This window comes from Devosia sp. Root105 (genome assembly GCF_001424865.1).
Lineage (GTDB): Bacteria > Pseudomonadota > Alphaproteobacteria > Rhizobiales > Devosiaceae > Devosia_A.
Genome location: NZ_LMCR01000018.1, coordinates 170132 through 226435, shown reverse-complemented (window position 1 = coordinate 226435; position 56304 = coordinate 170132). Strand labels below are relative to the sequence as shown.

Below are 56304 nucleotides of genomic sequence, written 5' to 3'. Positions count from 1 at the left end.
CGAGTAGCTGTAGGTGCAGTAGTTGAAGTCGTAGCGGTAGCGATATGGCGTGCTGATGCGCACTTTCTCGATGCGGGGCAGCGGGTCGGGCAGAGCGAGTTGGGTGCTGTCCCAGGAGATGTGACAGTTGCACGAGTATTTGAGATACCAGTTGAGCGCCGATGCCTGCGCGACCCCGGTCGTACCACGCAGCACGACTTTGGCGCCGACGCTTTCGATCTCGAATACGTCCAGCCCGTCGGGTGACGCGAGCGTTTCGAGCGAAAAGCTCTCGACGTGGTCGGGAAGCCAGCGCTGCAGTATTCCCCTGACGGGGTCGTCGGAAGTCATCAACGCATTCCTTTCAATCATCGCGTTGCTTGCCGGCTACAGGTGCTGCAGCCGGAACCGGTAGTTCTTGAGCACTTCTTGATTGACCGATGCGGCGGCATGGGTGTTGAGGCTGCGCAGGACAGGCGGCGCGTGACCCGCCACGTGCAGCCGCCGGACGGTTTCGTAGACCACCGATTGCAGGATGGTCGCGCCGATGATGGTCGAAAGCCCGCAGACGGCAGTATCCAGCCCCGGAACCTGAAGCGAGGCGTCGCCTGCGGGACCGGAATTGTCGAGCACGATGTCGGCGACGTCATACAGGCGCTGACCAGATGGATGGCGGGCCGGCGACCCCTGGCTGGCGCTCACGCTGGTGAGCGCGACGACCTTCATGCCGCGGCCCTTGCAGATGCGTGCGACTTCGACCGGAACCGGATTAATGCCGGAGTAGGATGACGAGAATGGCGTCCGTGTCGGCAATCGGATACTTGCCGAGCAGGATTGGCGCGTAGTCGACGACGCGCTCCAGGTCACCGGCGGCGATGGCGCTTTGCAGCATGAGCGCCGGATCGAGCAGCGGGTTGAAGCTGAGCAGCCCGCCCGCGCGGAAAAACAATTCTTCCGCCAGCATGTGCGAGTGCCCTGCGCCAAAAACGTGGATCAGGTTGTCGCGCTGGACGTGCTCGGCGAATGTGTCTGCTGCCGCCTGGATTGTGGCAGAGTGACTCTCGGAGAGCTGTGACAGCCGTTCGAGCACGAGATCGACGACCGGCAACTGGGCGTGTTGCACAGTACCCGCAATGATTTCCGTCATCACCGGCGACCCGTACGCGGGTCACCGGATGGACGGTGCAACTCAATTGGGACCTGATAGCGGTCACTGCGATAGCGCGACTCGCCATACTCGATCGGAACACCGGATTCGTTGTACGCGACGCGCCGCGCCACGATCAGCGGGACTTCGCGCGAGATCTGCAGCAGCTCGGCTTCCTCGTCCGTCGGCGTGACGGCGCCCAGCGTGCCTTTGGCGACCCTCAGCCGGACACCGTACCGACGCTCCAGTGTGCCGTATAAGGACTGGGTGGCGAAATCCACCGTCTCCAGACCGGGGAAGGTGACGGCACTCAGCACGACCGCCTCCAACGCCATCGGGATGTCGTCGGCGAAGCGCAGGCGCCGGATGTGGGTCACGGGAGAGCCGGCGAGAACGCGCAGGGCGTCGGCAATCTCGGGTGTAGCGGGCTTAACGGCACATTCCAGCACCGCGGCGTGAACCCGCATGCCCCGGTTCAGCATGTCCTCGCTGAAGCTGGTCAGCCCAGTCATGTCTTTTTCGACAACCGATCGCTGCACGAACGTGCCACGCCCGACTTCGCGCGATACCAGCCCGTCACTGGCGAGGCGGGCCATGGCCTGCCGCAGCGTCACGTAGCTGACGGCAAATTCGCTCGCCAACGCGCGATCCGAAGGCAGAGGCTCTCCGGGCTGCATCTGGCGAATGCGCTCCCGCAGCGTTGCTTCGATCTGCGCGTAGAGCGGAGCGTTTCTATTTGATGATAGGGCCATTTATTTGTGCTCTGCCGGTCCGGAGTTAGTCATGCGTCTCTGAGGATGGCGTTGCTGCCGTTTGAAGGATGCCCAAACTTGCCACTCCGAAAGCCACGCAATGATATATATCACTCAGTGGTATATATCATTCATATCAATGAGAATGGATCTGTCAAGTAGCCAGGCAGCGCCGTACCGCCTCGTTCCGGGTGACTGGGCGAAGACGGTTGCCGCGGCCGATATCGCGCACGGGAGCAGACCGCAGCCTCGGCACGGCGTTGCCGGCGCCGGTTGGCTCAAGCGGGCTGAAACGTTGCCTCCGGCAGGCGGAGCCTTGCCATCCGAGCCGGTCCAGTCAAAGCAGACCCGGGAGCGCTTGCGGAGCTGACTTGCCAATGTTGCCTGCGGACGGGCTTTGGCTCTCGGCAAATCGGTGACTTATGGAGATACGAGGGTCCGGGCGACCTGCTGCATCGCAGGCAGGTTGTTCAACACCGGTCCGGTGAAACGGCGCCTGCTCCCATTCGCCCCCACCTCACCCCGCCTGCACCTGATAGTCCACTTGCGATCTCGTGCTGGGTGCCCGTGCCACGGGTCGGGTGCGCTAGCACGACTAACCCTTCTGCAATGCGCGTTGGAGGAGCGCGGTTGTATAGAACTCGTACGAGGCTGCCTTGTCCGGGAAATCGATCAGATGGACTGTGAAGCGGCAGGGAACTCCATTTTCGGGAAGGTTATCGGCGAAGAAGGATGAGTACGCCTCGGCATAGGCTTTCCGAAGGCGATCCTGCTCGGCGGCATATCCGGCGGGGTCGGCGAGGATGTTCGGGGTCTTCGGTTGGGCACCGAACGCATGCATCTCAATGAAATCGATATCCTCCAGAGACGAGCAGATTCCCGCCTCGACCAGCCACTTCTCCCAGCACCTGAAGACCAGTGCGACTTCCTGATGGGGATCCATCGACACGAGTTCGCTGAGTCCCAATACGCCCTTCGCTGAGTAGCCACCTGTCAGACCAGCGAAATGAATCTTAAGGTCGCCATCTGTCTGTTCCTCGGTGACCAGCGCCGAGAGAACAGGTCGATCGCCTTCATAGTAATAGGTGAGTTTGCCACGCTTCCTGACATTGAATGCCATCGATAATGTTCCTGGAGACTTGATTAGCTTGTCAGAACCTGTCGCAATCGAGCAGCAACGACAGCGGCCTCGTCGCTTGTCAGCGTCTGCGGATTCAGGGCTATGGCATTCGGTTCATCGGCTAGTGCAGATACCTCAATCCAGACATCGCCGTTCTTGAGTTCGTCAATTACCTGGTCGCGCGTCTTGCCGAAACCGGCATCGAGATGAACGATTGCGCGGGCGTGAGGTTGACCAGCTTCACTTGGGAAGCCGCGTTCCGTCGTCACTCCCGGGATCGCGGCGAGGTCTTCGATCCAGTTCTGGACGATCGCCTCGTAACCTTGGAGAATCGCGTCCTCGTCCCGATCCAGTGTGTACTGGACGGCGGCGAGCATTCCGGCGAGTTCTTCCTTTCCGACTTTCATGGGTCGACCGATGCCCTGCGTTGGCGGTGAAAGTCGGCGGCAACCTGCGATCAATTCCCTGGTCCCAAGGACCAGACCGGCAGCTTGCGGCCCACGGATACCTTTGCCGCCACTGAAGACGACACCATCGCAGCCGAGGACCTTGGTGTAGTGCCAGAGACTCGAAACCGGTGGAATCTGGGCAGCGGCGTCAACCAGAACCGGGACGTGGTGTTTCCTGGCGATCGCGATGACATCCTCGATCGGCGGAGATTTCACTGCCAGCGCCCCGGCAAACCAGACCAGGCACGCTGTACGCCCGGTTATGGCCGACTCAAACGATTCGAGGGTGTCGTCGCACGCAACGATAGAGGCGCCGGTCTGGAGAATCGCGAAGTCGTAGCCGTTGCGCTGTGAAGTGAAAACGATCACTTCGTTCCTGGTGATGCCCTTGAGCATCGGATACGCCATCGGATCGGGTTCGTTCGGCGCTGCCATCAGAGTGGCAACCGCGAGCACGATCCCAGCTGCTGCACCCGAGGAAACGAATGCGGCATCATTCCGGGTGAGCTCGGCGATGCGGTCGCCGACTCTTGTTTGAAAGAGTGGCAGATCGATAAACGAGCCAGCAGCCGCATGCATTGCCTCGAGGACTTCCCTGGGCATGCGCGATCCACCAAGTCGGGTGAGTGTTGCTGACGCGTTGATGATCGGCTTGATGCCCAGGTCTTCGTAGATACCCACCCGCAGAGCCCCTCGCGAGAATTGTGAACCCATTCGTTGGGCGTCAGCCTACCCAATCCGGATGACTGCCGCATTCACCGATTTCTGCCCCAATGACGTGCTTGAGCACAAAGGCGATCTGCGCTTCGGTGAACTCGACGTCTTCCTGGAACTCTCCTGCTCCAGGCAGGGGATCATCGTGAAGGCCAGGTACCCTGCCATGGCACACAGCTGGCCATCCGGCAGGCGGAGGGCGCCGCCGATGGCCGCTTTCCCTCTCACCCCACCTGCGGCAGCGCCAAGCAGAATTCAGGCTGTGGTTGGATCTGCGGCTCACCCGACCCTCTACCCAGCCGGACGAGGGCAGGGCCCTCGCCGGGAGTATGGCCTATCGGCTGATGACGATCTCCCCGGCGGCGACGCGCTTGAAGAACGTTTGCAGCCCCTCGTGCTGCAGGTTCTCGACGTCGCCCGAGGCGACCAGGCCGATGGCGATATCGGCAAACGAGTCGATCAGGAACTGCGCCTCGAACGCCGGGCGCTTGGGCAGGGCCGCGATGATGCAATCGGCGCGCTTGGCCCGGTACTGCGTGCCATCGATCGCGAAGTCGATGATGACGCGGTGGAGATTGTCCTCGTAGGTGCGCGTCTTCGCGCCGCACGCGCTCAAGCCATCCGGCTTGCGGTCGCCAAGTGGCTCGTTGATCACCAGGCTGAAGCTGAAAAAGCTGCTGGTCGCATAATTGAACGTGCCGACCACGTTGAAATCCAGCTCGTTCGCTCCCTCCTTTTCGCCCTCGATCTCCGATTTAAGCAATGAGTTGACGTTTACCGACCTGCCCACCTGGTGCGCGATATCCTCGAGTGTGCGGACGCTGTGTTCCGGGGTCGGCAGCGGTGGCGGTGGCTCCGGCATGGTCAAGGGCGCGAGGTTCACCACTCCACCGGTGAGCGCATAGAGGCAGGCGGGTACGCCACCGGACTTTTCACTGTCATTGTCGACCTCGCCGGCCAGACTGTTGAGGATGTACCGAGAGGCGTCTCTTTCAGGAAACAGGTTGGCGTAGGCCGTCAGGTAGCCAGCTTCCCCTATGAACGACATGCTCGGCTTGTCGACGCTGCCGAAACGGTCGCCGCCGTCGGGGCAACGGATGGCGTATTGCTGGTTCGTGGCAACCGGATCCTTGATCGAGCGCAGGACGAACTCCACGGCGGTGTGAGCCGATCGCCCATCGACCTCGTAGCCGAAGAGATCCACGCCGCGAGCCAGCTTCAGGGCGGTGCCGATCATCACCACATGGGCGGTGTTTCCCGAATTGTAATGCAGGCCCATGCCGCCGCGCTGGGTATCGATTGGCCAACTGCCGTCCGGGCGCATGTCGTGGATTGCCAGCTTGAACTCGTCGATCGCCGCCTGGACCGGCCGATCATCCCCGACCATCAGGCCCCAGATCAGAGCGGCATAGGTCCGCATATAGGCCTTGTTGTCGGAGCGATCCTTCCAGTGGCTGGCGCCCATTTCGGCCACGAGGCGGTTGAGCCACGGGCCGACGACGGTGCGTTCCTCGGCGGAAAAATCGGCAGCCACCTCCGCGGTGGCGCTGAGAATGGAGAGGATCGCAGCCATCATCTGGTAGTCGACGGGCTGCGCGCCCCAGCTGACGTGGATGCCTTTGCCGAGCGCACCGGCGCGGGCCCATTCGATGACGCCCTGCTTGAGCTGGGTGCGCGCCACCGGATCGTCGGTGAGACGCAGGTAGGTGGTCAGCCGCCTGAACCAGGTGGCGGCGATGTCGATGTCGTGCTGTCGCTCGCCATAGGCTTCATCGAGCTTCACCACCGCGATGGGACGGGGAATGACCAGGCTGCCCGGGCCGCTCTGGCACTGGGCGGCGCCGCGCACTGCAGTGTAGGGCGATTTCCACGCTTCGGCGCCGAACTGGTCGGCGGTCAGCTTCGGCACGCCGAGGGGCGTACCCTCCCCGTAGGTCGGGTGCTCAAAGCACTCGGGAGCAGTAGTGTAGGCTTCCCAGAGCCGCTGCTGATCACGATCGGAGAGGATGCCGGCCGGCTCCGACGACAGGTCCAGCGTCACGATGCTCTGCGCTGCAGGGGTAGCGGCGAAAGCCGACACCGCCGAACACCACTCACCGGAATTCTCGGTGGTGAGCGTGTCGAGCGGCATCGCGGCGTTCCGCGCGAAGAGCGTCGCGGCGTTGATCGTCCGCTTTCCCAGCGCGCCATCGACCGGACCGGGATCAAAACCCAGTCGCGTCAACTGCTCCTGAACGCAGGCCACGTCGGCGCGGGCCGGCGAGGCAACGGCCAACCATGGCGCGAGCAGCAGCAGGACAAATGCGCGTCGCAGGAATGTTCTCATCGGTTCCCTCCCTGAAGCGGACCGGGCTGCCGAGGCGTTCTCGAGCCCCGAGCGACATGCCTGGTGGGGAAGGGACGCCGTCTTTCAACAATTGGCGTCACCCATTCGGGTGAGGGGCTGGTCCATGCTGGTGCGGAGGCGTTGCCTCGCAGCGTGAACACACTCCTCGAACCCGCGTTCTGCTATGGCAACGCGAGGGCAGTTGGTGCAAGTCTAGCACTTACGAAACGGTCGTGATTGCAGCACCATGGATATGGATACGCTGGTCGAGGGAATATACGAGGCGGCGGTCATTCCGGAATACTGGCCGCGCATCCTGGAGCAGATCGGCAGTCTCGCTGACGGGGACGCTGCATCGCTGATTGCCTTCGGCCACGATACAGGCCTGCGCTATGTTACCACGAAGAGCTATGAGGCGGCGTTTTCGGACTACGCCGCCAATGGCGCAAGCCTGCCCAATATCCGACCGCAGAGAAGCCTCGAGCGCATGCCGATGGCATTTGCGCATGACATCGAGGTTTGTTCACAGACCGAGCTCGATGCTGATCCCATCTACATCCGGTTTATCAGGCCGTATGGATTCGGCTGGACTGCAGGTACCGCCGTCCCAGTACCGAGTGGCGATCTGATTGTTTACGACGTGGCCAAATCCACCACCAGAGGCCCCTTCACCCGCGCAGCGATGGAGCGGCTCGATTCATGCCGCCCGCATCTGGCAAGGGCCGCGCTGCTGGCGCATCGACTGCGGATGCAGCAGGCCAGGGCGACGACCGAAGCCCTCGACATCCTGGGGCTGCCGGCGGCTGTGGTCGGGCGAAATCGCGCGGTCCTCGCAGCAAACGAGTCGTTGCTGGCGCTCGCACCGCGCGTGAAGATCGGAGCTTTCGACCGGATCTACCTGCGGGCCAAGGCAGCCGACGATCTCTTTGCTGCGGCACTGTCCAGCTCCAGCTTCAACGGCGTGCGATCGATCCCCCTGGCGGCGACCGAAAACGCGCCGGCCATCGTCGCTCATGTGGTCCCGATCCGACGCGCCGCCGGCGACATTTTTGCCCGCGCCGAGGTTCTGGTGCTCCTCACCCCGGTGACGGCCCCGTCGGCGCCCCTCACTGAAGTGCTGACCGGGCTCTTCGACCTGACGCCCGCCGAGGCGAAAGTCGCCCGCGGCATCTCGGTCGGCCGATCGGTCGAGCAACTCGCGGCTTCGCACGGCATCTCTCGCGAGACCATCCGTACCCAGCTCAAGTCGCTGATGATGAAGACCGGCACGAGCCGCCAGGCCGAGCTCGCAGTGCTGTTGGGCGGCCTTCGACCGCTCTGAGAGGCGGCAGGGTATCGGGCGGACGACATCACATTTCGCGGGCCGGGTGATGACCAGCCCCTGCAACCGGGCGGCGACCACATCGGAGAGGCCGCCTGGCCTTGGTGTGTCCCGTCAGCTGAACGGGCTGATGCCGCTGAGGAGGACCGCGAGTTCGGCTTGCCGGGCGGTGCCGGTTTTCATCATCACCGCTTTGAGCTGGGTGCGGACGGTCTCCCGCGACACGTTGCTGGCCGTGGCGATGGTTTCGACGGATCCGCCCAGCGAAATGGCCTTGGCCACCCTCGCTTCGGCCGGCGTCAGATCGAACAGACCCGTCAGCACCTCGGTGACCGGCGCATTTGGAGCGGTCACCTGGGTGAACAGCAGGAGCATTTCGCCGCGGGCAAAGACATCGTTGGCCGAGCGGCGGATCGGGACCAGGTGGGCGACCACGGCAGGGTGGACTTCGGTCGCCGGCATCGGCAAGGAGCGAACGTTGTCGTGGTCGAGTTCGGCGAGCGCGCGGCCGAGCAGCCTGTCGGCGTGCGCCGTCGCCAGATGCAGCCGATCGAACGCGCCGATGGTCACGCGTGAATCGAATGCTCTGAGCGAGTCATTGGCCGAAAGGACGCGGCGGTCGCTCTGCAGCACCGCGGCGGGGAGCCCCAGCGCGTCAAGCGCGTCGGTGGCGGCCCGGGCCGCCTTGAGGTTCAGCCGGTGCGCCAGCAAGGCGGCACGCGCCAGGTGCGGACGGTAGAGGTCCAGCCGTTCCATGTCGGTGCGTCCGAACGGCTCGGTTCGTCTGGCAAAATCGAAAACCAGGATGTCGGCGGTCGGCACCGGGATGAGCGTGCCGCCGGTCCAGCGAATGGCGTGCGGATAGATGAAGTCGCGATACACCGGGTCGGTATCGAGCTCGGATTGGGTGAACAGTTCGAGGTCGTGCTGGAAGCCGACATGCCCGTTCGCAAGGGCCCGCCTGGGGCGTTGGTTGTCATAGCGGCCGGCATCTCCCCGCGAGGCAAAGCTCTCGAATACCGGGAGGTAGCTGGGGGTCGCGGTGAACCGCATGCGCTGCTGGGGGTCGAAGACGAGCAGGCCGGATCCGCTGGCGCCGACCACCTGGCTCATATGGCCCAGAACATCGGGCCAAAGCTCCGGGATGGCGGCCGCCTCGTAGATCTCGTCAACGATTTGCTGATCAGCCTGCATCTGGCGTCTCGGGTCGACCACATGCCAACTACTCCTTCGGCAGGTCGAAGGCAAACTCAGCCTCGAACGGCTCAACCTCGGTTCGTCCCGACGACCCTCCGGCCGTCATCGCGGGATGGCACGACAGGTGGTTCAACTCATCGGTGAGGTGATCTAGAAGGCATGAACAAGCGCTTCCGTTAGCGGTTGACCGGCCGTCGGGCGGAAAAGTGCGATAGAGAGAGCCATGACACTGCTGCGCGACCTGAGCATGAGTGACATCGTATCGCGGATCGGCGCGGTGCTGGTCTACGCCTGGCTGCAGGGCTTGTTGCTGGCGGGCCTGGCGCGCCTGCTTGGCGATCGGCGGCCGCAATTCGATGGCCGGTTGTCAGCCAATCCGTTCGCGCAGCTGTCGCTGTGGGGCCTGGCCGTCGGCGTGCTGTTCGCGATGAGCTGGGTGCGGCCGCTGCGCTATGAGGTGGCGAGCAACCGGCTGGGCGGCTGGGGCGTCGCGGTGGTGGTGCTGGGCGGGCTCATTGGCATGGCGCTGCTGGTGCCGGTGGCCGACCTGCTGCGGCCGCTGGCGCTGCTGCTGCCACAGAGCGGCGCCTATGTGGTGCTCTATGTGATTGGCCAGTTTCAGCTGGTGACGGCCGGATCGGTGCTGCTGAACCTCCTGCCGATCCCGGGGCTGGCCGCCGGAGCCATCTGGCAGGCTGTGCGGCCGGAACAGGGACGCCGGCTGCCGCGCTACCAGTCGCTCGGCCTCGCGGCGGTCACGGCCGCAGTGGTGGCGGGGCTGATCCCGAGCCTTGGGGCGGTGGTGCTGCCGTATCTGAGTTTGACGGGGAATGCGTAGGGGGCACCGGCGGTGCGGTAATCCTCCCACGCCACGCGGGGGAGGATTACGGAGAGGCCGGTGCGCTTGGGTCTACTCCCCAGCCCGCCCGGCGTAGCCGAACTGCTTGAGCAGGCCATCGATGGTGCCGTCGGCGACGAGGGCGTCGATGGCCTGGTCGATCTGGCTCCTCAAAAAGCCGTTGCGGCTCGAGACCAGGGCGCCGACATGGGTCTCGGAAGCGGGGATGGGATCGTTGGCGATGACGCGGAGCGCGGCTGCCTCGGGTCGTTCCTGTTGCAGGCGCGCCAGCACCGGCTGCCACAGGATCATCCCGGCAATGGTGCCGTCGAGCACCCGGGTCGCCATCAGGTTCGGGTCGGCATAGGGCAGCCGCACCCAGCGGTCGGCCTTGCTGCGCTGCTGCGCCCAGGTGATGTAGTTCATCTCGCCCATGCTGGCGATTGCCGTGCCGAGCCGCTGGTCTTTGGGGATATCGCCGAGCCGCTGCCAGTCGGGGTTCTTGACGGCGAGGACAAACGGGATGGTGGCGTAAGGGCGGGTGATCGAGAAGCTGTCAGACAAGGGCGTATTGGGCGACACCGAGACCCCCATGAACATGTCACAGTCATTGTTCATGGCGAGGTTCAGCTCGTCCATGAAGCCATCGCCGGTGAGCGGAAAGCCGCCAAAGCCTTCCATCACCTTCACCTCGAGAAACAGCGCATCACCCAGCGCCTTGGCCACCGCCTCGTCGAAGGCGCGGCCTAGACTGGTGCGGTCGAAACAGACCTGGATCGAGTCGCCGGCCTGGCGGCGGGTATTGTCGAACTCTTCCGGCGGCACGCCCGAGGTCTGGGCGAGGGCGGCGCCGGTCGAGAGCAGCAGCAGCGCCGGGGCGAGCAGTTTCAGCAGCATGATAGTCTCCTAGGTCGTTTCACTTTTGGACTGCGCCGGAGAAGGGGGTGTGCTCGAGCTTCGACCCATCCACCGGCTGTCATCCCTGCGAAAGCAGGGACCCATCCATCCACCTGCGCGGGCCGTGAGTTGGGTCCCTGCTTTCGCAGGGATGACATCGAGGGTGGGGCGATGGCAGTGGCAGTGATTCAACCCATCCGTGATCTAAAAAGGAAAGGGGCCAGCGGCCCCTTTCCCATTCGTTCCGATCAGATCATTCAGCTTCCGGACTTGGGCAGCTTGAATACGAAGATCGAGTTGCCCGAGCCGGTCGGCAGCGGGATCTCCGGGAAGGCCGAGGAGATCGAGCTGGCGGCGTTCGAGTAACCGGTCGGCACCACGAGGTACTGCTCGCCATCGATCTCGTAGGTCGACGGGTAGCCGCCGATCGGAGCGTTCAGGCGCTGCGACCAGACGACCTCGCCGGTCTCCTGATCCCAGGCGTTGATGTTGCGGGCGGCGTCGCCGCCGAACACCAGGCCGCCGGCCGTGGCCAGCACCGACGAGGTCATCGACGGGCGGCTGCGATACTGCCACTTGTGGTCGCCCTGCGTCGGGTTGATGCCGACCGCATCGAGCAGGCCCGCATCGGTGATGCCTTCGGGCAGCACGCGCGGCCCGAACTTGACGGCGCCGACGGCGTTGCCGGCGGTGAACTCGACCTGGGTCGGGGCCACGGTGTTGCAGGCTTCGGTCAGCGGCACATAATAGGCCTGGGTGAGCGGGCTGTACGAGCCGGTCATCCACAGCTTGCCACCCGAAACCGAGGCGCAGACCAGGTGCTCTTCGCCGACCGCCTTGGAGATGAGGTCGGTGTTGATCTGCACGGTGCCGTCGGCATCGACGCCGGTCACGACGTTCTGCTGCACGGTGTCCTTGTGCCACAGGTACTTGCCGGTATCGCGATCGAGGGCGAAGACGATGCCGTTCTTGCCGGCGGCGGTGATCAGGAGGTGCTGCGTCTTGCCGTCGACTTCCTGGTCGACCAGGATGCGTTCGAACGGGCTGTCGAGGTCCCAGTTATCGCGCGGCAGGTGCTGGTAGTACCACTTGAGCTTGCCGGTCTCGACGTCGAGGGCGAGCGTCGAGTTGGTGTAGAGCACGCTGCCTTCGCCCGAGCCGCGGATCAGCTCGGAATAGGGGCCAGGCATACCGATGCCCCAGAACGTGGTCTTGGTTGCCGGATCATAGGCGCCGGTCGTCCAGGGCGTGCCGCCCCAGCGGTTTTCCGGCGGCACATCGCCCCAGCTTTCACCCTGCTTGGGGTTTTCCGGGTCGTCGATGGTGTTGAAGCGCCAGAGCTCTTCACCGGTGTTGATGTCGTGCGCCATGATGAAGCAACCGCCGGCGGTGCCGGCGATCGAGCAGCCGGAAATGGCGGAGATGATCTTGCCGTCGGCGATCAGCGGGCCAACGGTGTAGCTGTAGCCCTTCTGGGTATCGAGGACCTGCTTCTCCCACACCGGCTTGCCGTCCTTGGCATTGAGCACGACGATGCGTGCATCGACGGTGGTGAGGATGATCTTGTCCTCATAGAGGGCGATCGAGTTCTTCTGCCGGCGCGCCTGGTTGATCTGGTAGCTCCAGGAGCTGGGCAGCTCGGCCAGCGTCGGGCGATACTGCCAGACCAGGTCACCGGTCTTGGCGTCGAGCGCCTCGACGATGTTGTTGTTGGTCTGCAGGAACATGATGCCGTCGTGCACCAGCGGCGCGGTTTCCTGGATGCCGGCTTCGGCCATCGGCCAGGCCCAGGCGAGCTGCAGCTTGCCAACCGTATCCTTGTTGATCAGGTCGAGCTGGCTATAGCCCTGGTTGTTGTAGTTCCCGCGGAACATCAACCACTCTTCCTTGGGCGGATTGGCCAGCATGTCGGCCGTGACCGGGACATAGTTCTTGGTCCGCTCCGGAGCGGGCGTGGCCGCCGCATCGGCGGCGGGTGCAGCCGCAGCGGGCGCGGTCGCCGCGGGCGCAGCCGCGTTCTGTGCGAGGGCAGGGCCAGCAAACAATGCCAGCGCGGTCGTGGCGACCAACACGGACTTCAAAAGTTCGATTTTCATCGAGACCTCCTAAAAGCGGCACACATCAGTGCGCCAGATAACTCAGTTGGCAGCGGGCGCGGCGACGGTGGGGAGCGTCTTGCCCCAGGTGAAGGCCTGCGGAACTGCGGGAGTCGTTGCAGCGGCGGGCGCCGCGGCATCGGTGGGGGCAGGGCCACCCGGCAGCTGCTTGCCCCAGGTGAAAGCCTGCGGGACGGCAGTTGCAGCGGCAGCAGTGGTGGCGTCGGGCGTTGCCGTTGCGGCGGGCGCCGCCGCGGCAGCGCCTGCCTGGGTCTCGGCCGGCAGCGAAATGGCGGCGAGCTTGTCGGCATCTGATGTCAGCGGCTCGTCCCCCGGCTGGGCGCCGTTGAACTTCATGATGTAGGCAATGATGTTGAGGTAGGTCTCATCGCCAAGCTGGCCCGGCGCCGAGGGCGGCATGGCAACGTGAATAAAGTCGTACAACCCGCCGGCCGTGGCCCAGTTCTGCATCACGTCCGAGCCCGCGAGACCGGGAGCATCCGGACCCTCGAGCTGCTTGCCGTGACACTGGGCGCAGTTGGCGTTGTAGGCAGTTTCGCCGGCAGTGGCCTGCTCGGCGGTGAAACCGGCGGCATGGGCACCGCCACCGGACAACGCGGCAGCCAAGGCGACAACCGCGAGGGGGGTGATCTTTAGGGGCATCTTCGTCTCCCGAGAATGGGCTGGCGCACCGACCGGGAGGAAGATTCCGTTCGGCACGTCGTCTATGGGAACTGACATTTCAGCGGCCATCTCTCAATCTCACAAAATGCATAATCGGTTCGCACGCCCATGCGACTTTCGTCATAGTGAAGCAAAACTTAGTGATGGAACCAAAACCGGCGCCGTGCGTTCACGGCGCTTCTTCAATGGTTTCAATATGATAACGAGCTTCCAGCGCCGCCATGTCGCCGGCGGCCTCGAGCCTCTGCAGCGCCGCGGCGACGGCCCGCTTGAGCGTCTGGTCGCCCTTCCACAGGCCGAACGCCATGCGGAAGCGCGGGAACTGCGCCTCGGCCAACCAGAACGCCCTGACCCCCTCGGGCAATGCCATGCCAGCCGTGAGAAAGCGCTCGGTGATACCGGCCGCGGCGCGCCCGCTCGCCAGGGTTTCGGCGAATTGCTGCGGCGAACGGGCGGGAATCACCTGCAGCGATTGCTGTCTGAGCCAGCCCGACAGTTTCAGCCGGTCGAGCCCGCTGGTGCCGGGCAGTACCACGACGGAGCCGCCGGCCGCGGGGAGTTGTCCGCTCTTGGATACGCCCACCCAGCCGGTCTCGATCGGCGTGGGGATGGTCTGGAGGAAACTGCGGCTCTGCAGCGTGTCGGCGACGCCGCCGGCAATGATGTCGCACTGGCCTCGGGTCAGCGACCAGTTGCGCGGATTGAAGTCGGTACCGATCGAACTCAGCGTATTGACGGCGAGCCGCAGCCCCAGCTCTGCGGCGAGTTTTGCCCCGAGCTCAATGTCAAAGCCGGGCTGCTGCGGATCGCCGGTGACGAGGGGCGGGTAGCTCGGCGGCACGCAGAGTTTCAAGACGCCGGTCTTCTGCCGATCGCTGAGCGAGGTATCGGGCGGCAAAAAGCTGAGCGTCGTCAGCAGCGCCACCGCGATCAACAGGTTGATCGCAGGCTGGATCCAGCGATTTCTGCCGCCTTTCATTGCCGCGCGAAATCGATGGTGGCGACGACAAAGAACACCACGGCCATGGCGACGATGACCCCGACACCCATTGCGGGGGCGAACTGGTTGAAATTGATCAGCACGCCGCGCAGCGCATCGACGGCATAGGTGATCGGGTTGATCTGCACCAGGAACACCAGCCACTCGGGATAGGTCACCGCCTGCTGGGCCCGAGTCAGCGCCGGATCGAGCGGAAAGATCGACGAAGAGGTGAAGTAGAGCGGCAGGATCACCGTGTTGGAGAACACGCCGAACCCCTCGAAACTACGCACCCGGGCCGCAAGGATCACCCCGAAGCTGGTGAGCCCGAACGCCAGGACGAACATCAGCAGCAGGGCCAGCGCCACCTGTTCGAGGCTGAGGGTAACGTCGGCGAAGCGGGCGAGGATCAGCACCAGCGCGCCATGCAGCGTTGCCACGGTGGCGCCGCCGAGCACCTTGCCGAGCAGGATCAGCCAGCGTGGCATGGGGGACACCAGCACTTCGCGCAGGAACCCGAATTCGCGATCCCAGATCACCGACACCGCGAACTGGATCGAGGTGTACATGATGTTGAGGACGATGACGGCCGGGAACAGGAACTGCAGGTAAGTGTAGGGGATGACGAAGCGGACCTCGCCATAGACCTCGCCGCGGAAATAGGGGTTGAGCCCGACGCCGAGGATCAGCAGCCAGATCAACGGCCGGCTGATGCCGCCGATGAGCTGCGCCCGGTCGCGCGTGGCGCGGGTGATTTCGCGCAGCCAGACGCCATAGAGGCCACGCAGCGCCATGACGATCGGGTTCATCGCCGCCCTCCGCGCCGGCCGGCGGCCTTGTCGGCATTGTGCTGGTCGTCGGCGCGATCGCGCAACTGGCGGCCGGTGAGCGACAGGAAGACGCTCTCGAGCGTCGGATCCTGGAACCGCACCTCAACCAGCCGATCGCGGAACGTGGTGAGGAATGCATCGGTCATGGCGCCATCATCGGCGGGGAGCGCAAGGCCGTGCGCGCCGAGCAACTGGGCATCGGGGCGCGTTGCCTGGATCGCTTCGAGCGCTGCCTGGTCGCGCGGGGTGAGGTGCAGCCAGCGACTGCCGTACTGGGCCTTCAGCGCCTCGGGCGAACCCTGGGCGATGATCTTGCCATGGTCGATGATGCAGATCGTATCGGCGCCCTCGACCTCCTCGATATAGTGCGTGGTGGTCAGCACGGTCAGGTCGCGGGCCCGTCGCAACTCATCGAGGTAGCGCCAGATCCGCACCCGGGTCTGGGCGTCGAGCCCCGCCGTCGGCTCGTCGAGGAACAGGATCTGCGGCTCGTGCAACAGGGCGCGGGCGATCTCCAGTCGGCGCCGCATGCCGCCCGAAAAGCTGCGGACGATCTCGTCGCGCCAGTCCTCGAGCTCGACCAGCGCCAGCACGGCGGCGCTGCGCTCGCGCCGGCGTTTGGGCGCCATGCCGTAGACGAGACCGTGGAACTCGAGGTTTTCCCAGGCGGTCAGGCGATCATCGAGGCTCGAATCCTGGAACACCACGCCGAGCGAGCGCCGCGCCTCGGTCTGCTGGCGCACCACGTCCGCCCCGGCGACGCGCGCGCTGCCGCCGTCGGGGCGGCGCAGCGTGCTGAGGATATTGAGCAGGGTGGTCTTGCCGGCGCCATTGGGGCCCAGCAAGGCGAAGCTCGAGCCGCGCCGGATCTCCAAAGTCAGGTTGTCGAGCACGGTCTTGCCCGCATAGGCGGCGCTCAGTCCATCGACGCTGATGGCGATTGCGGACAAGGACTGGGCCTCGGGGCCGGGCTGCGGCGAAGTCATATCGCCTGATACGCCCGCGTTCCGCGATAGTCGATCCGCAATTTGACGCTGGCGAAGCGCATGCCGCCAATAGCTCGAGCGTGCCGCTGAGTGCAGGGGAGCTCCCCTGCGCCTGGCTCTCAGCCCCCATGAAAACTCGCCAGGGCCGCCAGCACGCGCTCCTGCACCGGCGGGGTGGGCGGCGGCGGCTCGAACGGCTGGCCGGTAATCCTCTGGTAGGCTTCGACATAGGTCAGCGCCGTTTTCCAGATCAGCTCCGCCGGGATTTCGGGGACCTCATCGCGGTACGGATCGCATCGCGCCGCGACCCATTCGCGGATCACATCCTTGTCGAAGCTCTGCGGACGCTGCCCGGCGGCGAGGCGCTGCTCGTAGGTATCGGCGCGCCAGTAGCGGCTGGAATCGGGGGTGTGGATCTCGTCGGCGAGGCGAAGCCTGCCCTCGGCATCGAGCCCGAACTCATATTTGGTATCGGCGAGGATCAGCCCGCGTTCGGCGGCGAGCGCCTGGCCGCGGGCGAACAGGGCGAGCGCGGTCTCGCTCACTTCCTGCCACTGCGCCGTGCTCAGCAGGCCGCGCCCCAGGATCTCGGCTTCGGTGAGCGGCTCGTCATGCGCCCCGTCGGCGGCCTTGCTGGTGGGGGTGATGATCGGCGTCTCGAGCGCCTGGTTGTCGGCGAGGCCATCGGGGAACACCCGCCCGTACATCTGCCGGCGCCCAGCCTTGTACATGGTCAGGATCGAGGTGCTGGTGGTGCCGGCGAGGTAGCCGCGCACCACGATCTCCACCGGCAGGATCTCGAGGCGGCGGCCGACGACGATGTTCGGATCGGGATAGTCCAGCACGTGGTTAGGGCAGATATCGGCGGTCTCGGTGAAGGCCCAGCGGGCAATGCCATTGAGCACCTGGCCCTTGAACGGGACACAGCACAGCACCCGGTCGAAGGCCGACAGGCGGTCGGAGGTGATGAGGATGCGCCGCCCATCCGGCAGATCGTAATTGTCGCGCACCTTGCCGCGATAGAGCCCGGGCAGGCGCGGGTCGATCGCCTCCTTCAGCACCTGGTGCCGGCTGAGCGCGAGCCTGGTTTCATCGATCGTCGACATGGCCGTTCCCCAAACGCGGTATGGAGCCGGACGCGGGGTCCCCGCCTCGAGCTCGCTCCTCCGGCGTATCGCACCTGCCGAGCCGATCGGCCACAGTTTTTGCGGCCGGTGAGGACCGGCAGCGCCAGGAGCGGTCGCTCGCCGCGGGCCGCTTCGCGAACGGGCAGTTGTTCGCTTCTCGCCAGACCAGCGTGCGCGGGAAAAAACAGAGCGCCGGCAGCACAGCTCCGACGACCATTCAAATATTGGCCCAACAATGTTGTGCAACGCTCCGAAAGCTCCGCCACCGCCTGGTGGACGACAAGCGCAAATCACCCCGCCCCAGGTTCCCCGTCTGGTCAGTAGATGAGGTTCGCAATGTCGCCGATCGCCGCTATTCGACTGATCTTCTTTCTGGACGGACTAATCATCGCCAAGTGGCTGCCGCACCTGCCAGATATCCAGGCGCAGCTGGGACTGGATATCGGCCAGCTGGGGCTGGCGCTGGCAGCCTTGCCGCTGGGCATTATGGCGTCGCTGCCGCTGGTGGGCACTTTAGTCACCTCACGCATGTCCGAACGCGCCGCAATCCGCCTGACCTTCGCCTGGCTGGCGCTCACGTCCATCCTGCCTGGGCTGGCGTGGGATCTGCCGAGCTTCGCCGTCGCATTGTTCTTTTACGGCTCCGGCATCGCCGGGGTCGAAGTCGCGATGAACGCGACGGCGGATGCCGTCGAGACGCGGCTTGGCAAGCGCATCATGTCGAGCTGCCACGGGCTATGGAGCGTCGGCAACCTCGCCGGCGCGGCTCTGGGCAGCCTCGCGCTGTCGTTTCACCTCGAGGCAAATGTCACGCTCACCGTCGCTGCGCCCGTGCTGATGGCGGTGGCCTATTTGTCGACAGGCCAGCTGGCTCGCACCCCGATCTCGTCGGCGCCGGGACCGGCGCTCACCCTGCCGGACCTGCCACTGCTGCTGCTTTGCCTGTTGCCGTTCTGTGCCTGCGTGCTCGAAGGGGCGATGGCGGACTGGGCGGCGGTCTATCTGAGGACCGAACATGGGGCGCAGGCGGCGCTTACCGGCGCAGGGTTTGGCATCTTCGCGGCGATCATGGCCGGCACACGGCTGACAGGCGACCGGCTGATCGATCGTCTCGGGCCGGTCTTTCTCGCACGGTGCTGCGGGGTTTCCGGCCTGTTGGGGCTGACGGTGATCTGGGCGGCGCCAAACGTCTGGACGGCGCTGCTGGGCTTTGCGCTGATGGGATTCGCTGCGTCCCTGATCTTCCCGATCTCGGTGACGGCGGCAGCGCGGCAGCCCGGCCGTTCCTCGGCGATGAACATCGCCGCGCTGTCGTTGATCTGCTTTTCCGGCTACGTCATCGGCCCGCCGGTCGTCGGCTTCATCGCCGGCCTTGTGGGCCTGCGCACAGCGCTCGCCTGTCTTATTCCGTTCGCGATCGGCGTGCTGCTGCTGGCTCCGCGGGTCCAGCCGAAGGTGTCAGTACAAGTGACCTGAACAGCGGCGACGGCGGACGCCATACTGTTCGCCGGGGTCGGAACCAGTCATTCACTGCCTCCGCTGGTGAACGTTGGGATGCGTCTCAGATGTTCTCTCAGTCGCCACGCGATGTTGCGGTTGTCCCCATAGATGCGGATATCCCCAGCACCGTTGGCCCGCCGGGTTTTGCTGCGAGCGTCCGCTTCGCGCCAGAGGCGGCCATTGGGCTGCGCCTTCCCGCTTCCTACCGGTCGCACTATGGTCGTTGGAGACGTGCGGCCGGGGCAGCCATGAAAAGAGTTGCGATATTCGGGAATGCAGGTGGGGGAAAGTCTACGCTCGCCAAACGCCTGGCCGAGATCACGCGGTTACCGCTGCACGTATTGGATAAGATGCAATACGGGGCCGGCGGTGTTGCAGTCCCGCACGAGGCGTTCCTCAAGGCACACGCTGAGTTGCTGCGTCGAGATACCTGGATCATCGATGGCTTCGGCAGTGTCGAGACCGCCTGGGAGCGGTTCGCCGTAGCCGATACGCTCATCCACATCGATCTGCCCCTCGTCACGCATTACTGGTGGGTGACCAAGCGCCTGATCAAGGGACCCTATGTCGCGCCGGAGGGGTGGCCGCAGAACAGTCCGTTGTGGCGCAGCACGATGAGCAGCTATGGCGTGCTGTTGCGGTGCCATCGTGCGTTGACGCCGCGGTACAGGCAGCTCGTTGGTGACATGGCGGCATCGAAGCAGGTTTACCGGCTGAAGTCGCGGGCGGAGATTGGCACATTCCTCGCCTCAATCGACCGCGCTACGCCCGTTGAGGACAACCTCTAGTCATCTTGGTGCTGCCAACGTCGACCGTCCGCTTCGGGCCAGAAGCGGACATCGGCCGAGGACCGCTTCGCGCCATGCGGAGGTCCAGCCCTCAACGGCTGCAGTGCCGGTTCAGCACACCTTTGGTTTCTCCATGCCACCCGCGGGGTCTGTCTCGCATAGCGTCGCGTGCGTTCTTGATTCAGGGCTCAGCCCGGAGCATCTTGCCGTCGCGAATTCTTCGCATCCGGAGCACTCAATGAGAGCCTACTGATCCCAGCCACCCCTCCGCCGCCAGGCGAGCGAGCGCTTTTGCTCGCCCTGGATTCGGCACGGAGGCCGCTATGGATCAGATCGTTCTCTGGGTTGGACTCGCCGCTTCAATCGCAATAACCGCGGGCTTTGCCATCGATCACGGATCGGTATTCGGCAAGGTGCTGAGCTCTCTCTTGGCTTGGGCCAAGCGTCTGCGTTAGCGCATTTTCACGCCACGCCCCAAGCGGGCGGGTCGTGAATGCCGCGACCTCGCTGCGTTCCGCTGTAGGCGGCGCGGCGAGCCGCGGCCGCGAACCGACAGCCTCCCCTCGGAAACACTGGTCCCACTCAAAAACCATTTGAGGGGATGACGATGTTGGTAGTGACTATCGGCGCGGTGACGCTGCGACTGCAGACGGAACCTGGCCTCTTTTCTCCGCAATGGGCGGATGCTGGTACACTGGCGATGCTCTCGCTGATCACGTTCGATCCTAAAGACAAGGTTCTCGACCTCGGGTGCGGCTATGGCCTCGTGGGCATCCTGGCGGCCCACCACGTTTCGCCCGCGCAAGTGCTCATGGTCGACAACGATCCGACCGCTGTGGCGATCGCCCGCCGCAACGCGGATGCCAATGGCGTACCCAATGTGACGGTGGGGTTGTCAGATGGCTTAAGGGGCACGCGGGAGAGCGGGTTCACCAAGATCATCTCGAACCCGCCCTACCATGTCGATTTCTCCGTTCCGAAACACTTCATCGAGAAGGGCTTCAACCGCTTGGTCCTGGGTGGGACGATGTGGATGGTCACGAAGAGACGCGACTGGTACCGCAACAAGCTCGGCGCGATCTTCGGCGGCTGTCGGGTCAGCGAGATCGGGGGCTACTACGTGTTCGAAGCCACCAAACTTCGATCGACCTATGCCAGGTCGCGCCAGTGACTCCCAGACCGCCCGCCACTTTCAAGCCGAGCACCTCGCGACGATGACGTCCACTTTGGGCCAGGAGCAGTCCTCGGAAGCAGGTTGCAATGCGCCACGAGCAGTTCGTCTCGAAGCGAGCGGCAACGGCGGATTTTGGGCCGAGCAGCGGACCGGCAGTTTTCGCGCCCGGGGTGGCAGCTGCTACGGTAGCTGATGGCGGCTGCCACCCCATGCCCGGACATCTGGAGGAAATGCTGGCTGCGACCGAGGCATGCACCTCGGGCGGCAGACCCAAGGAAGGCGAGATCAGCTATCCCGGAGGCGCGGCTCAGCGCGCTAGCCCAGTCGAGACTGGCGTCGGGTGTGTGGGGCTCGTCGAACCATGGTCGCGATGAACAGCAGCAGCCCCGTGACGGTGAGGGCGAAGCCGGCCCAGATGGTGGACAAGAGGCCAAAGCCGGCTCCGATGGTCATGCCGCCAGCCCAGGCGCCCAGGGCATTGGCCACGTTGAGCGAAGCGAGGTTCATCGCGCCCATCAGCGTCGGCGATTCCGGTGCGAGGGCGACGAGGCGGACCTGGATGGTCGGGATGGCGGCCATCATCGCCGCGCCGACGCCGAACAGGCCAGCGAACAGCACCCAGGCGGTGCCGCCGAAAACTCCCATGGCGACCAGGACGGCGAGGGTGACGCCGTAGCCGGCGACGATACCGCGATCGGGGTAGCGATCGGCCAGGCGCCCGCCATAAAGGTTGCCCAGCATCATGCCGATGCCGAACAACCCCAGTGCCAGCGGGATGGTCTGCGGCGACAGCAGCAACAGGTCGGTGACGAACGGACCGATGAAGGTATAGACGGCAAAAATGCTGGAAATGCCGAGCGCCGCCACCCCCATCATCAACCACACCTTGGGCTTTGCCAGCCCATGCAGCTCGTGCACCACCGAAGCGCCGTTGAGCGCCGCGCTGCGCGGCACGTGCAGCCACAGCGACAGGAGCGACACGCCGCCCAGGGCGGCGATGGCGAGATAGGTCTGCCGCCAACCGATGCTCTGGCCGAGAAAGGTCGCAATCGGCGAACCGAAAATGGTGGCGACGGTCAACCCAGCCATGACGATGGCAAAGGCTCGCCCGGCATGGCCGGCGCCTACCACATGGGAGGCGACAAGCGCCCCGGCGCCGAAATAGGCGCCTTGCGGCAAGCCGGTGATGAAGCGGGCGGCGATGAACAGCTCGAGGTTGCTCGCGATTGCCGAGAGCACGTTGCCGATGACGAAGATGCAGATCAGCGCCAGAAGCAGGGTGCGCCGATTGAGACGGGCTGCCACCAGCGTCAAAGCCGGCGCACCGATCACCACGCCCACCGCATAGGCAGTGATGGCGTGAGTGGCCAACGGAATGTCGATGCCGAGTTCGGCCGAGAACAGCTGGATCATTCCCATGCTGGCGAACTCGGTGGTGCCGATTGAGAACGTGCCGAGCGCCAGCGCCAGCAAGCTCAGCCGGCGGCGGGCAGGGGGTGCAGCCACCGCGATGGCGGGGCCGGCGTCATCGATGACGGACACTTTGGTGCTCCTGACTTGGTGGAGGATGGCCGGCGATACCGGGGGGAGGCGATGTCGCCGGCCGGGGCGCCGCGCGCTACTGGGCGCCAGCCACCGCCGCGAGGATGGCGTCTGCCACCACCTGCGGGTGAGACAGCATCGGCACATGGCTCGACGCCACATGCACACTCGTCGCCTTCATGGTGTCGGCGAACATCTGCTGCAGCCCGGGCGGGATGATCTGGTCGTTGTCGGCGATCACGTACCAACTGGGCTTGCTGCTGAACGCGGCGGCGGTCACCTGTCCGTCGAAGGCACCCGAGAACAGCGGCGCCTGGGTAGCGGCGAGCAGCGCCGCGGCTTCGGGGGCGATGTCGGGCGCGAAATACTTGGCCATGCCGGCGGCCGACCAGGTGAGCCAGCCCTGCGCGTCGGCATGGATCTCGCCCTGCCACGGCGGCGGCTCGGGCGCCGCGCTGACGATGGCGTTGACCGATTGGCCGACCTCGGGCGCGAAGGCGGCGACATAGACCAGCCCGACCACCTTGTCGCTGTTGCCCGCCTCGGTGATGACCGCGCCGCCATAGGAATGGCCGACAAGGATCACCTCGCCCGGCTGATCGTCGATGACCCGCCGGGTGGCGGCGACATCGGCCTCGAACGAGGAGGCAGGGTTGTGCACGGCGATAACGTGGAGGCCGCGCTGTTGCAGCAGCGGCACCAGCTCGGACCAGCTGGAACCGTTGGCCCAGGCGCCGTGCACCAGCACGACGCTGAGATTATCAGCCGCGTGTACGGCAGGCACCATGATGGCGGCGCCAAACGCAGCGGCGGCGACGGCAGTCTTGATCGACATGGAAACTCTCCCTGGCTTCGATTTGCCGCTTGCTGCGACACCCTCAGCTGAGCAGAGACCTGTCCTTCGATATTTCCGGTTCTTGCCGAGCTATTGACCGAAATTGCCGTTCAGCTCTCCAGCACCGGCCGGCTGCGGTGGAGGTCGCGATAGGCGGTGGGGCTGACGCCGGTTGCCTTGCGAAACGCCCGGCAGAAACTGGCCTGTGAGCCAAAGCCGCTGTCGAGCGCAACTTCGGCCAGCGAAGTGCCGCCGCCGACGATCAGCTGCTGGGCGCCGCGGATGCGCCGCTCGGTCAGGTATTGGTGCGGCGCCAGGCCCGTGGCCTGGCGGAACAGCCGGGCGAAGTGGAACGGGCTGAGGCAGGCTTCGCCCGCCAGGTCGTCGAGCGAAATGGCCTCGCTGAGCCGCGCCTCGATATAGTCGAGCACGCGCCTCAACCGCCGCGGCTCGAGCGCCGGCTGGCGCTCCGCCGGCTGCCAGCGATCGGCCCGGTAGTTGCCGACGAGGTGGGCGGCGAGCGCGGTGCGCAAGCCATCGGCGAACAGCCGATCGACCGGCTGGCTTGGCCGCTCGATCAGGTCGCGGAGGGCAAGGCCGATCTGCGACAGCGTCGGGTCGGCAAAGCCGCCGGCATAGGCGATCTCCGCCTGGCCCGGATCGATGTCGTGGTCACGCAGCGCGCTATCCTCGAGCAGCTTTGCCGGCAGGTAGAGGATCAGGCATTCGACCTCGCCATCGAATTCGAGCAGCTTTTCCGCGGTGCCCGAGGGCGTCAACCAGCTGGTGCCGGGCAGCGCCAGCCCTTCCTGCAACGGCCCATCGGCGTGCCGCCGGATGCGCGAGCGGCCCGAAAGGATATAGGCGAGTTCGGTCATTTCGGGCCGATCGCAGCGATGGGACCCCGGCCCGATCTGCCGATGCTCGACCTGCAGCCCCGTCCAACTCGCCATGCCGGTGAGCCTGTTGCTGCCCGGCGGCGGCGCTGCGGTCTCAGGGGACGATGTCATGGGCACGCGATCCGCCTCGCTTGAACGAACGCCGCAACTTTGCTCATGTCCCCCGCGTGGGCGAGTTAAGCGCGGTTAATTCGGCGCCGAACGCAGGTTCGCCCGGGGGTGGCGCCTGGGGGGCAAGGGTACGCGATGGGCGATAGTCCACGAGGCAAGGCTGACCGGACTTACAGGTTCGGACCGTTTCGGCTGCTGCCGCAGCGGCGCCTGCTGCTGCGCGACGGGGTGCCGGTACGGATCGGCAGCCGCGCCTTCGATATTCTCGCTGTGCTGGTCGCGCGCTCCGATGAGGTGGTCGGCAAGCGCGAGCTGATGGCGCTGGTCTGGCCGACACTGTTCGTCGAGGAGAGCAACCTCAAGGTCAACATGAACGCGCTGCGCCGCGCCCTGGGCGATGCGCCGGACGGAGCCCAATACGTCGCCACCGTCATCGGCCGCGGCTACCGCTTCGTCGCTGCCGTCGTTTCCGAGGCAGCCTCCGATGCCGGCGCGCTGCCCGGCGCCGTCACGCGGACGAGCAACCTGCCGACCCCCACCACCCGCATCGTCGGGCGCCACGCGGTGATCGAGGCGACGCATCGCGATCTCGCCGAGGCGCGCCTGGTGTCGCTGGTCGGCCCCGGTGGCATCGGCAAAACCACGGTGGCGCTGGCCGTGGGGGAAGGCGAGCTGGCGCGGCACCGTGACGGTGTCTGGCTGGTTGATCTGTCGCCGCTGGTCGACCCGCTGCTCATCCCCAATGCCATCGCCACCGCCATCGGATTGAGCGCCCACTCGGCCAACATGCTCGAAGCCTTGTGCCAATATCTGCGCGAGCGCGACCTGCTGCTGCTGCTCGACAGCTGCGAACACCTCGTCGATGGCGTTGCGGCCGTGGCCGATCGCATCCTCGCTGAAAGCGTCGGTACTGCCATTCTCGCCACCAGCCGCGAGCCCTTGCGCGTCCAGGGTGAGCGGGTGCGCCGTCTGCCCGGCCTCGCTGCTCCCACCGCGGCGCCGCTCACCGCCGCCGAGGCGCTGGACTTTCCGGCCATCCAGCTGTTCGTCGATCGCGCCGTCGATGGCAACGAAGCCTTTGCACTCACCGACACCGACGCGCCCATCGCCGCCGAAATCTGCCGCCGGCTCGATGGCCTCGCCCTCGCCATCGAACTCGCCGCGCCGCATGTCGAGGCGCTCGGCGTCACCGGCGTGCTGCAGGCGCTTGAAGATCGGTTCAGCTTGCTGGAGGGGCGGCGCGGCGGCCCCGAACGGCATCGCACCCTACTCGCCACCATCGACTGGAGCTATCACCTGCTCTCGGCTTCCGAGCAAAAGCTGATGCGCCGACTATCGGTGTTTCAAGCCAGCTTCAGCCTCAATTCCGCCTGCGGCATCGCCATCGACGTCGACCGGCCGGTGGTGACGCGCGATCTTGGCCGACTCGTCGCCAAGTCGCTGGTGACGGCCGAGGTGCATGACAGCGCCATCGCATATCGCCAGCTCGATTCCACCCGCGCCTATGCGCTCGAAAAGCTCGCCGAGAGCGGCGAGATCGACGTGGTGCGCCGCTGCCTCGCCGAACACTGCATCGTTCTGCTCAGCGCCGCCGAGGCCGATATCGAGCGGCTGTCGCGCACCGATTGGCTCACCCGTTATGCCGGCAAGGTGGACGATATCCGCGCCGCCTTGCGCTGGACCTTTGACAGCTCGACGACCCGCAGCCTGGGCGTGCGGCTGACCGTTGCGGCGATCCCGTTCGGCAAGCAGCTGTCGCTGATTGAGGAAATCCGCATCGCCGTCGAGCGCGCGCTCGAGCCGCGGCTGGCACCCTATCGCAGCGCGCGCGACGAGCTGCTGCTCAACCTGACGCTGGGCGCGACGCTGCTGCACTCGCGCGGACCATTGTTGAGGGTGAAAGAGGCGCTCAACAAAGCGCTCGGCATTGCCGAAGAGCTGGGAGACATTGAATTGACGCTCGAATGCCTGCGAGGGCTCTCCGAGTACGAACTCTGGACCGGCGATTCCCGTTCGGCCATCGCGTTGGCCGAACGGATTGGTGCACTTGAAGGCCAGGGGCATAAGGCCGCTTTCGGTGACGCCGACGCCCAGACAGGTTCGGCACTGTCTTGGATGGGCGCCCTCGAACAGGCGCGGCAGCGCCTGGAGAAAATCGTTCACAAGCCCGTCGTATCTGACATACGGCCCGATGCCGCGCGCTTCGACTTTGACCAGCGGCTGACAGCGCGCGGCTCGTTGGCCACAGTTTTATGGTTGCAGGGCTTTGCCGATCAGGCTCTCGAGGCGGCGCAGCGCCAGCTTGAGGAAGCCGAGGCATCGAATTATGCGGTGTCGCTGTGTTCGGCCTTGCTGCACGGGTCGGTGATCATCGCCATGTATGTGAGGGACTACAACGCCGCCTATCGCCACCTCGACCGCGCCACCGAGCACGCGACCAGGCATGGGCTCACGATCTGGCGGGCCATGACGGTTGGCCCCCGATCACGCCTCGCGCTCTATACCCGCCAGTCTGTCGACCTGCACGCCCTTCGCGAAGCGCTAGCCGAAGTCCGCGATGGCGGCTTTCGGATTCGCTTACCCAATTACCTCACCCAGTACGGCGAGGCGTTGGCACGGCAAGGTGATCTCGAAAGCGGGCTCTCGACCATTGACGAGGCAATTGCGCTAGCAAGGAGTACTGGACAGGTCGTAGGCATTCCGGAAATCACGCGGATCAAAGGCAACGTCATCCGCTTCCAGGCGCCCGAGCAATGGGAAAACGCGATCGGGTGCTACAAGGAATCGATCGAGTTGGCTCGTCGTGAACATGCGCTCGCCTGGGAGCTGCGCTCGGCAATGAGCTTGGTCAAGCTCTGGCGCCACCATGGTGGGAACGCGGCGGCCGAGGATGCCCTTGCATTATGCTTCGGCCGCTTCACTGAGGGGTTCTCGACTGGCGACCTGCGGCAGGCTCGCGCCCTCATCGAGTCGCGCGGCAGCGCGACGATCTCGCAGCGCTAGGAGAGGGCGCTGGTCGGTTGCTGCCTCAGTGCTACCAGCCCTTTCCGGATAGGCGGCCAGATGACCGCAAAGGCGAGCAGCGCCGCCACCAAAGCCACCGTCGCCATGGCCGGTTGCAGACCGCCCTCGCCAAAGACATGCTCGGCCACCAGCGGCACCAGCGAGGGCCCGAGCCCAATGCCAAGCAGCGCGGATATAGTCAGCGAAAGCGCAATCGTCGTCGCACGCATTTCATTCGGCACACTTTCCTGCATGACGACGTGCCCGATCACATAGCCGCCTATTGACCCTAAAGCCCAGACGGCGAAGGCCAGCGCTGACTGTGGGCCGGTAGCAGCAAAGAACGTCGCCGAAGCTCCGGCGATGGTTAAGGTGTAGCAGCCGAGCAGCAGGACGATCCGCGTCGGTACGCCCCAGCGCCGGACGACGAGATCGGACAGGGCGCCACCTCCCACCGAGGCGATGACGCCACTCGTCGTGATCGACAGCGCCACGAGGCCGCCGGCCTCAAGCGCCGTCATCCCGTGTGAACGCTGCAGCAGCGTCGGCAGCCACGAGATCAGCGCATAGTCGCCGATCCCGAGCGCGCCCTTGACGAGGCAGACGCGCAGCACGGCGCCGTTGTCGGCCAGCAGTTGCCGTATTACCCCGGACAAGGGCATCAGCCCGGAGCTGTGCCCGCGTTGCGGTTCGCGGATCAGCAGCAGTAGCGGTACCAGCGCGAAGCCCGGGATGCCCACCAGAACGAAAAGTTGCCGCCACGCCTCGAGCGGCCCGATCAGTGGGATGCCGTCGAACCAGCCGGCAGCGCTCCAGCCCAGCACCAGGCCGCCGACAAAGAGCGCGGTTCCCGTGCCGAAAGTCGCTCCGAGCGCGAAGATGCCGAGTGCCGTACCGCGCCGACGGGCGGAAAAGCAGTCGATGATCAGCGACGAGGCCGCCGGGATCAGCGCCGCTTCGCCGAGGCCCACCCCGACGCGCGCGATGAAGAAGCTCCAGAAATCGCCGGCCAGCCCGCAGCAGATCGTCGCCGCCGACCACAGCGAGATCCCCGCGACGATGACGTTGCGCCGGTTGACCCGATCGGCGAGCCGGCCACTGGGGAGGCCCGCCAGTGCAAAGATCACGGCAAAGCCGGCGCCATGCAGCAGGCTGATCTGGAAGTCCGTGAGGCCGAGCTCGGCGCGGATCGGATCGACGACCAGGTTGATCACCAGCCGATCGGTGAACGACACCAGCAGCGCGAGGCAAAGGATGGTGACGGCATACCAGCCGCGCGCGGTCGCGCGCGATGCCTCGTCCGGCATTAGCTCTGCTGCCATCGGCTGGTCCCTCCGCCGTCTGCCCCAGGGCGCCCGCCCCCCCGGGTCCCGCGACGAAATCAGTGGCACGGCCGTTCGAGAGCGACAAGCGGGGGCCTACCGCAGGCCAAACATAGCAATATCGGCCCGATCGGCGGCAAGCAGCGCAAAGAGCGACGATGCGCGCCGCTCTATCATGGTGGCATCAACTCGAGCCCCGAGGTCGCCATGATGCAGTCGAGCCCAGTGAACCAGAAGCGGGCATTCCAGATCCACGCCTTCGTCTTCGTCGCCACCATGATTTTCCTCGCCGTTCTCAACTACACCCTGGGCGAACCCTACTGGGTGGTCTGGCCGCTTTTCGGCTGGGGCATCGGCCTGATCGCTCATTGGTGGTTCGTCCTCGGGCCGGGCGCCAACCCCAGCAAGTAAGGCAACGAGTTCCCAGCCTCATAAGCCGGCGTCCGCTTGGGGCAGGGAGAGTTCGTGGCAGCGCCGATGGGCATGCGCTGATGTTCAAGCCGGCGCTGTGGAAGCAGCGCGTCGACCGATATCTGCATGAGCTGGTGGGTTGAAGCTCGATGGCACCAACGCGAATAAGCGCTCGCTGAGCTGACGGCCCTAGCGTCTCGGGGTGTAGCGTAGCGCCACGATGCCGGCACCGATCTCGCGGCGGTCGATGGGCGTCAGCTCGACATATCTGGAGAGGCCGGCGAACAACGTGGGGCCGTGCCCGGCAATGCCGGGCTGCAGCACGAATTCGTACTCGTCGATCAGGCCCAATTCCGCCAGCGCCATCGGCAGCTTCACGCCGCCGGTGAACAGCGCCTTGCCCGGCTGCTGCTTGAGCTTCAGGACGGCCTCGGCCAGGTCGCCGCGCACCAGCTCCGCGTTCCAGTCGACCCGGTCGAGCGTGCTCGAAACGACATGTTTCTGCATCGCGTCGATGGTGCGGGCGAAGGGCTCGGTCCACTCGGGCGGCGTCGAGGTCCGCGTTGCCAGCCGCCACGCGCCCTCCATCATCTGGTAGGTGACGCGCCCAAACAGCAGGGCGTCGGCCCGGGCGATGCTCTGGGTGGCATTGCGGTGGATGGCGCGCAGCGCCTCTTCCTGCCGCGGCCCGTCCGGCGGTATGGCGTTGTGGTCGACGCAGCCATCGAGCGTCACGTTGATGGAGTAGAGGAGGGGTCGCATTAGGGTCGTTGCTCCCTGGTTGTTCGGGCCGCGACTGCCAGCTCGAAACGCTGCAGCTGGCTGGTCAGCCCGATGGTTGCGCCGCGGGTCATCTCGGGGTCGGGGTGACGATCGGCGGTGAGGATCATCCGCACCCGCCCGGCCTCGGCGTGGAGCTCGACCAGGATGTCGTAGGGATAGGAGTCGACGCCGGGGACGAAGTCGATGTCGAAGCGGATGCGCAGTCGCTGGTGGCGCACCAGCTCGATGAAGCGACCGCTCACCCACGCCGTCGTCGGCCGCTTAAGGTTGGCGAAGTAAGCGACCTGTTCAGCGCCCACCGCAGTCATCACGTGATCGAATGCCCCACCGACCCAGGGCTCCAGGGTCGATACCTCGAAACGCATGCCTTCAGGCGCGAACCACTCCGCCAGCCCCTCTTTCGTGGTCCACAGCGCCCAGACGTCCTCGATCGAAGCGCTGTAGACCCGCTCGAACCTGAGGCTATCGGCGCCCAACGCACTGGCGTCCACCATCAGTTCTGTCCCTCAGGTTGCTGCCGTCGCGCCAGGGCGGCGTCGAAGCGATCGAGCCGGCCCTGCCAAAGCTTGCGATAGGTGCCGACCCAGTCGTCGATCGCCCGGAACGGCTCGGGCCTGAGCGAGTAGAGCCGTCTCGCCCCATCCGGCCGCATCGTGACGAAGCCGGCTTCGCCGAGGATCCGCAGGTGCCGCGAAACGCCGGACTGGTCGATGTCGACGGCCCGCACCAGATCGCCCACCGCCTGCTCGCCGCCGGCCAGCGCCTCGACGATACGAAGCCGCGTCGGGTCGGCCAAGGTCTGGAACATGCTTTGTTGCATCATGGTGCATATGTATGATGATGCATATGTGGAGTCAACGGTTCAGCCGATCCGCCGGATCCAGCCTCCCCAACGGCAGCTTGGCGTCAAAACTGACGCCGGCGATTGACACGGCCGCGCTCCCGGTTGCATCTCTAGCCGCATGGGGATCGCGACCTCCCCACGAGGCGTCACGCTGAAGTTCGCGTCCAACGACACTCAAAGGACGCAACCATGCCATCATACGCTTCCATCTCACCGGACAAGCTCGCCCGCCTGCTCGGCACCCCCAAGGCGCCCGTCATTATCGACGTGCGCGAACCGGACGCCTTCGCTGCCGACGCGCGGTTGATCCCCACATCGCTCTGCCTCTCCCACGAGACGGCCGAGACCTGGGCTGCGGCCTATGCCGGACGCACGGTTGCGGTCAGCTGCCAGCGCGGCAAGAAGCTGGCCGAGGGCGCTGCCGCCTGGCTCCGCCATTACGGCGCCGATGCCGAGGTGGTCGAAGGCGGCTTCGAGGGGTGGCGGGACGCCGGGCTGCCGCTGGTCCCGGTCAGCGCCATACCGAAGCGGGGGAGCAGCGGCGCCACGGTGTGGGTCACGCGTTCCCGCCCCAAGATCGACCGTATCGCTTGCCCCTGGCTGATCCGACGCTTCGTCGATCCCAAAGCGGTGTTCCTGTTCGTCGCGCCAGCCGAGGTCGGGGCGGTGGCGGAGCGCTTCGGGGCGACGCCGTTCGATGTCGAGGGGGTGTTCTGGAGCCACCGGGGCGAGCTCTGCACCTTCGACGTCATGGTCGAGGCGTTCGGTCTCGTGACCGAACCGCTGGCGACCATGGCGAAGATCGTCCGAGGCGCCGATACCGACCGGCTCGACCTCGCGCCGGAGGCCGCGGGGCTGCTCGCGGTGTCGCTGGGGCTGTCGCGGCTCCATGCCGACGACCTTGCGCAGCTCGAGGCGGGCCTCGGCATCTATGACGCGCTCTACCGCTGGGCCCGCGACGCCACCGACGAGACCCACTCGTGGCCCGGAGGCAAGGGCGCCCGATGAACGTCGCAACCTCGGCCGACCTTGCCCCGCGCGCCCCGACGCTGGGAGAGGCGAGTGTCGTGTGGGCAAAGATCGGGCTCTTAAGCTTCGGCGGCCCGGCCGGGCAGATCGCCCTGATGCACAAGGAACTGGTCGAGGAGCGGCGCTGGATTGCCGAGAGCCGGTTCCTCCACGCCCTCAACTTCTGCATGCTGCTGCCCGGCCCGGAGGCCCAGCAGCTGGCGACCTATATCGGCTGGCTGCTGCACGGGACCAAAGGCGGGATCATCGCCGGGGCGCTGTTCGTCATCCCGGGCTTCGTGGTCATCACCGTCCTTTCGGCCCTCTACGCCCTGTTCCATGAGGCGGGGTGGTTGGCGAGCCTGTTCTTCGGGCTCAAGGCGGCCGTCCTCGCGATCATCGTGGAGGCGGTCATTCGGGTTGGCCGCCGGGCGCTGAAGAACGGCGTCATGCTCGCCATTGCGGCCGCAGCGTTCGTCGCCTTGTTCGCCTTTGACATGCCCTTCCCGGTGGTGGTGGTGCTCGCTGGGCTGGTTGGGTTCGTCGGGGTCAGGCTCAACCCGGCGTTGTTCTCGCCAGCGAGGCACAAGATGCTGGCGCCGGACCTTGCCTCAGTCATCGGCGAGGGTTTTGCCAAGGCCAGCCCGCCCTTCACTGCGACGCTGCGGACGCTCGCCATCTGGGTGGGGCTGTGGCTGGCGCCGCTGCTGGTGATCGTGCCGGCTCTCGGCTGGTCCAGCACCTTCGGTACGCTCTGGCTGTTCTTCTCGCAGATGGCGATGGTCACGTTCGGCGGCGCCTATGCGGTGCTCGCCTATGTCGCCCAGGAGGCGGTGCAGAATTTCGGCTGGCTGCAACCCGGCGAGATGGTCGACGGCCTGGCGCTCGCCGAAACCACGCCCGGGCCGCTGGTCATGGTGCTGAGCTTTGTCGGGTTCCTCGCCGCTTACCGTGATCCCGCCGGGCTCGACCCGCTGCTGGCCGGGCTGCTCGGCGGCACGCTCACGACGTGGGTCACCTTCGTGCCCTGCTTCCTGTGGATCTTCCTCGGGGCGCCCTATATCGAAAAGCTCAGGTCCAACCGCGAGCTGTCGGGTGCGCTCAGCGCCATCACGGCGGCGGTGGTCGGGGTGATCCTCAACCTCGCCATCTGGTTTGGATTGCACGTGCTGTTCCGGGAAGTGGGCAGCCTCGAGGCCGGGCCCATCCGGGTCGCAATCCCGCATTTGCCGACCGTGAACTGGGCGGCGGCGGCATTGAGCATCGTTGCGGTCGTCTGTCTGTTCCGCCTCAAGCTCGGCATCACCTGGACCCTCGCAGTGTGCGGCGGCCTCGGGCTGCTGGCCATGCTGTTGCCGCTGCAGCAGTGACGGCCGATTGCGGCGCTCCGACCGTGCGGGCATAGTTGGGGCATGTCTCAGCCCGCATCGCATCTCTGGCCCGGCGTCCCCCTGGCGCTTGGCTCGGCAATCCTCTTTGGTGCATCGGCGCCGGTTTCCAAGCTGCTGCTCGGGGCGATGGACCCCTGGTTGCTCGCCGGGGTGCTTTACCTCGGGGCCGGCCTCGGGCTCGGCCTGGTTCATTTCGCGCGGGCGGCAAGCGGATGGGGGCGCAGGGAGGCGCCGCTTCGGCGGGCCGACTTGCCGTGGCTGGTCGCCGTCATCCTGTTCGGCGGTGTGCTGGGGCCGCTGCTGCTGGTGTTCGGGCTGTCGCTTACCTCGGCGGCATCGGGGTCGCTGCTGCTCAACCTCGAGGGTCTGATGACCATGGGGATTGCCTGGCTGGTGTTCCGTGAGAACGTCGACCGGAGGCTGCTGCTTGGCGCTGCGGCAATCCTCGCGGGTGCGGTGGTGCTGTCGTGGCAGGGGCGGGACGCATCCTTCGACATCGGCGGGCTGCTGATCGCCGGGGCCTGCCTCGCCTGGGGTATCGACAATAACCTCACGCGCAAGCTCTCGTCCGCCGACCCCATCCAGATTGCGACCATCAAGGGCCTTGCCGCCGGCGCCACCAACCTGGCCCTGGCGCTGCTGCTGGGCGCTCAGTTGCCTGCTGCGAGCATTCTCGCCGCGGGCGGTCTGGCGGGTTTCCTCGGCATTGGTGTCAGCCTCGTCATGTTCATGCTGGCGCTGCGTCACCTCGGCACTGCGCGGACCGGGGCCTACTTCTCGCTGGCTCCCTTTATCGGGGCGTTGATCTCGCTGATGGTTTTTCAGGAGGCCCTGACGGTGCAGTTCGCAGTCGCCGGGGTGTTGATGGCGGTTGGGCTATGGCTCCACCTGGCGGAGCGGCATGAGCACGAGCATATCCACGAGCTGCTCGAGCATGAGCATGCTCATGTCCATGACGCGCACCATCAGCATGCTCACGATGGTCCGGCGACCGAGCCCCACTCGCACCGGCACCGCCACGGGGAACTGCGGCACGCCCATCCGCACTACCCGGATCTGCACCATCGCCATCGCCACCGATAGCCGCTGCTTGCCCTGCCGGACCCAGGCCCGGCAGGGCAGGGAAGCCTAGAACGCTTCGGCGAGCTTCAGCTGGCAGGCTTGCGCCAGGTCGGTGTTGGGCTTGTCGGCGCCGAGCGGGGTGGCCCAGCCGGCTTTCTCGACGATGCCCTTGCGCGCATAGGTGGTGGCGCCCTTGAGTTCGGTCAGCACTGTTGCGGCGTCGACAGCGCCGGCTCGATCGACACAATAGGGGATGAGAGCAGAGGCGACGGCGGCGTTGGAGGCTTTCTTCGCCATATCCTGGGCCGCTCCGCCGGTGACCCAGCCTCCCCAGCTGAAGCCCACGATGGCAAGGGCGATGGCGCCTGCACCCGCGCCCATCAGGCCGGGTTTCAACCAAGTCGGGATCTGCATTTGAAGTGTCCGATCTATGTCAGACGAGCGCGCGGAATGCGCGCAAGTGGACGAGACTAGCACGGGTGCATGGCCCCGTCCGGGCGAATGCATACGCCGGAGCGTTTTCAGGAAAAGTTGCAGACTTTTCCGGTTCGAAAGCGCGACCAAACTAAGGACATATGCCGACTATGTGCGCCAACTATCGCGGCTCGCTGTCGCGGCGCAGCGCCGCGTCGAGCTCATCGCGCGTCACCGGCACCGCCTCGACGCCTCCCGCCTCGGTGAGGAGGATCGTCATGCTCAGCCGGAAGGCCGGCCAGGACACATCCAGCGCCTCGCGCTCGGTGACGAGATCGAAGGTGCCGGGCTGGTGCGGGCGCTCGAGGCCAGCCAGCAGGAACGGGTGCCGGAAGGTGATCCGTTCGGTCGCGCTCATCTCATTGCGCCTCCATCGCCCCCAGCAGCGCATCGATGCCGATGGTGGCGAAGTTGGAGAAGGTGTCCGACACCGCGTAGGGCAGGATGATCCTCGGCCCGTGGCGGATGGCGCCGCAAGTATAGACCACGTTGGGCACATAGCCCTCGCGCTGCTGGGGATCGGGGTGCACCAGCGGCTCGCGCGAGCGGGCGATGACCTTTGAGGGGTCATGCTTATCGAGCAGCGCCGCGCCGATGGCATAGCGGCGGACCGGGCCGACGCCATGGGTGAACAGCAGCCAGCCCTGGTCGAGCTCGATGGGCGAGCCGCAATTGCCGATCTGCACGAACTCCCAGGGCCATTCGGGCCTGAGGATGGGTTGGCCGCCGTCCCAGGTGTGGAGGTCGTCGGAATAGATCAGGTAGAGGTTCTCATTGTCCTGCCGCCCGATCATGGCGTAGCGGCCATTGAGCTTGCGCGGGAACAGCGCCATGCCCTTGTTGCGGGCGGCGCTGCCGCCCAGGGGGCGCATGCGGAAGGTGACGAAGTCGTCGGTCTCAAGCAGTTCGGAGCGGATGGCCCGGCCGTCATAGGCGGTGTAGGTGGCGTAGTAAGTGTGCGTGCCACGATCCTCGAAGCGCACGAAACGGGCGTCCTCGATGCCGTTCGACTGCCAGCCGGTGACCGGAAAGATCACCCGCTCGCTGATATCCTCGTCTGCCTTGAACACCAGCTCGACCGGTGCGTCACCTGGCCAGGGGACGAGCCCGGTGGCGCGCGGCATGGCGGCGAGCCGCGTGGTCGGATCGATACTGACGCTGCCATCCCTGGCGATGCTGCCGGCCCGAAAGGTCAGCGACGAGACGTGCCCTTCGCCCACGGCGCGGAGGCTCAACACGAAGCGCAGGCCGCCGGGCGGCGCCAGCGACTGGTCCGGATGCACCACGATGCTCGGGTTGAACAAAGCCGAGGCTTCGAAGGAGTATTCGTGCACGAAGTAGGAGCCGACGAGGCGCCGCTGCGCCACCGTAAACGGCAGGTGCGCGACCAGCGCCTCCTCCATCTCGTCGGCCCGCGCCTCGAAGGTGGCGAGGAGGTTGCGGTGCCGCCCCGAGAAATTCTCGAGCACGGCCGCCAACTGCCGTTCGGTGGTTTCGGCATCAAGCCCGAGCACGCGGTCAACGATGTGGTTGGCCCGCGTCTTGTCGGTCGGCTTCAGATCCTTCGGCTCGGTGGCCGGCCGGAATGGCCGGACGATCACCCGGGCCGGATCAGGGCGCAGGTAGAGTGCCTGACGGTTTAGGAATGTCGCTGGCGACAAGGCGGCCTCGGAACTGCTGATGGGAAAACCTGTGCATGTCTCGGCTGGCGCCCGATAGCGCCAGCGTGTGGGGTTGGGTGGTGCCGGCACGCTCGAAACGCTGCATGTCGGAAAGGCTGAGCAGATAGGAGACGACCGACTCGCCGCCGCGGTTCTCGTTGACCCGATCGGGGTGGAGGCCGTCGCGACAGGCGCCGGTCTCGGCATCGATCAGCGGCAGCCCCAGGTCGTTGCGGCCGAGGAACCAGCCAAAGGCCCGCGACGCTCCCGTCTGCCAGAGCGCGCTGCCGGTGAGCGACCAGGCAGCAAAGCACGCCGCGATGGTCGCCGCCGCTTCCACCGGCTGCTGGTCGAAGGGCTTTGGCGGCAGCCGCACGTCGGTAAACCCCGCCGTGCCGACCGGCCTGAACAGGCCTGAGGGGCTGGTCTGCTGCTGCATCAGCCAGGCGAGCGTGCGCAGCCCCGCCTCAACATAGCCGGTGAGACCGGTGGCGCGCCCGGTGAGGATCAGCGCCTCGCAAAGCCGCGCGTTGTCGTAGGAGAGCCCCTCCTCGAACCACACCCAGCCTGGCGTTTCCACCTGGCGCAGCAATTCGACCAGCCGGGAGGCGAGGCGCAGCCGCAGCTGCGTGGCGAAATCATCGTCGGGGCGGACCTGGCAGTAGCCATTGAGGCCGAGCAAGGTGAAAGCCCAGGCGCGCGGCGAGGCAAACCCCTCGACCACCGGCAGCGCCGCGGCGAACAGTTCGGCTGCCCAACTGCGGCGCGAGGTGCTGACATCGTCCCGCGCCGCCATGCCCAGCGCCCACAGCGTCCGGCCATGGCTATCCTCCGAGCCCTGCGCTTCGAGCCAGCGCCGGTCGAACGACATGAAGTTGCGGAAGCGCCCGGTGTCGCGATTGAAGGCGTGCTGCACGAAGGAGGCGTAGGTCGCCGTCATCGTCTCCGGCAGCCGGGCGGACTGGTTGAGGTTCAGCGCGCTCGCCAGCAACAGGCCGCGGGCATTGTCGTCGACGCAATAGCCATGCGCCCGGTCCGGTACCGCGTGGATGGCGTGCTGGTAGAGCCCGGTGTCGTCGGTCATCACCCTGAGATGCCCGAGAGCCAGCGATGGCAGGCGAGGCCTGTCATCGGCCGGTCCGACGAGGTGCAGGCGCACCGACTGGCGCTGCGGCTGCGGCTCGCGGATCTCCTCAAAGCTCGCCGCATAGCGATCGGCGACCCGCTCCCAGGTCATCGAGCGGCTGGTGGCATAGGCCCGCCGCCGCATCGCCTGGCGTCTCGGCTCGTCGCTCAGCAATGCGCTGATCTCAGCGCCGATGGCGCCCGCATCACCGAACGGCACCAGGCAGCCGCGGCCCTTGGCGAGCAGTTCGAGCGCATGCCAGTAGGGCGTCGACACCACCGCCCGCCCGAGCCCGAAGCTGTAGGCCAGCGTGCCCGAGGTCATCTGCGCCTCGTTGAGGTAGGGCGTGACATAGACGTCGCACATCGAGATGTGGTCGAGCAAAGCCGGCCGGTCGACGAACTGGTTGAGGAACACCACGTGCTCGGCAATCCCGAGGCTCGCAGCGCGGACGACGAGGCTCTCGCGATAGGCCTCGCCCTGCTCGCGCACCAGGGTCGGGTGGGTGGCGCCGAGCACCACATAGACGGCGTCGGGCCGCGCCGCGAGCACCGCCGGCATGGCGTCGATCATCACCTCGATCCCCTTGTTGGGGGAGAGCAGGCCAAACGTCAGGATCACCGTCTTGCCGGCAAAGCCGAGCCGCGCCTTGGCAGCGTCCGGCTCGACGAAGGCGACGTCGGGGATGCCGTGCGGGATCACCTCGATCTGCGCTTCCGCCGCGCCATAGCTGCCGATCAGCAGTTCGCGCCCCTTGTCGGCCATCACCACGACCCGGGCGGAGAGCGCGAGAATCTGCTCGAGTACCCGGCGCTGCGCCGGGCTCGGCTCGGCCAGCACGGTGTGGAGGGTGGTCACCACCGGTACGGTCAGCCGCTCGAGCAGGGTGAGGATGTAGCCCCCGGCCTCGCCACCGAAAATACCGAACTCGTGCTGCAGCGAAACGACGTCGAAGCCGCCCGCGTTGATGAAATCGGCGGCCGCGGCATAATCGGCAAACTCCTCCTGGCGCACCTCGAAGCCGACTTCCGGCGGATAATCGTAGTGCAGCCCCGCATCGGTAATGGCGATGATCGAGGTTTCGATATCAGGGGTTCGGCCCGCCAGCGCCCGTTGCAGATCGGTGGTGAAAGTGGCGATGCCGCAGCGGCGCGGCAGCGAATTGCCGATAAAGGCGACGCGGTGGATCGGCCTCATGAGCGGATCCCCCATGGCCGCGCCGGCGCGCCCGGCTTTTTCATCTGTCGCCCCAGCCCCAGTTCGGGAAAGCGCTCGGCCATCACCTCGATGGGGATGCCGTTGCGGCCGACCAGGAGGTTCGGCAGCGGAGCGTTGGCTGCGTAGGCGATCAACCCCTTGGCGCCGCGTTCTGCGGTGCGCACCGTGGCGCGATGCCCCTCGAGGAACATCGCTTCGCCTGCCGCCACCTGGGTGAGGTCAAAGGCTGCCTCGCCTTCGAGGATCAGCACCCAGGTTTCGCTGCTCGCATCGATCTCCCAATGCGAATTGGGCATCAGCTCGATGGTTTCGAGGACGAAATAGGCGCTTTGCGCCATGACATTGCGGGCCTCCGACAGCCGCACCGGCGCGGACTGGGCGATGGCGGGCCCGGCAACTGCCGCGCCCACCGCGCTGTCGAGATTGAGCTCGCGCTGGCGGCCGTGGTCGAACATCCGGAAGGTCGCGTCGCTGCGCTGCTGGATCTCAGCCAGCACCAGCCCGCCGCCAATGGCGTGGATGGTGCCCGCCGGCACCAGCAGCCCCTCTCCAACCGTGACGTCCTGCCAATGGATGAGCTCGACGATCGAGCCGTCCTCGATGGCGGCGCGCAGCTGCGGCCGCGTCAGCTCGCGCCTGAGGCCCAGCGCGACCTTCGCGTCCTTGTCGGCCGCGAGCACGTACCAGGCCTCGGTCTTGCCATGCGGCAGGCCGATGGCGCGGGCAAAGGTGTTGTCCGGGTGCACCTGCACCGATAGCGGCTCATCGGTGAACAGCAGCTTCAGCAGCAGCTTGGGCTCTGGCGCCAGCTTATCAGCGCGCTGGAACCACAGTTCGCCGATCGCGGCGCCATCGTGGCCGAATTCGCTCCACGGGCGCAGATCGGTTTTGCCCCAGGGTTTGCGGACCACCCTGACGGATGCAAGTTCCATGGTCATGGTCGTCTCCTGAGCTGAACTGGGTCGTCGTGTTGGGGCTTTGAAACAAGGCCCCCTAAGTCGTCTTCCGGGTTCCTGGCGATCCGCCCGGCGCCGCCCGCTCGAGCAGCCCGCCTCCCGGCGTAGCCTTGGGGACAAGCTTCAGCTGCTTGGGCTTTTTGGCTTCGCGATTGCCGTGTTTCTGGCCTTTTGCCATAGCGGGCTCCTTCTGCACCGGAGTGCGTGGTGAGGTGGATCTGAGGGGTGGTAAGGTTCAGGCGGGCAGCCGGAATGCCAGCTCGGCGCGTTGCCAGAGGCCGGCGAGGCCGTTGCCGTTCCGCCCCGCCGGTCGCGGCGATGCGGCTCGCGGTGCATGGACGCCAAGCGCCCACCGGCTGGCAAAGTAGCCATGGCTCTGGAGCGCCGCCTCGATGATCTCGCGACGGGAGGCAAGCAGCGCGTCGCTGTCCGAAATGGTGGCGAGGTAGCGCCAGGATTTGCCCGTCGGGTGGCGCGGTAGCGCCGCGACGTGATCGGCAGCGACAATCAGGGATGGACCGGACGCCCGTGCTCCACCGCGGTCTCCCGTGGCGTAAATCTCCAGAAGCACTTGAAAATCCTTAGTCTGCCCGACGCCGCATGAAATCATGGGACATCCGTCGATACATCAGCTTGGGCAGCGGAAAGCTCGTCATTCATGCGCCCTTGTCGACGCCATGTCCAATCTATTCCGCAGGACACGTATATGTCATAAAATACTTGTACATCCGAGGATTAATCGGAAAAATACCTGCCTATGTCGGTTTCTTTATTTTAACCGCATCGCCTTGTTTTTACCGACGTCGACCGCCATATAGGAGCAACGTTACAGCCATCGTTGGCTCTGATCGTCCGGCTCGCCGGCCATCCTGGTCCCCCTCGTTTGCAACGTTGTCGCTTGTCGCCTGTCGCGACCAAGCAGCCGGTGCGTGCGCGCCGAGCGCGGTCGCACCGCCATAACCGCCTGCAATGCAGCGTTTCTCGAGGAGGTTTCGCCATGACCACGATGTATTTCGTCCAGGGCTTCAGGGCCAAGGGGCGGAAGCTCGATCCCGATATGCCACAGCCGGCCAGAAGCCCGGAGGCGGCCATTGCCGCTGCCGAACGCATGGGGCCGACCCGCGCCGGCGTCTGGGCCTATTCGGCCAATATCGATCAGGAAACCGACACCTACGACGAGCCGCAGCTGCTGTTCCGCACCGGCACCCTGCCGCCGGGGCTGCTGGGAGACTGAGCGCCCCCAAGTCTTTCGACCGAAGCGTCTTTCGACCGAAGCGTCTTCCGACACTCAGGTCCCGAGGAGGATGAATGATGAGCGACGAGCAGACCAAGCGCATTCTCGTCCTCGAGGACGACCCACAAACCGGGGTGCTGATCGAAACCTGCCTGACCGAGGCCGGCTATGTCGTCCACCTTGCCGAGGCGGTCCCCGGTGCCCTGCACCTGATCGACGACCTCGCCTTCGATGCGGCGGTTCTCGACTATTGCATCGGCACCAATACCGCGCTGCAGGTCGCCCAGTCGCTGCGCGTCCGCCTGATCCCCTTCGTCTTCTGCACCGCGGATGACGACCTGCCGGTGGAGTTCGAGGACGTGCCGGTGCTCGGCAAGCCATTTCTGCCGGAGGACATGGTCGGCGTGGTCCGCAGCGTGTTTGGGCCGCCGCGCCTGTGGCGCCGAGCTGTCGGCCAGTAACCCGGCTCTCGGCCGGCGCCATTCCCTACACCAACCCAAGGAGCTCATGATGAGCGACGACCAGAACGATACCAAACCCAAGCAGCAATATACTGCCGGGTTTCTCGCCAACTCCTTTGGCCTGACGCTCCAGCAGGCGCGGGACATCCTCGACAAGGCCAACGGCCTGCGCGACACCGCCGCCGAGATGGCGCGCGTGCTGCGCTACCGGCAGCCCTGAGCCCGCTCAAGCCCTGCCGGCAGCCGCCGGCTGTCCACCCGATGAGGAGCGCCCGTGCCGGATAAACTGCGCAAGGCCAATGCCCGCGCTGCGGCGACACGATACGCGCCCAAGCCCGACGGCTCCACTCTCACCTATGGCCTGATCGCCGTCTCGCTGCTGGCCCTGGCGCTCGCCCTTTATGGCGGCTTCTACCAGGTCGACATGCTGGCCCAACCGGTGCCGCTGGTCCTCGCGGGCTTCGGCGCCTTCTGCCTCGGCATCGCGTTCCGGCTCCGCCTGCAGCGCCGCCACACCGCGGCCTACGAAGCCGAGTATGCGCTGCGGCAGCGCGAAGGCGAGGCAGAGGCGACCGAAGAGCGTTCGGCGCCCTGAGCCCTCAAAACGGCTTGCGATATCCCAGTTGCCCGGTGGCGGAGAGGCCGGTCGGGTCGAACGCGACTTCCGAGCGGGCCTCGAGACTTCCGCCATCGGCCAGCCGATAGGCGAAGTCCACACCGGCAAAGCTGCCATAGCGCGTGCCGGTATTGCCCGGATCGAAGGCGATGGGTTGCCCCGCCAGTTCCGCCGTGACGCTGCTCTGGCGGTGGGTCAGGTCGAGCCCGGCGCGCAGGGTCGTGGTCGCCACATCGCCCGCCAGGAGGGTCAGCGCCAGTTGCAGCCGCAACTCGGCCTGTTCCACCGTGCGCGCATCGACGACGAGGGTGTCGGCCGCGCCGCTCTCGGCGTAGCCGTCGAGCTCCAGCCGCGTATAGCGGGCCCTGAGGCTGGGGGTCAGCACGCCCAGCGAAGTATCGAGGTTGAACCCCAGCGTCGCCGCGGGGGTGAAGGCGTAGCCCGCCGTCTCGGCGCTCGCCTCGGCGAGGCCTCCATCAATCAGGTTGTCGGCGACGCTGCGTCGGCTGTCGATGCCGACAATGCCGAGCGCGGCGTAGAAATCGGCAAAGACGCTGCTCTGCGCGAAACCCAGATGCGCCCCGACGATGCCGCCGGTCAGCTTGGTTTCCTGGCTCGCGGCAACCTCGCCGGCAGCCGCCGCGCCGCCGATGAAGGCGCCGGCGCTAAACCCGTCGCCCGGCTTGAACTCGAGGCCGGCGACCAACCCACCGAGGCCATAGCCATAGCCGGCCAGCTCGTCGCTGCCCGCTTGCCGATCGAACCCGCCAACCCCTGAGAGCCAGGCGGAGACGCCGCATTCGGCCTCGGTCTCTTCCCCGACGCACAGGCCGGAACCTCTTTCAGCGCCCGAGAGGGAGCCCAGGAGGGCGAGGCTCATGTCGTCGGCGAGCGCGAACCCGGCCCGATCGAGCACCGCGATGCTGTTGCCGGTGATCACCGCAGGGTTGTTCGCCGCAATAACCGTCCCGGGCATTCCGGCGCCGACAAAGCTCATCCGGGCGTTGAGGCCGGGGCCGAAGCTCACGGTGTTGCCGGTGCCGGCAAACCGGATGTTCCCATCGATCGCCGTGCCGGCCAGCAGCTCGAGGCGCGCAGCGCCATTCCTGAACTCGATGGCGTTCGACTGCGCCGAAACAATGTTGCCGGAGTTGACGATCGAGGCATTGGTGCCTTCGATCAGGATGCCCCTGCCGCCGACGCCGGTCGCTTCGATCGAACCACGATTGATGATCAACGTCTGATCGGCGGAAGGCGCCGCCTGGATGCCGCTGGCACTGATGCCAGTCTCTGTATCTCCGGTGGTGAGGACCGTGCCGTCGTTTTCCATCACGATGCCGTCGCCGAGCAACAGCACCCCCGCCGCGCGCAGGCCATGCGTCTCGATCGCGCCGGCGTTGAGGAGGTGGCCGTTATTGCCGCCCCAGTACATGCCCCTGGCCGACCTGCCGGTCGTCACAACCGTTCCGTAGTTATGGGCGTATATGCCGTCCAGGCCGCCTAAGGTGTCGATGGTGCCGGCATTATGGATGCTGACGTTCTGCCCCGTCGACCGGAGGCCATAGGCGCTGGCGCCAACCGTCTCGATCAGGCCGAAATTGTCGAGCCGCTGCTCGTCGCCGATCATGTTGACGCCCAAGCCGGCCGCCGGTTTCAGCGTCCCGCCGAGCTCGATCAGCCCGATATTGCCGGTCCCGGTCATGGTCCGCGTGGTGACGGCGGTCGAGCCGCTGCTGACGGTGAAGCTCTGGGCCGAGGCCGGCGAGAGCATGGTCCCCAGCAACAGGGCCGAGGGCAGCGCCAGCAAGCAGAGTCGTGCCACACCCACGTTGCCGCGCCGACCGGCAAAAGAGAATCCGGCCAGCATACGCGTGTTCATAGAGCCCCCGTCGTCTCAGGGGACGTTGTCAGACGATTGTTGTGGGATTGTTTGATCGAGCGGGCGAGTGCCCTGGTGGCTGCGCTTCGACAGGCAATCCCGCCACCCATCAGGGCAGCACAGGCGTTTGCGCGGGGCCTAGCGACGGACCGGTGGCACGAGCCGTTCGACCAGAGCGACGAGGTCGGCACGGCGCGAGACGCTGGTCTTGGCGAACAGGTGCTCACGATGGGTCCGTGCCGTTGCCGCGCTGACGCCGAGCGCGGCGGCGGCCTCGTTGAGCGTGGCGCCGGCCAGCAGATATTCGAGCTGGCGCGTCTCGGCGGGGGTCAACCCGAAGATGCGGGCGACCGTGCTCAGATCTGCCGGTGACGCCGACCCGCCCGGCACGATGAACACCGCCGCGATGGCCTGCGGCGCAATGCGCATGCGAATGTCGCCGCGGGCCAGCGGCAACACATGGGCAACTGCGGCCGTCATATCGGCCTGCACCAGCGGCACGCCGATTCCCGCGGCGCCGATTGTCGCCTCGTCGGCTTGTGCGAGTGCGATGGCGCGGAGCAACTCCTGGGTCGCCCGTGGATCCCGGGCCGCGAGGCACCCGCCGGCCTTCAGGACCGGCGAGCCGGCATCGAGCATGTGTCGCGCCGCGTCGTTGGCATGCAGGATGCGGCCTGCGTCGGCGACAATCACGACGGAAATGGCCAGGCTGTCGAGCGTGGCGCCGAACGCCTGGCGCTCGAAGCTCTGCATGTCGAGCAGGTCGCTGATGGTGACGGCCCGGCGAATGTGGGGAGCAAGCAGGCGTAGCCTGGCGATGTCCTCATCGGTGACGAGGCCCTGGCTTTCGTGACGCGACAGCCCAAACTCGCCAAGCCGATGCGGCTGACGCAGCACCACCAGATGCAGCGTGTCGACGATGCCCTGCGGCCGACCCCACTCGGCATAGTAGCGGGTATCGTAAGTTTCCGGCAGATCGCGCCGCGTCGACGCCGGCTCATCGAGGTGGGGATGGCTGGCGAGGAACTTCTTCCAGAGCTCGGTGACCTCGGCCTCATGGTCCTGCTGGCGGGCAAGCCACGCCGGGGCATAGTTCCACTGCTGCGCCAGTCTGAGCTGTGACCCCTGCAGGTCGGCGACGACGATCATGCCGGCAAAGCAATTGGTGACATCGCCCACCGCGTGGATCACTTCCGGCCAGAGGCCGGGGTTGAAGGTGCAATCGTAAATCTGCCCGATCAGGTCCGAGAGGCGTTCGCGCGAAAGCGGCGATGCGCCTCCATTCCCCTGAGACGAACGATGCACCATGGCCAACCTGATGTGCGCGCCCTCAGGCCACAGTATCGGATGAGTATCCGACGCGCCATACGACGCCGGCGTTAGGTTAGGGAGTTTTGGCGCTGATGCCGAACCGGCGAGGGTGAAGATGAGTAACGATGCGATGGCAGCAGACTGGCAGTGCGTCGGGGTCGCGCAGGTGGGAGCGGCAGTGATTGTTGCTGGGGGTATTTACTGCTTCGAGTTCAGGAGCAGTAGTGCCAACGTCCGCGCGAAGTTCCTGTTTATTGGCGGCGGCCTGGGTGCGGGAGGCAGCCTGGGTGGCGGCATGTCGCCCAGCCCTCTCGATTTCGCCACCAACACGATCCCCGATATCTGGACCTCGCTTGAGTGCCGGCGACCGTTTTCGGCGAACGAGCTCGACAAGGCATATGCGGCGCTGACGACGCTGGGGGCCGCCTTTGCCCTGGGCTATTCGCTGATGAGCATAACGGGAGGCTGGGTCGATCCGCTGTTCACTGCCCAGAATGTGAGCGGCTGGGGCACCGGCGTCGGTGCGGGCGGCGCGATGATGCCCGGGATCTGGCTCATGCTCGACAGCACCGATTACTATTGATCCCGAAGCGCACCGAACAGGGGCAACCATCGAGGAGGTACGTCGTGCCGGCAGCCATTATGCTTGATGCTCAGACAAGCTTTGTTACCGATCCTGTCAGTCCCTGCGCCGGTGAGGATTTCACCGTCTCCTGGCAGGAGATCAATGTCGGCGATGAGCCGTCGGGCGAGTACCAGGATACGTTTGACCTCAACGACCAGGGAAGCGGCAGCAGCGATGCGCTCATCTGCGACTCGCTGGAGCCGGGCCAGTCGGTGACCCGGTCCCTGACGTTCAATCTGCCGGCGGGAAACTACACCATGACGCTGGTGATCAAGGCCGGGGTGCCGTTGACGCTCGGCAACGTGATTATCGACGAATGCCTCTGACCGGCAGGCAGCAGCCGATGCGATCCGGGCAGCCCGTTGTGACAAGCGCCTGCTGCTGCCGTCGTCATAATGGCTGACTCAACAGATGCGAGGATGTTGCGGGGGCCAGCTCCATTGCATCCCGACCCATACGGACTGTCTCATCGAGAATAGCTGCGCGGCTGGCCTGCTTCGGGCCCGCTGATCCAACGTCGCGAGGTCGAAATGGCGGTGCAGAACCTGCTGGAGGCGATCGGACAGTTCGGCGCCGCTCCAGATCCGACGTCGCGCAACGGCCTGCTGCTTGCCGATCTGGTGCCCGAGCCCGGCTATGCCCTGGGCGAGCGGTCCGGCAAGGCACATTTCGCTGTGCCACGCGGGTTGGGGCTCACCTCCGGCGGCGTCGAGGTGTCGAGGCAGGGCGATGGCGGGGGCGGTATTGTCCTGCCGCTGCCGGCGCCGCTCGACTTCACCATCCGAGCGGCTCCGGGTGGCGAGGAGGTGGCGATAAAGCTCGTGACCCCGAAGCTGCCGCTGCCCGGCCTTACCGCGGCGCAACTGGACGCCGACGGCACTCCGCGGCGGACCGGCGGCGACGTCAGCCTGGTGTTCCCGGACCTGACCCTGGTGATCCCGGGGTTCGATGCCGTAGTGCGGCTCGATCCGCTGTTTCCACCGGCTGGCGTCGTCGAAGTGACGATGGCCCCGCCGCTGGCGGTGGTCGGGCCGGGCGAGGCGGTTGCCATCGGCATGGAGCGGGGGAGGGTCGAGCTGGGCGCGGCGCCGAAGATCGTCGTGCCGGAGCTCAGGATCTACGTGACGCCACCGGGGATACCGGCGCTCGCCATGAAGGGCATGGCGGCCGGGTTCGAGATCGGGCTCGGCGGCAATGCCGGGCTGAGCGGCGAGGCGCAACTGGAGCCGCGGTCGGAGCCGGCGCAACGGCCGGCGTTCCTCGACCAGGTCAAGGGGCGAATCCGCCTCCTCGACAGCGTCGTCACCCTGCTCGAATTGTCGGGAGAGGTGAAACTGCGCGAGCGGATCGCCGGGTTCTTTGGCAGCGATGATCCGGATGCGCCCGAAAGGATCGGGTACCTGGCGCGCCTCGTTCCGACGCCGGCGCACTGGGAGGTCTCGCTGCAGTTGCGGGGGGCGGGGGACAGCGATTTCCTGTGGCGCACCAAGGCGGGGACGCTTGGCGATGCAGCCGGCGCCTATGCGGTGTTCGCGCCGATGTTTGCCGGTGCGCTGGCGCCGGGCGCCAGCGGCTTGGTCAAGGTCGGGGCGACCGCCGGGCTGATCGCGCCGATCGTCGCGGCCGGGATCTTCAAGGCGCGCGCCGTTACCGTGCTGGGCGGCGAGTTGCGACTGGTCGGCGCCGGTGACGAGGCCTTTCTCTTTCTCGATATCGAGACCGAGTTCGATCTCGATATGAAGGTGATCAAGACCCGGCGTCCGCTCAAGGTGCGGCAGAAGGCCATCGGCTTCAGCCTGGCGTTCGAGGACGATGACGGTCTGCAGCCGGTGTTCGACCCGACGCGCGGCTTCAGCCTGGACCTCTCCGATCCCAGCGCCTTCGAGGTGCCGAACGGGCCGCTGGGCGATCTGCTGCAACCGGACCGGGCGCGCGTCGCCAAGGAAAACCCGCTGCGGATCGAGATCGATCTGGTGCCCAAGCTCAACCTGGGCATCGTGACGGTGGATCGCACCACGGCCTTCGTCGAAATCGACCGGGCAGGGGCGAAGGGCGGCATTTCGGCGCTGGCGGTACATCTCGATGCGGGGCCGCTCAGGGGCAGCGGTTATCTGTCGGTCGGCGACGACGCCCTCGTCGGCGGCATCGACCTGTTCCTGCCAGAGCCGCTCAGTCTCCGGCTGAACGGCCAATTGGCCTATGCGAACCGAAACGGCCAGATGGCGCTTTACGCCTCGATCGGCGTGGGCTGGCCCGTCCCGATGCCGATCGCCAATTCGGGCCTGGGGCTCTACGAGATCTCAGGCCTGCTCGGCATTCGCTATGAGCCGGCCATCAATGATGGCCAGACGGCGCTCGATTGGGTGACCAATTCCGGGTTCCGGCCAACCGACGCCGAGCAATGGCGGCCGGTGGGCGGCGACAATCCGGATAACCTGGCCTTCGGCGTGGGGGCAGCCCTGGGGACGCTGGAGGGCGGCTTCCTGTTCAACGGCAAGGGCGTGCTGATCCTCGAGCTGCCGGGGCCGCGGATCATGCTGCCGATGCGCGCCGATATTCTCAGTCCACGCGGGCGGTTTGACGCGCAGGGCAGCATCCTGGCAGCGGTCGAGATCACGCCGGAGCAGCTCGCGGTCGGCCTCGTGGCGGAGCAGAGCTGGGGCGGCCTGCTCAAAGTGCGGGTTCCGGCCAGCGCCCGGTTCAGCTTTGGCGACATCACCGACTGGGCGCTCGATATCGGCGGCTTTCCGGAAGACCAGCCGCCGGGCGTGCCGGTCAGCATCAGCTTCCTCAACCGGTTCGAGGCGGACGGATACATCGTGATCCGCGGCAACGGCATCCGGCATTTCCCGCTGCGGTCGCTCCCGGGGTTTGCGGTGGCCGCGGGGGTGCGGGCCTCGATCCTGTGGGGGGCAGAGGAGATCGGGCTCTATACGCGGGTGGCAGCCAGCGTCGACCTCGGGGTCAACTTCACCCCGTCGATCTTCGCCATCGGGCGCATCACGCTCAAAGGGGAACTGCACCTGTTCATCGTGGGCATCGGCGTATCGGCCGAAGCCAGGGTGATGCTGTCGCACGATGCGTTCCAGTTCACCGCGACGGTCTGCGGCAAGGTCGAGTTCCTGTTCTTTGACGTCGAGGGCTGCGTGACGATGTCGTTCGGCAGAGGCGAGCCCGTGCCGCCGCCGACGCCCCGGCTGATCCGCAAACTATCGCTGATGAGCGCCTCTCCGGCGTTGCTTTTGGGCACCGGGGCGGACCGACCGATCGATGCATCACTGGGCGATGCCGTGGAAGGGGAGGGCGCATTGGTTCTGTCGGTGCCGATCGACACGGTGCCGGTCATCCATTTCGAGAGCCGCGCCTTTGTGCCCGACGATTTCAGGTTCCTCGGGAAGACGGCGCTGCCGACGCCAATCGCTGCGGGCAAGTGGATCCAGCGCGGCGGCCAGCTCTATCGCTATGGGCTGAAGTCACTGAGCATTTCTGACCTCGCGGCAGGCCTGGAGGAGACGGCGCCGCTCGCCTGGTGGGATCGGCACCCGCCTTCGGGTGAGTATGACGATGGCAGCGACCTGCAGCTGGCGCTGCTCACGCCATCGATCGACCCCGCGCCCATTGCGTCCGAGCCGTCGGAGGTCAGGCGCACGGGCCTCATCCGCCGCTGGGGCGAACTCTGCACGCCGGTCGCCGAGGAGCGGCCGGTGCTGTGGACGGCGCTGGGCCAGCACCCGGGTGGCTCGGCGAAAGGCTGGGTGCTCGAGGGGCAGGTGATGCCGGACAAACAGGGTACGTCCCGCTCGTCCCCGGCCTATACCCAGCTGACGGTGCGCGAGACCTGGCGAAGTGGCTATGCGGTTGCTGACACGCTGTTCGCCGTGACCCCGGCGACGGTGATCGGCAACAGCGCGGGCAATCGCGCCATCGCGGCGCCCTGGACCGGGCTGGAGCTGAAGCCCTGTTCGGAGGACGGAGAGGTCCTCCAACTGCTCGAGGAGTGGTTTCCCGATCGGTCGTTGTCGCTGCCCAATTCCCTGCTGCTGGAGAGCGGAGGGTTCCGCACCCTGCGCGGGCTGATCTATCTGCAGGAGGGCGACGTGAAGCACCTGGTCTTCCGCCTGTTCGATGCGAACGGCGCCGTGATCGGGGAAATCGATGGCACCCGGATGGAGACGAAGCGCCTCGTCGACCTCGCCGCGTTGCCCGAAGAGTGGCGGGAGGCCGGGACGCCATGGGCGGCCGAGACGTCGCGGCTGTTCGACGGCGGCCAGATGAACACCGACATGAGCCAGCGCTTCTACGAAAGCACGCTGCTCTATTTCGACTGCCCGATCGATCCCGAGGCGGTTCCGCACGCCGTCGAGATCGGGTGGACAGACGCGTATCGCGAATATTCATTCGGGCTCGTCGCCATCGAGAGCGTGACGCAGCGGGAGTATCTGCGGCGCCAGTTCGACGAGAAGCGCCAGGCGACGGAGATCGAGGCCGTGAGCGGCGCGCTCAATTTCGATGCGTCGAGGCAGGTGCTGCTCAAACCAGGCGCCGAATACAAGGTGACGGTCGAGTACACCACCGAAACGGGCGCGTTCAACGACAAGAGCCAGCCTGTAGCGACGCCTCGTCCGGCCGATATCGCGGCAGAAAACTGGCCGCCGACGATCAAGCAGAGCTATCGCTTCAAGACCGACACGGAGCCGCCGGCCAACATCGATGCATGGGTGCTCGCCACGGCGCCCAACGAGGATGAAGCCTTTTTCTATCTCGACCCGATCACCATCCTGTTTTCGTCAGCGCGGGTCGGCAAGCTGTTCAAGGCCTATGGCGCCGAACTCGCTGTCAGGGTGCTGGCGGCATCGGGCAAGCACCCGCCTTCGGGTGCGGCAGGTATCCCGCTGGCGGAGCTGATGGAGCTGGTGCCGGCAGTGATCTCCTCGCCTTTCGAGGCGATGCTGACGTCGCTGCCGCAACTGACCTGCGTGCCGTTCACGCTGCAGAACCGCCACTCGCAGACCATCATCCGCAACGCGCTCGAGCCGAGCACGGAGTATGTGTTCGAACTGGTCGCGGGCGGCAAGTCGCGCTCGCGGCGACACAATTTCAAGACCTCGCGCTATCCCAGCCTCGGCGCGCTGGCCGAGGACGTGCGAAAGGCGCCCATCGGGCACTGGTTTGCCTCCGACACGGCGCCGATTGCGGGACTGGCGCCAGGCCTTGTCGCCGACAGCCTGTTTGAGGCCGCCCTGCGCACACTGGGCTGGTTGAACCCGCAACAGGATCGGTCGGCCAACCGGGTGACGGTGATCTGGCAGGGAGCGTTCGGAACGCCCGAGGCCCGCCCAACCGGCGTGCTGATCGAGACGGTCGAGCCGGTCTGGCGGCAGATCAGGACGCCGCAGCAGGGCGGTGCCGCGAACCCGCAGTCGCGGCTTGTCGCCAGGCCATGGGTCGAGGTGCGTTGCCAGCGGGCAGCGGACATCGTCCGCTCGACGTCCGGCACGCGCACGCTCATCCGCCCGCCGGCGGGACAGGCGGGAGAACTCATCGCCGAGGTGGCGCGGCTGCCATCGTTTCTGGGCACGACCTATGCGGCGCAACCGTTCGAGCTGGTGCGCGTCGATCTCGCCCAGCCCAGCCAGGAGCAGGGGCCATGAGGGTCATTTCAACGGGCCGCAACGGCATGCTCAATGCAACCGGCGTCGAATTCTACCGCGAGACGGAACAGGTGGCGATCGAGACGCCGACCGTCCAGTTGCGCTGGATGACGCAGCCCGAGGCCGGCATGCCCGTCGGTCCATTCCGCGTCTATCATGAGAACGATCACCGGCCGGGTCTCAAAGCCCAGTTGGCCAATGACGACGGGATGTGGGAGCTGATCGAGGAGTGCTCCCTCCCGATCATGGACGGGGCCTACGAGCAGGCCCGCCACCGGCTCGACTATGCCACCGTGCCGTCGCTCGAGGGCTGGTCCCCCGTCGATCGCGACGCCTATCTCGACGATGTCGTCCGCGGGCGGCTGGGAGAGGGGCTGCGGGACATGCTGGCCTCGGGTCAGCCGCACCACAGCTTCGCGGTCAAGCCACCGGAGCGATTTGAGCTTCGGGCCCTGACGGAGGGGGCGTTCGCGGCCGCTGCCGATCGGTCGTCCGGTACGTGGTATCCGTGGCGCGTTGCCCTCCTGGCAGCGGCGACGGATCCCTGGGCCTCGCTGGCCCTGGGGTTCGGCACGGCGACGCCGATCGGGAACGAGACGCTTTCCCGCTACATGATCACCGCCGAGTACGAGCTCTCGGGCCGCCGGCTCGAATTCGCGGACATAGTGGACGTCAGTTACGATCTGCCCCGTCCACATCCGGCGACCGGGCTCGAGGCGCGCGTCTTCCAGGTGGAGCGGGGAAGGGCCCTCGATGCGTTCGGGGTGGATGTCATCAATGTTATGTGGGACCGTCCACCGCACGCCCAGGATACGATCGGCAACGCTGCCAGCAGGTTCGCCTGCGGCTATGCGATCGTCCGGCGCGAAATGTATCACGTGGAGGCGCCAGTCCCCAACCCAGACGTGTTCGAATACCTCAACCTGCGGCGCCGGCAGGGTGGTGGCTATGTGCCGCTGGCCGCGGGCCTGGCGCCGGGTAACGACAAGCTCATGGCGGTCGACCGGATACCCCGTCGGCAGACCAGCGGTGCTCCCGGCTACCACTACCAGATTGCCGTCGGGGATATTTTCGGCCGTTGGGCCGACATCGCTGCCGAAACCATTGTCGCCTCGCCCCCCGAAACGCCGTGCGCGCCGGAACTGCGATCGGTTCAGCTCGGTTCCGACGGCAGCCTGGTGGTCGAGTTCTCGTGGGACTGGAAGGAGCGAAGCCCGAAATTCATCGAGCTCAGCGGCGCGTTCAAGGATGTGCTCGGCTCGGGCGTCTTTGGCGCCGCCTTCAAGTTCGAGGAAGGCGCGCAGGAACCCGCGCCGGTCGCCGGCGTGGAGCTGACGGCGCTGAGCCCGCTGTTCGCACCGTGCGCCTTCGGCGCCGAGCAGGATGCTGCTCTGGGCAGCAGCGGCACTCGCTTCTATCGGGCGCGCACGGTGCTGGACGTCGAGTTCTTCGGCGTGACCCGGCGCTGGTACGAGGTGGTCGGCCGCGGCCAGGCCTTCATGCATGCCAGGGAGCTCGTGGGGTTCAACATCAGCCCCTGGTCGGCGCCGAAATCGGTCGAGGTGATCGATCCGGAACCACCGCCGGTGCCCGCCCTGGCGGCAAGCGAAGTGCCGCTATGGGCGTCGCTGCCTGACCCATCGGGCATCAGCCGCGTCCATCTGAGCTGGGCGCCAGCGCAGGGCGCTGCAGGCTATGCGGTCTACGAGGCCAGCGAGACGGCGTTGCTGATCCGGCTCGACCAGCCCTCACGAGAGACGACTGCCTCATTGCTTGACCGGCTGCGGGTCCTGCGGGAAGCGGACCTGGCAGGAGCGCCCTGCCGCACGGCCTTCCGGCGGGTGAACGTCGACCTCATCGATGCAACCCAGACCAGTTACGAGCTCGAGCTGCCCAAAGGCAGCAAGGTGCTGCACCTGATCACGGTGGTCGCCATCGGCCACAACAATATTGAATCGGCCTGGCCGGCGACCAGCGAGGGCTACCTCGCCTATGCCGTACCGCGCCTCAGACCGCCGGCGGCGCCCTCGCTCGAGGCCCGGCTTGAAGACGGCAAGGTGAAGCTGCGCGTCGAGGCGGGGGCCGACGATATCGGTGGGCGCATCAGCATCCATCGCCTCATCGGGGGCGAGGGCCAGCCGGAAATCGGGTGGATGGAGCGTCTGCTGCCGGCGCCGGTCGAGATCAATGCGGCCGTGACCCTGCTCGAGGACACGCCGCCGCCGCGGCCCGAACAGCATCGGCTGTGGTACAGGGCAGTTGCCTGGTCGAAGGAGGATGGCGGCAAGGCGATCCTCTCGAGCGCCTCGGCGCCATCGGCGGCTGTAGGCGTGCTGGTTCCGGGCATCTTGCCCGACCCCGAGATCTTCGAATGGGATGGGAGTTTCCAGCCCGGCGACATTGGCATCGTCCGCGGCAGGCACTTCCGCGCCAGGGATCTGCGTCCGGCCATCCTGCTCGAGCGGACGAGGCCCGGCGAGGTGCAGGAAGGCGTCCATGTCTGCTGGGCCGTCGGCTTCACCGATACCGAGATCAGCTTCACCGTGCCGGATATCCCGGAACCCGGCGCCACCTACCAGGTTACCGTGGTCCGCGGCGACGGTGTCGAGGTGGTGGCCGAAGACACCTTGATCCTCGGCGGGCTCTAGGCTCGGTCAGAGGGGCGCGCAGGCATCGCGGCAACGCGCCCCTTTAAGGCTCAATCCCAGCTCAGGGCGCCCCCGTTCTGGTATTCGATGACGCGGGTCTCGAAGAAGTTCTTCTCTTTTTTCAGATCCATCGCCTCGCTCATCCAGGGGAAGGGGTTTTCGGTCTCGCCGAACACCGAGGCGAGGCCGAGCTGGGCGCAGCGGCGGTTGGCGATGAAGTGCATGTATTGCTCGCAGAGCGCCGCGTTGAGGCCGAGAAAGCCCCTCGGCATGGTGTCGCGGCTATAGGCGGCTTCGAGCTCCGCGGCCTTCCTGATCATGTCGCGCACTTCGGTCTGGAACTCGGGCGTCCAGACATGCGGGTTCTCCGCCTTGATCTGGTTGATCACGTCGATGCCGAAGTTCAGATGGATGCTCTCGTCGCGCAGGATATACTGGTACTGCTCGGCGATGCCGACCATCTTGTTGCGGCGCCCCAGCGACAGGATCTGCGCGAAGCCGGTATAGAACCACATGCCCTCGAAGATCACGTAGAAGGCAATCAGGTCGCGGACGAACGCGCGGTCGGTATCGGGCGTGCCGGTGGTAAAATCCGGATCGTCGAGGTGCTGGGTGAAGTTCAGTGCCCAGGCCGCCTTGTCGGTGATCGAGGGCACCTCGCGATACATGTTGAACAGCTCGCCCTCATCGAGGCCGAGGCTCTCGACGATGTACTGGAAGGTGTGGGTGTGCACCGCCTCCTCGAAGGCCTGGCGCAGCAGATATTGCCGGCATTCCGGGTTGGTGAGGTGCCGGTAGATCGCGAGGACAATGTTGTTGGCGACGAGGCTTTCCGAGGCGGCAAAGAAGCCGAGATTGCGCTTCAGCGTGTGGCGCTCGTCATCGGTGAGCCCATCCTTCGATTTCCATAGCGCGATGTCGGCCTGCATGGAGACTTCGGTCGGCATCCAGTGGTTGTTGCAGCCGGCGAGGTATTTCTCCCAGGCCCATTTGTATTTGAGCGGCAGCAGCTGGTTGACGTCGGCGCGGCAGTTGATCATCGCCTTGTCGTCGACCGAGACACGGCCGCCGGCACGGTCGATGCGGGCCTCCGCGGCGGGCGGGGCAGGGGTGGGGGTGTTGAGGTCTGAGGACCAATCGAGGGACATTCTGGATTTCCTATCGGATGGTGGCGCGTCCCCTCACCCGTCCCGGCTTCGCCGGTCCACCCTCTCCCCGACGGGGAGAGGAAAAGTGGTGGCCACTGCGCTCTCCAGATTCTTCTCCCCGTCGGGGAGAAGGTGGCGCGCAGCGCCGGATGAGGGGTTCTGGCTCGGAACGAGCGGTTCTTCTGGCGTTACTGGCAGGCTTCGCAGTCGGGGTCGTCGATCAGGCAGGCCGGCCCGTCGAGCACGGCCATTTCGAGCGCCAGCTTCTTCGGCGTCTCGACCACCGGCGCGGCCGCAGCCAGCGGCGTCACCGCCACGGCGTTGAGCTTGCCGTCCGTCCCCTTCAGCGTCGACTTCTCGACATGCGTCGCCGAGCGCGAACGCAGGTAATAGGTGGTCTTCAATCCCGCTTTCCAGGCCGAGCGGTAGAGGCTGTCCAGCGCTTTGCCTGAGGGGTTGGCGAGGTAGAGGTTGAGCGATTGCGCCTGGTCGATCCATTTCTGCCGGCGCGAGGCGGCGGCGATCAGCCAGCTGGCATCGAGCTCGAAGGCGGTGGCGTAGATGGCCTTGAGGTCGTCGGGCACCCGGTCGATCTGGCCGACCGAGCCGTCGAAATATTTGAGGTCGGAGATCATCACCTCGTCCCACAGGCCGCGGGCCTTGAGGTCGCGCACCAGCAGCGCATTCACCACGGTGAAATCGCCCGACATGTTCGATTTGACGTAGAGGTTCTGGTAGCCCGGCTCGATCGACTGGCTGACGCCACAGATGTTCGAGATGGTCGCCGTCGGGGCAATCGCCATGGTGTTGGAATTGCGCATTCCGACCGACTTGACGCGGGCCCGGAGCGCTTCCCAGTCGAGCCGCTGGCTGCGATCGATATGGATCTCGCTGCGGGTTGCGGCGAGCATTTCGAGGCTGTCGATCGGCAGTACGCCCTTCGACCACAGTGAGCCCTGGAACGAGGCGTAAGCGCCGCGCTCTTCGGCGAGGTTAGTCGAGGCGGTGATGGCGTAGTAGCTGATCGCTTCCATCGAGCTGTCGGCGAACTCCACCGCGGCATCCGAACCATAGACGATGCCCTGCGCCTGCAGCGCGTCGGCAAAGCCCATGAGGCCGAGCCCGACCGGGCGGTGGCGGAGGTTGGAGCGGCGGGCTTCCGGGATGGTGTAGAAGTTGAT

At 66.0% G+C, this 56304-nt stretch carries 51 protein-coding genes (2 of these 51 only partly in view); 19 read left to right on the top strand and 32 right to left on the bottom strand.

Going from position 1 to position 56304, the window contains the following annotated elements:
• The 7 genes from ASC68_RS21345 to ASC68_RS21315 all read right to left on the bottom strand — a co-directional run.
• Positions 1 to 330, bottom strand: the beginning of a protein-coding gene (locus ASC68_RS21345) for an alpha-N-acetylglucosaminidase (RefSeq protein ID WP_055883800.1). 1833 nt of this gene lie to the left of the window's left edge; the window shows 330 of its 2163 coding nt (coding positions 1–330); the start codon lies at positions 328 to 330; its stop codon lies beyond the left edge, outside the window.
• A 36-nt stretch (positions 331 to 366) separates the two neighbouring features.
• Positions 367 to 705 (bottom strand): hypothetical protein, encoded by a 339-nt coding sequence (locus tag ASC68_RS21340; RefSeq protein ID WP_055883797.1) that lies wholly within the window; start codon positions 703 to 705, stop codon positions 367 to 369.
• Positions 706 to 748: 43 nt separating this feature from the next.
• Positions 749 to 1126 (bottom strand): SIS domain-containing protein, encoded by a 378-nt coding sequence (locus ASC68_RS21335; RefSeq protein WP_082528356.1) that lies wholly within the window; start codon positions 1124 to 1126, stop codon positions 749 to 751.
• On the bottom strand, positions 1126 to 1878 hold the full coding sequence (locus tag ASC68_RS21330) for a GntR family transcriptional regulator (protein WP_082528355.1): 753 nt from the start codon (positions 1876 to 1878) through the stop codon (positions 1126 to 1128). Before ASC68_RS21330 ends, ASC68_RS21335 begins: the two co-directional genes overlap by 1 nt.
• A 595-nt stretch (positions 1879 to 2473) precedes the next feature.
• Complete coding sequence (locus ASC68_RS21325; protein ID WP_055883788.1) at positions 2474 to 2998, bottom strand: hypothetical protein; 525 nt, start codon at positions 2996 to 2998, stop codon at positions 2474 to 2476.
• Between the two features lie 23 nt (positions 2999 to 3021).
• On the bottom strand, positions 3022 to 4128 hold the full coding sequence (locus ASC68_RS21320) for an aminotransferase class V-fold PLP-dependent enzyme (RefSeq protein ID WP_055883786.1): 1107 nt from the start codon (positions 4126 to 4128) through the stop codon (positions 3022 to 3024).
• A gap of 367 nt (positions 4129 to 4495) precedes the next feature.
• On the bottom strand, positions 4496 to 6487 hold the full coding sequence (locus tag ASC68_RS21315) for an alginate lyase family protein (protein WP_055883783.1): 1992 nt from the start codon (positions 6485 to 6487) through the stop codon (positions 4496 to 4498).
• Between the two features lie 253 nt (positions 6488 to 6740).
• Here ASC68_RS21315 and ASC68_RS21310 point away from each other — a divergent pair, with 253 nt between their 5' ends.
• On the top strand, positions 6741 to 7808 hold the full coding sequence (locus tag ASC68_RS21310) for a helix-turn-helix transcriptional regulator (RefSeq protein ID WP_197421338.1): 1068 nt from the start codon (positions 6741 to 6743) through the stop codon (positions 7806 to 7808).
• Positions 7809 to 7922: 114 nt separating this feature from the next.
• Here the strand turns inward: ASC68_RS21310 and ASC68_RS21305 are convergent, their stop codons facing one another.
• Positions 7923 to 9002, bottom strand: a complete 1080-nt coding sequence (locus ASC68_RS21305; protein ID WP_055883777.1) for a helix-turn-helix transcriptional regulator — start codon at positions 9000 to 9002, stop codon at positions 7923 to 7925.
• A gap of 226 nt (positions 9003 to 9228) precedes the next feature.
• On the opposite strand from ASC68_RS21305, the gene ASC68_RS21300 reads away from it, so the two are divergent.
• Entirely contained in the window at positions 9229 to 9843 is a 615-nt protein-coding gene (locus ASC68_RS21300) for a hypothetical protein (protein WP_055883773.1), read from the top strand.
• 72 nt (positions 9844 to 9915) lie between these two features.
• On the opposite strand, the gene ASC68_RS21295 is transcribed toward ASC68_RS21300, so the two are convergent.
• The 7 genes from ASC68_RS21295 to ASC68_RS21265 form a co-directional block, all read right to left on the bottom strand.
• Entirely contained in the window at positions 9916 to 10740 is an 825-nt protein-coding gene (locus ASC68_RS21295; protein ID WP_055883771.1) for a transporter substrate-binding domain-containing protein, read from the bottom strand.
• 257 nt (positions 10741 to 10997) lie between these two features.
• Positions 10998 to 12836, bottom strand: coding sequence for a PQQ-binding-like beta-propeller repeat protein (locus tag ASC68_RS21290; RefSeq protein WP_055883767.1), 1839 nt, complete (start codon positions 12834 to 12836; stop codon positions 10998 to 11000).
• Between the two features lie 42 nt (positions 12837 to 12878).
• Positions 12879 to 13499, bottom strand: a complete 621-nt coding sequence (locus ASC68_RS21285) for a cytochrome c (protein ID WP_055883765.1) — start codon at positions 13497 to 13499, stop codon at positions 12879 to 12881.
• A gap of 190 nt (positions 13500 to 13689) precedes the next feature.
• A complete protein-coding gene (locus tag ASC68_RS21280) occupies positions 13690 to 14499 on the bottom strand; it encodes a transporter substrate-binding domain-containing protein (RefSeq protein ID WP_055883762.1) in 810 nt (269 codons plus the stop codon).
• Positions 14496 to 15308 carry an ABC transporter permease gene (locus ASC68_RS21275; protein ID WP_055883758.1) on the bottom strand — a complete coding sequence of 271 codons (813 nt, stop codon included), beginning with the start codon at positions 15306 to 15308 and terminating at the stop codon, positions 14496 to 14498. The genes ASC68_RS21280 and ASC68_RS21275 overlap by 4 nt, the downstream gene beginning before the upstream one ends.
• Positions 15305 to 16279 carry an ABC transporter ATP-binding protein gene (locus ASC68_RS21270; RefSeq protein ID WP_248310580.1) on the bottom strand — a complete coding sequence of 325 codons (975 nt, stop codon included), beginning with the start codon at positions 16277 to 16279 and terminating at the stop codon, positions 15305 to 15307. The genes ASC68_RS21275 and ASC68_RS21270 overlap by 4 nt, the downstream gene beginning before the upstream one ends.
• A 155-nt stretch (positions 16280 to 16434) precedes the next feature.
• On the bottom strand, positions 16435 to 17421 hold the full coding sequence (locus tag ASC68_RS21265; protein WP_055883753.1) for a phosphoribosylaminoimidazolesuccinocarboxamide synthase: 987 nt from the start codon (positions 17419 to 17421) through the stop codon (positions 16435 to 16437).
• A 357-nt stretch (positions 17422 to 17778) separates the two neighbouring features.
• On the opposite strand from ASC68_RS21265, the gene ASC68_RS21260 reads away from it, so the two are divergent.
• The 4 genes from ASC68_RS21260 to ASC68_RS21250 all read left to right on the top strand — a co-directional run bounded on the left by ASC68_RS21260 (position 17779) and on the right by ASC68_RS21250 (position 20901).
• Positions 17779 to 18918 carry an MFS transporter gene (locus ASC68_RS21260; protein ID WP_055883749.1) on the top strand — a complete coding sequence of 380 codons (1140 nt, stop codon included), beginning with the start codon at positions 17779 to 17781 and terminating at the stop codon, positions 18916 to 18918.
• 272 nt (positions 18919 to 19190) lie between these two features.
• Entirely contained in the window at positions 19191 to 19730 is a 540-nt protein-coding gene (locus ASC68_RS21255) for an adenylate kinase (RefSeq protein ID WP_055883747.1), read from the top strand.
• 323 nt (positions 19731 to 20053) lie between these two features.
• On the top strand, positions 20054 to 20185 hold the full coding sequence (locus tag ASC68_RS29395; RefSeq protein WP_282569968.1) for a hypothetical protein: 132 nt from the start codon (positions 20054 to 20056) through the stop codon (positions 20183 to 20185).
• A gap of 152 nt (positions 20186 to 20337) precedes the next feature.
• Positions 20338 to 20901, top strand: a complete 564-nt coding sequence (locus tag ASC68_RS21250; protein ID WP_156387403.1) for a methyltransferase — start codon at positions 20338 to 20340, stop codon at positions 20899 to 20901.
• A 318-nt stretch (positions 20902 to 21219) separates the two neighbouring features.
• Here ASC68_RS21250 and ASC68_RS21245 read toward each other — a convergent pair whose 3' ends face one another.
• From ASC68_RS21245 to ASC68_RS21235, 3 genes are all read right to left on the bottom strand, one after another.
• Positions 21220 to 22437: an MFS transporter gene (locus tag ASC68_RS21245; protein ID WP_244488522.1), complete on the bottom strand. Its 1218-nt coding sequence runs from the start codon at positions 22435 to 22437 to the stop codon at positions 21220 to 21222.
• Between the two features lie 85 nt (positions 22438 to 22522).
• Positions 22523 to 23281 carry an alpha/beta hydrolase gene (locus ASC68_RS21240; RefSeq protein ID WP_055883742.1) on the bottom strand — a complete coding sequence of 253 codons (759 nt, stop codon included), beginning with the start codon at positions 23279 to 23281 and terminating at the stop codon, positions 22523 to 22525.
• 110 nt (positions 23282 to 23391) lie between these two features.
• Positions 23392 to 24291 (bottom strand): AraC family transcriptional regulator, encoded by a 900-nt coding sequence (locus tag ASC68_RS21235; protein ID WP_055883740.1) that lies wholly within the window; start codon positions 24289 to 24291, stop codon positions 23392 to 23394.
• A gap of 135 nt (positions 24292 to 24426) precedes the next feature.
• Between ASC68_RS21235 and ASC68_RS21230 the strand changes: the two genes are divergently transcribed.
• Positions 24427 to 27294 (top strand): winged helix-turn-helix domain-containing protein, encoded by a 2868-nt coding sequence (locus ASC68_RS21230; RefSeq protein ID WP_055883737.1) that lies wholly within the window; start codon positions 24427 to 24429, stop codon positions 27292 to 27294.
• Here ASC68_RS21230 and ASC68_RS21225 read toward each other — a convergent pair.
• A complete protein-coding gene (locus ASC68_RS21225) occupies positions 27291 to 28616 on the bottom strand; it encodes an MFS transporter (protein ID WP_197421336.1) in 1326 nt (441 codons plus the stop codon). The genes ASC68_RS21230 and ASC68_RS21225 overlap by 4 nt on opposite strands.
• Before the next feature lie 207 nt (positions 28617 to 28823).
• Here ASC68_RS21225 and ASC68_RS21220 point away from each other — a divergent pair, with 207 nt between their 5' ends.
• Positions 28824 to 29027 carry a 2TM domain-containing protein gene (locus ASC68_RS21220; RefSeq protein ID WP_055883732.1) on the top strand — a complete coding sequence of 68 codons (204 nt, stop codon included), beginning with the start codon at positions 28824 to 28826 and terminating at the stop codon, positions 29025 to 29027.
• 189 nt (positions 29028 to 29216) lie between these two features.
• Here ASC68_RS21220 and ASC68_RS21215 read toward each other — a convergent pair whose 3' ends face one another.
• From ASC68_RS21215 to ASC68_RS21205, 3 genes are read right to left on the bottom strand one after another with little or no spacing between them, the layout of a single operon-like run.
• Positions 29217 to 29789: a dihydrofolate reductase family protein gene (locus ASC68_RS21215; protein WP_055883729.1), complete on the bottom strand. Its 573-nt coding sequence runs from the start codon at positions 29787 to 29789 to the stop codon at positions 29217 to 29219.
• Positions 29789 to 30304, bottom strand: a complete 516-nt coding sequence (locus ASC68_RS21210; RefSeq protein ID WP_055883727.1) for an SRPBCC domain-containing protein — start codon at positions 30302 to 30304, stop codon at positions 29789 to 29791. Before ASC68_RS21210 ends, ASC68_RS21215 begins: the two co-directional genes overlap by 1 nt.
• Positions 30304 to 30618, bottom strand: coding sequence for a metalloregulator ArsR/SmtB family transcription factor (locus ASC68_RS21205; protein WP_248310579.1), 315 nt, complete (start codon positions 30616 to 30618; stop codon positions 30304 to 30306). The genes ASC68_RS21210 and ASC68_RS21205 overlap by 1 nt, the downstream gene beginning before the upstream one ends.
• Positions 30619 to 30843: 225 nt before the next feature.
• Here ASC68_RS21205 and ASC68_RS21200 point away from each other — a divergent pair, with 225 nt between their 5' ends.
• From ASC68_RS21200 to ASC68_RS21190, 3 genes are read left to right on the top strand one after another with little or no spacing between them, the layout of a single operon-like run.
• Positions 30844 to 31662, top strand: a complete 819-nt coding sequence (locus tag ASC68_RS21200) for a sulfurtransferase/chromate resistance protein (RefSeq protein ID WP_055883724.1) — start codon at positions 30844 to 30846, stop codon at positions 31660 to 31662.
• Positions 31659 to 33032, top strand: a complete 1374-nt coding sequence (gene chrA, locus ASC68_RS21195; RefSeq protein ID WP_055883720.1) for a chromate efflux transporter — start codon at positions 31659 to 31661, stop codon at positions 33030 to 33032. The genes ASC68_RS21200 and chrA overlap by 4 nt, the downstream gene beginning before the upstream one ends.
• A 42-nt stretch (positions 33033 to 33074) precedes the next feature.
• Entirely contained in the window at positions 33075 to 34136 is a 1062-nt protein-coding gene (locus tag ASC68_RS21190) for a DMT family transporter (RefSeq protein WP_055883718.1), read from the top strand.
• Positions 34137 to 34181: 45 nt separating this feature from the next.
• Here the strand turns inward: ASC68_RS21190 and ASC68_RS21185 are convergent, their stop codons facing one another.
• The 6 genes from ASC68_RS21185 to ASC68_RS21160 all read right to left on the bottom strand — a co-directional run bounded on the left by ASC68_RS21185 (position 34182) and on the right by ASC68_RS21160 (position 40121).
• A complete protein-coding gene (locus ASC68_RS21185; RefSeq protein ID WP_055883715.1) occupies positions 34182 to 34529 on the bottom strand; it encodes a hypothetical protein in 348 nt (115 codons plus the stop codon).
• Between the two features lie 181 nt (positions 34530 to 34710).
• On the bottom strand, positions 34711 to 34947 hold the full coding sequence (locus ASC68_RS21180) for a hypothetical protein (RefSeq protein WP_055883712.1): 237 nt from the start codon (positions 34945 to 34947) through the stop codon (positions 34711 to 34713).
• Between the two features lies 1 nt (position 34948).
• Positions 34949 to 36250 carry a glycoside hydrolase family 130 protein gene (locus tag ASC68_RS21175; protein WP_055884417.1) on the bottom strand — a complete coding sequence of 434 codons (1302 nt, stop codon included), beginning with the start codon at positions 36248 to 36250 and terminating at the stop codon, positions 34949 to 34951.
• Positions 36201 to 38573 (bottom strand): glycosyltransferase family 4 protein, encoded by a 2373-nt coding sequence (locus ASC68_RS21170; protein WP_055884415.1) that lies wholly within the window; start codon positions 38571 to 38573, stop codon positions 36201 to 36203. Before ASC68_RS21170 ends, ASC68_RS21175 begins: the two co-directional genes overlap by 50 nt.
• The gene (locus ASC68_RS21165) at positions 38570 to 39532 is read right to left on the bottom strand and encodes a class I mannose-6-phosphate isomerase (RefSeq protein WP_082528351.1); all 963 of its coding nucleotides are present in this window, start codon (positions 39530 to 39532) and stop codon (positions 38570 to 38572) included. Before ASC68_RS21165 ends, ASC68_RS21170 begins: the two co-directional genes overlap by 4 nt.
• Positions 39533 to 39785: 253 nt before the next feature.
• Entirely contained in the window at positions 39786 to 40121 is a 336-nt protein-coding gene (locus ASC68_RS21160; RefSeq protein WP_156387401.1) for a hypothetical protein, read from the bottom strand.
• Between the two features lie 426 nt (positions 40122 to 40547).
• On the opposite strand from ASC68_RS21160, the gene ASC68_RS21155 reads away from it, so the two are divergent.
• From ASC68_RS21155 to ASC68_RS21145, 4 genes are all read left to right on the top strand, one after another.
• Positions 40548 to 40784 (top strand): hypothetical protein, encoded by a 237-nt coding sequence (locus tag ASC68_RS21155; protein WP_055883708.1) that lies wholly within the window; start codon positions 40548 to 40550, stop codon positions 40782 to 40784.
• 77 nt (positions 40785 to 40861) lie between these two features.
• The gene (locus tag ASC68_RS21150; protein WP_162247978.1) at positions 40862 to 41245 is read left to right on the top strand and encodes a response regulator; all 384 of its coding nucleotides are present in this window, start codon (positions 40862 to 40864) and stop codon (positions 41243 to 41245) included.
• 49 nt (positions 41246 to 41294) lie between these two features.
• A complete protein-coding gene (locus ASC68_RS28725) occupies positions 41295 to 41465 on the top strand; it encodes a hypothetical protein (protein ID WP_156384709.1) in 171 nt (56 codons plus the stop codon).
• Between the two features lie 54 nt (positions 41466 to 41519).
• Complete coding sequence (locus tag ASC68_RS21145) at positions 41520 to 41840, top strand: hypothetical protein (RefSeq protein WP_055883703.1); 321 nt, start codon at positions 41520 to 41522, stop codon at positions 41838 to 41840.
• Between the two features lie 4 nt (positions 41841 to 41844).
• On the opposite strand, the gene ASC68_RS21140 is transcribed toward ASC68_RS21145, so the two are convergent.
• Positions 41845 to 43740, bottom strand: coding sequence for an autotransporter outer membrane beta-barrel domain-containing protein (locus ASC68_RS21140; RefSeq protein WP_082528350.1), 1896 nt, complete (start codon positions 43738 to 43740; stop codon positions 41845 to 41847).
• A 138-nt stretch (positions 43741 to 43878) separates the two neighbouring features.
• Positions 43879 to 45045: a helix-turn-helix transcriptional regulator gene (locus ASC68_RS21135; RefSeq protein ID WP_197421335.1), complete on the bottom strand. Its 1167-nt coding sequence runs from the start codon at positions 45043 to 45045 to the stop codon at positions 43879 to 43881.
• Positions 45046 to 45166: 121 nt separating this feature from the next.
• Between ASC68_RS21135 and ASC68_RS28720 the strand changes: the two genes are divergently transcribed.
• From ASC68_RS28720 to ASC68_RS21115, 4 genes are all read left to right on the top strand, one after another.
• A complete protein-coding gene (locus ASC68_RS28720) occupies positions 45167 to 45634 on the top strand; it encodes a hypothetical protein (protein WP_156387400.1) in 468 nt (155 codons plus the stop codon).
• Between the two features lie 44 nt (positions 45635 to 45678).
• Positions 45679 to 46002: a CARDB domain-containing protein gene (locus ASC68_RS21125; RefSeq protein WP_156387399.1), complete on the top strand. Its 324-nt coding sequence runs from the start codon at positions 45679 to 45681 to the stop codon at positions 46000 to 46002.
• Positions 46003 to 46206: 204 nt separating this feature from the next.
• Positions 46207 to 51327: a hypothetical protein gene (locus ASC68_RS21120; protein WP_055883689.1), complete on the top strand. Its 5121-nt coding sequence runs from the start codon at positions 46207 to 46209 to the stop codon at positions 51325 to 51327.
• A complete protein-coding gene (locus ASC68_RS21115) occupies positions 51324 to 53975 on the top strand; it encodes a hypothetical protein (protein WP_055883686.1) in 2652 nt (883 codons plus the stop codon). Before ASC68_RS21120 ends, ASC68_RS21115 begins: the two co-directional genes overlap by 4 nt.
• A 50-nt stretch (positions 53976 to 54025) precedes the next feature.
• Here the strand turns inward: ASC68_RS21115 and ASC68_RS21110 are convergent, their stop codons facing one another.
• Together ASC68_RS21110 and ASC68_RS21105 are read right to left on the bottom strand one after the other, a co-directional pair.
• Entirely contained in the window at positions 54026 to 55123 is a 1098-nt protein-coding gene (locus ASC68_RS21110) for a ribonucleotide-diphosphate reductase subunit beta (RefSeq protein WP_082528349.1), read from the bottom strand.
• Positions 55124 to 55311: 188 nt separating this feature from the next.
• Positions 55312 to 56304, bottom strand: partial view of a ribonucleoside-diphosphate reductase subunit alpha gene (locus tag ASC68_RS21105; RefSeq protein WP_055883681.1) — the 3' portion only. Its footprint extends 1893 nt past the window's final position; 993 of the gene's 2886 nt are visible here — the last part of the coding sequence; the start codon falls outside the window, past its right edge; its stop codon occupies positions 55312 to 55314.

Excerpts from the sequence above, each read along its gene's own strand:
- ASC68_RS21200 (WP_055883724.1), top strand. The coding sequence starts at position 30,844 with ATGCCATCATACGCTTCCATCTCACCGGACAAGCTCGCCCGCCTGCTC.
- ASC68_RS21290 (WP_055883767.1), bottom strand. The coding sequence starts at position 12,836 with ATGAAAATCGAACTTTTGAAGTCCGTGTTGGTCGCCACGACCGCGCTG.
- ASC68_RS21230 (WP_055883737.1), top strand. The coding sequence starts at position 24,427 with ATGGGCGATAGTCCACGAGGCAAGGCTGACCGGACTTACAGGTTCGGA.
- chrA (WP_055883720.1), top strand. The coding sequence starts at position 31,659 with ATGAACGTCGCAACCTCGGCCGACCTTGCCCCGCGCGCCCCGACGCTG.
- ASC68_RS21325 (WP_055883788.1), bottom strand. The coding sequence starts at position 2,998 with ATGGCATTCAATGTCAGGAAGCGTGGCAAACTCACCTATTACTATGAA.
- ASC68_RS21180 (WP_055883712.1), bottom strand. The coding sequence starts at position 34,947 with ATGAGCGCGACCGAACGGATCACCTTCCGGCACCCGTTCCTGCTGGCT.
- ASC68_RS21140 (WP_082528350.1), bottom strand. The coding sequence starts at position 43,740 with ATGAACACGCGTATGCTGGCCGGATTCTCTTTTGCCGGTCGGCGCGGC.
- ASC68_RS21330 (WP_082528355.1), bottom strand. The coding sequence starts at position 1,878 with ATGGCCCTATCATCAAATAGAAACGCTCCGCTCTACGCGCAGATCGAA.
- ASC68_RS21170 (WP_055884415.1), bottom strand. The coding sequence starts at position 38,573 with ATGAGGCCGATCCACCGCGTCGCCTTTATCGGCAATTCGCTGCCGCGC.
- ASC68_RS21150 (WP_162247978.1), top strand. The coding sequence starts at position 40,862 with ATGAGCGACGAGCAGACCAAGCGCATTCTCGTCCTCGAGGACGACCCA.
- ASC68_RS21220 (WP_055883732.1), top strand. The coding sequence starts at position 28,824 with ATGATGCAGTCGAGCCCAGTGAACCAGAAGCGGGCATTCCAGATCCAC.
- ASC68_RS21185 (WP_055883715.1), bottom strand. The coding sequence starts at position 34,529 with ATGCAGATCCCGACTTGGTTGAAACCCGGCCTGATGGGCGCGGGTGCA.
- ASC68_RS28725 (WP_156384709.1), top strand. The coding sequence starts at position 41,295 with ATGAGCGACGACCAGAACGATACCAAACCCAAGCAGCAATATACTGCC.
- ASC68_RS21280 (WP_055883762.1), bottom strand. The coding sequence starts at position 14,499 with ATGAAAGGCGGCAGAAATCGCTGGATCCAGCCTGCGATCAACCTGTTG.
- ASC68_RS21205 (WP_248310579.1), bottom strand. The coding sequence starts at position 30,618 with ATGTTCCAGACCTTGGCCGACCCGACGCGGCTTCGTATCGTCGAGGCG.
- ASC68_RS21255 (WP_055883747.1), top strand. The coding sequence starts at position 19,191 with ATGAAAAGAGTTGCGATATTCGGGAATGCAGGTGGGGGAAAGTCTACG.
- ASC68_RS21340 (WP_055883797.1), bottom strand. The coding sequence starts at position 705 with ATGAAGGTCGTCGCGCTCACCAGCGTGAGCGCCAGCCAGGGGTCGCCG.
- ASC68_RS21265 (WP_055883753.1), bottom strand. The coding sequence starts at position 17,421 with ATGTCGACGATCGATGAAACCAGGCTCGCGCTCAGCCGGCACCAGGTG.
- ASC68_RS21165 (WP_082528351.1), bottom strand. The coding sequence starts at position 39,532 with ATGACCATGGAACTTGCATCCGTCAGGGTGGTCCGCAAACCCTGGGGC.
- ASC68_RS21240 (WP_055883742.1), bottom strand. The coding sequence starts at position 23,281 with ATGTCGATCAAGACTGCCGTCGCCGCCGCTGCGTTTGGCGCCGCCATC.
- ASC68_RS21120 (WP_055883689.1), top strand. The coding sequence starts at position 46,207 with ATGGCGGTGCAGAACCTGCTGGAGGCGATCGGACAGTTCGGCGCCGCT.
- ASC68_RS21260 (WP_055883749.1), top strand. The coding sequence starts at position 17,779 with ATGTCGCCGATCGCCGCTATTCGACTGATCTTCTTTCTGGACGGACTA.
- ASC68_RS21305 (WP_055883777.1), bottom strand. The coding sequence starts at position 9,002 with ATGCAGGCTGATCAGCAAATCGTTGACGAGATCTACGAGGCGGCCGCC.
- ASC68_RS21310 (WP_197421338.1), top strand. The coding sequence starts at position 6,741 with ATGGATACGCTGGTCGAGGGAATATACGAGGCGGCGGTCATTCCGGAA.
- ASC68_RS21115 (WP_055883686.1), top strand. The coding sequence starts at position 51,324 with ATGAGGGTCATTTCAACGGGCCGCAACGGCATGCTCAATGCAACCGGC.
- ASC68_RS29395 (WP_282569968.1), top strand. The coding sequence starts at position 20,054 with ATGGATCAGATCGTTCTCTGGGTTGGACTCGCCGCTTCAATCGCAATA.
- ASC68_RS21225 (WP_197421336.1), bottom strand. The coding sequence starts at position 28,616 with ATGGCAGCAGAGCTAATGCCGGACGAGGCATCGCGCGCGACCGCGCGC.
- ASC68_RS21315 (WP_055883783.1), bottom strand. The coding sequence starts at position 6,487 with ATGAGAACATTCCTGCGACGCGCATTTGTCCTGCTGCTGCTCGCGCCA.
- ASC68_RS21155 (WP_055883708.1), top strand. The coding sequence starts at position 40,548 with ATGACCACGATGTATTTCGTCCAGGGCTTCAGGGCCAAGGGGCGGAAG.
- ASC68_RS21210 (WP_055883727.1), bottom strand. The coding sequence starts at position 30,304 with ATGGTGGACGCCAGTGCGTTGGGCGCCGATAGCCTCAGGTTCGAGCGG.
- ASC68_RS21275 (WP_055883758.1), bottom strand. The coding sequence starts at position 15,308 with ATGAACCCGATCGTCATGGCGCTGCGTGGCCTCTATGGCGTCTGGCTG.
- ASC68_RS21250 (WP_156387403.1), top strand. The coding sequence starts at position 20,338 with ATGTTGGTAGTGACTATCGGCGCGGTGACGCTGCGACTGCAGACGGAA.
- ASC68_RS21285 (WP_055883765.1), bottom strand. The coding sequence starts at position 13,499 with ATGCCCCTAAAGATCACCCCCCTCGCGGTTGTCGCCTTGGCTGCCGCG.
- ASC68_RS21190 (WP_055883718.1), top strand. The coding sequence starts at position 33,075 with ATGTCTCAGCCCGCATCGCATCTCTGGCCCGGCGTCCCCCTGGCGCTT.
- ASC68_RS21235 (WP_055883740.1), bottom strand. The coding sequence starts at position 24,291 with ATGACATCGTCCCCTGAGACCGCAGCGCCGCCGCCGGGCAGCAACAGG.
- ASC68_RS21300 (WP_055883773.1), top strand. The coding sequence starts at position 9,229 with ATGACACTGCTGCGCGACCTGAGCATGAGTGACATCGTATCGCGGATC.
- ASC68_RS28720 (WP_156387400.1), top strand. The coding sequence starts at position 45,167 with ATGAGTAACGATGCGATGGCAGCAGACTGGCAGTGCGTCGGGGTCGCG.
- ASC68_RS21335 (WP_082528356.1), bottom strand. The coding sequence starts at position 1,126 with ATGACGGAAATCATTGCGGGTACTGTGCAACACGCCCAGTTGCCGGTC.
- ASC68_RS21215 (WP_055883729.1), bottom strand. The coding sequence starts at position 29,789 with ATGCGACCCCTCCTCTACTCCATCAACGTGACGCTCGATGGCTGCGTC.
- ASC68_RS21110 (WP_082528349.1), bottom strand. The coding sequence starts at position 55,123 with ATGTCCCTCGATTGGTCCTCAGACCTCAACACCCCCACCCCTGCCCCG.
- ASC68_RS21295 (WP_055883771.1), bottom strand. The coding sequence starts at position 10,740 with ATGCTGCTGAAACTGCTCGCCCCGGCGCTGCTGCTGCTCTCGACCGGC.